Here is a 57,671-nt window from a genome sequence, read left to right as displayed (position 1 = left end):
TAGAAAAACTAACGCTTAGATTTTCGATTTCTATCAATGACATTACGCTTACCAAACTCCATCTTGCTTTAAAGGTCGCGACGCCTCACCCATCGGGAGGATTTCGAAAACGCCGCGACCTTTTGCAGTCTACTTCGTCACATGAGTGTAGAAGTAGGTGATGCGCGCATCCAATGGCGAGAAACCAAGCGCGTTTGGCGAGGTTCCATCACCTTTCACTTCGTTCTTAATCAAGGACGTTGTGATTGGGTGCATTAGAGGAATGATCGACACATTGTTGATCAATTCCATTTCAGCTTTTTCGTACAATTCCAGACGTGTTTCCCAATCTGGGTTGCTATCCGCTTGGGCGACCAACTCATCGTAAGAATCAAGGAAGTGCGAGTGACGTCCGCCATTGTAGAAAATGCCGTAGAAGTTGCTTGGATCAAGATAATCGAACTCGTAAGGCGATAGGAACAAGCTGTTTTTCTTGTTCAGCAAAGCATCCATCCACTCTTGGATACTCATCACTTTAATGTCCATATCGATACCCAAAATCTCTTTGAACTCGGCCTGCAAATATTGCAGCATTGGGGCGGTAATCGCGCCATTATAGCCACCTTGCTTGCGGTACCAAACCTCGATTTTTGGGAAACCTTCTCCATTTGGATATCCAGCTTTGGCCAAATATTCGCGCGCCTTTTCAGGGTCGAAAGTTGCATATTTGGTCAGTTCTTCATTGTAACCAGGGAAGCCCGGGGCCAGCAAAGATTTGGCTGGAATGGCCAAGTTCTTGAGAACCGTTGATGTCATTTCATCGCGGTCAATCGCGTACCAAAGCGCTTTACGCACATCAAGATTATTGAACGGTTCAGCCTCAAGATCAAACGAGAAGTAGGATACTGCAAAGATCGCATTTGTGCGCAGCTGCTCTTTATATTTGGCTTCTGCGAACGGGATTTGACCTGCGTTTAAGTTCGTGAGGTCTGTATCGCCCGCCAAATAAGCGGGGAAACCAACTTCTGGTGCACCAACGGATGGATCAATAATGACTTGGTCGATCATGGCAGGCCATGGACCATTGTAATCGTCACGTTTTGAAAAGACCATTTTGTTGGTGGATTTTTCCCAACTGTCCAGTTTAAACGCGCCCGATGACACAAGTGTATCCACATTGGCGGCATAGTCATCGCCAAATTGGTCCCAGATGTGTTTTGGCACCGGATACCAAAGTGAAACAACACTGGGCAGGTACGGTTTTGCCGTCTCTGTTGTGACCGTCAGTGTATAGGCGTCTGGAGCACCAAGGCCCAATTCAGACACATCCATTGTGCCTTCGGTCACAGCTTTCCAGTTTTTCACGCCGCCAGCAAAATCCCAATACCATGCGAAGTCATACCCAGAAGTTGCCGCTCTTTGCAGAGAAAACAGATAATCTTGCGAGGTCAAAGGTTGTCCATCTGACCAGGTGAGATTGTCACGAAGATTGATGGTCCATGTTAGGCCATCTTCGGACTGAGACCAGCTTTGTGCCGCCAAACCAACAAGATCATATTCCTTGTCAAAAGCGGTGAGTGGCAATTGCAAGAGCTCAGGTTTGCCCGCGCGAGCATAGACTGTTTTCATATAGTCCATGTACGTACCAGACGTTGAATCATGGAAGCCGGTAATGCTGCTCTGCGCAACGGCGGCTCCCGACCCAATCAGCAACCCGGCGGCCAAAACTCCCGCGAGTTTGAATAGGTGTTTCATTTTCATCTCCCTTTTGTCGCGGGCATAGTTTTCTCGTTCCCAGAAATGACATTTTTTCCGGATTGGCCCGCGGTTTGAATGATTGACGCGCTAAATTATTATTGTTCGATCCACGCTCACGCAAAAGGGATCGTTGCTTTAACTATCTGAAACTGATCGAACCTCCTGCTCTACCAAATCCAGAATTTTCGTGATTGCAGCCACCGCGTCGTCGGCAGCGCGCCGGGCAATTGCATCACATAAATTGTCGTGCAGGGGTACGGAGCGGAAACCAAATGCGGGGTCTTCAAACGGTGAATTGGAGACCTTTGACGCGTGAAATGCGTCATCGACATTTCTGATCACTTGGCCGTACATGGTGTTGCCGCTAGCCTCATAAATCACGCCGTGAAACTCATGGTCAGCCTCACGCCAGCGCAGCCCTTCATTGACGAGCCGTTCCATTTTTTTGTAGGCGATCCGCATTTTGTCGATCTGGCCATCTGAAATGTTTTCGGCGGCGCGGCGTACCACTTCTTTTTCCAACGTGCGGCGTACATCAAGAATACGGAGCAAGCCTTCGGCTTCCAACTTCGTTGTTGTCGAACCAAGTCCCTTGGAGGATTTTATTGTCGCTGTTATGTAGGTGCCGGAGCCGCGACGGCGGCGCACAAGTCCCAACCCTTCCCAACGGTTCAACGCTTCGCGAATTGTAGAGCGGCCAACGCCGAGTTGATCTGCCAACAAGGTTTCGGAGGGGAGCGCATCACCGACTTGCAGGTCAGCGCCTTCAATCATATGCACCAAAGCATCTAAAACTTCAGCCGTTCTGCTTTTGCGCTCAATTTTGGGCAACAACTTCGCAGCGGTTTTTGAACTTTCCTGCTTTTTCGATTTTGACGTAACGTCAACCAACGGCTCGCTCCCTGTATTTATATGATGTAATATGTCTGACAACTTTAAGAGTCAATACTGTTTGTGGTAAAATGCCTGCAAGGCGTCAACTTTTCACTAAAAGCCAGGCAACTGAGTGCTGGTTGCGTAGCGCCACGAAAAACTGATTTTGCCCACTTTTGACGTGCAGTTTACCAATAACAGTCCTCACCCATAATCACGGCTCGTCTACGCAAAAAGACCGCGCTCTTTGCCCACCAGGTCCACGAGAAATTTATTCACGGCGGATATCCGTGCTAAATCGCGTTGACTTTCGTGCACAGCAAGCCAGTAAGATCTGGAAATTTTGTGCTCTGGCATGACAGGTACAAGCCCGGTTTCTTTTTTCACCAAATAGTCGTGCAAAATGGCAATGCCAGCGCCGCCTTTAGCCGCTTCCAGTTGTCCAGCAGCGCTTGAAATGGCAACGCTTGACCGCCAGTTTCGCAAAAATTCATGGGTGTAATCAAGCGAAGGCGCATAAATCAGGTCATCTACGAAACCAATTAGCCGATGATTTGAAAGATCCGCGCGCTCGTTTGGTCGACCTGCCCGATCCAAATAGGCAGGCGATGCATAAAGCCCCAAACTATAATCTGTGAGTTTTCGCGTCACCAAGCGCCCTCTATCGGGCCGGCCAACCATAATCGCAATATCTGCCTCGCGCTGCGACAAAGAAAAACTGCGTGGCACAGGTACCAGCTCAATTTTTATGTTCGGATAGATATCGTCAAGTGCGCCCATTCTGGACGCCAGAAAACCCACGCCAAACCCGTCCGGTGCGCCAATGCGCACGGTGCCACTGATTTCCGCATCGCGGTGTGCCATACCATCCAGGCCACCAAGTATCTCACTTTCTGCGCGCTCAAGTGAGACCAACAATTTTTTGCCGGCATCTGTTGGCTCACACCCATTGGTGCGGCGTGTCAACAATTTGCTACCCACCGCTGCTTCCAGCGCGGAAATGCGGCGGCTTAAGGTTGCCTGATTGACCCCTAAATAGCGTGATGCGGCCAAAAACTGGCCGTGCCGACCAACCGCCAAAAACAAACGTGCATCGTCCCAGTTCATATTCTTATCTCATTTTTTGCAATTCAGTTGCTCAATATTGATTGTATAATTTCATTTTTACAAGTCGTAAATTTGTATGAACTTAACAGGAGACACGACACCATGATCCAAATTGGGCATTTCATATCGAACCAAGCGATTGCTGGAACATCGGGCAACGCAAAAGATGTTTTCAACCCATCGACGGGCGAGATCAGCGGACAGGTGGCACTGGCAGGTCGCGGTGAAGTGGATGTTGCGGTGGCTGCCGCCAAAGCCGCTTGGCCGGCTTGGTCAAAGACCCCGGCTCTTCGACGTGCTCGAATATTGGACAGATTTAAATCAATCCTTTGGGAGCGGTTGGACGACTTGGCACGTGCCATTTCAAATGAACATGGCAAGACCTTTGACGACGCGCAAGGCGAAGTGACGCGTGGTTTGGAAGTGGTGGAATTTGCCACCGGTATTCCGCACCTTATCAAGGGCGAGTTCTCAGAAAATGTCGGCACCGGCGTCGATAGCCACATGGTGCGCCAAGCCCTTGGTGTCGTGGTGGGCATCACGCCGTTCAACTTCCCCGCCATGGTGCCTATGTGGATGTTCCCGGTGGCGCTAGCGACAGGCAATACATTTATTCTCAAGCCTAGTGAACGCGATCCGTCTGTCCCAATGCTGATCGCACAATGGCTGAAAGAAGCAGGGCTACCTGATGGTGTGTTTAATGTGGTCAATGGCGACAAGGTGGCGGTTGACGCCCTGCTTGAACACCCAGACGTCAAAGCAATTAGCTTTGTTGGGTCCACGCCGATTGCGCAATACATTCACCAAAAAGGCACTGCCAATGGCAAACGTGTGCAAGCGCTCGGGGGGGCAAAAAACCACATGGTGATTATGCCCGACGCTGACCTTGACATGGCGGCCAACGCGCTAATGGGAGCAGCTTATGGCTCAGCTGGCGAACGCTGTATGGCCATTTCGGTTGCCGTGCCGGTAACCGACGCGGTGGCCGACGCATTGGTGGCAAAACTGATCCCAAAAATTGAAGCGCTTAAAATTGGACCGTCGCTTGAAAGTGGTATGGAAATGGGCCCGCTGGTTACTGGCGAGCACTTAGCAAAGGTCAGCTCATATATCGATAAGGGTGTTGAAGAAGGCGCAAAGCTTGTTGTTGACGGTCGCGGATTCAAAAAGCCACAAGGCCATGAAAACGGCTACTTTATTGGCGGATCATTGTTCGACCATGCGTCACCTGACATGGCCATCTATCGCGACGAAATTTTTGGGCCCGTCCTCACTGTGGTGCGTCGCAATTCCTACCAAGATGCAGTGGACCTGATCCATAGCCACGAATATGCCAACGGGGTATCCATCTATACGCGCGACGGCGATGTTGCCCGTGCCTTCAACCAAGATATCGAAGTGGGTATGGTAGGAGTCAACATACCAATTCCCGTGCCAATGGCGTTCTACAGCTTTGGCGGATGGAAATCCTCGTTGTTTGGTGATCATCATATGCATGGCATGGAAGGCGTGCGGTTTTATACCCGCATGAAAACCACCACCAGCCGTTGGCCAACTGGTCTGCGCGATGACGCTCAATTCTCCATGCCAACCCTAGGTTAAACAATCGGGGCGCGCCGTAACGGGTGCGCCCAATTCCAGTTCTCTTTGCTTTAACGACAGGGGTCGGCTCAATCGCGGATCAATTGTCAGCCGGTTTCAGGACATTAGCCTCCCCCAATTTTAGCGAAACTTTAAGCGGATTTCGGCTAGTATTTTCCACTCGCACCAATTGGACTGGGAAATGAACGCCAAATTTGAAACCGAAAATCGTGGACACACAGATACGCTGGTGCGCAACGTTTGGCTTGGTTGTTTTGCATTTATCGCCGCATTTGCGGCCGCGATTTACCTCACGATGCAGTTTGCTGGCGACGCTGCAAACGACATCAGCGTAACGCGGGAACAACAATTGGTTGCATTTGACGCGCAGCGTGTTGCGGCCAATTCAGTTGCGGCCCAACAACGCCTTGTCAAAACCAATAATCTGTTTGTTGAAACCCTAAAACCGCTAGATCAAGGCCGAAATTTTGACCGCCTGATTTCAAACAAACTCACGCGCGAGGCCTTCACCTTATTCGGCATTCTGGATGACACCGGAAATCTTGTTTATAGCGCCACCCAATTTGGCACCAACGCACAAGATGAAACCCAGGAACTCATAAGCAGCAGTCTGGATTTGGTTCACAATATCTATGTCCAATTCGATCGAATGAAGGAGCCAGCGCAAAATGGCTATGTTGTGCCGTCACATTATCTTTTTGACGATAGTGCGATGACAGCTTTTGGCTTTCGTTATTTGGGCAAAAAACTACACTTAATTGTGGTGCAGGCCGTATTGCCCACGGCAAGCAACATGCGCATAGAGACAGAACGTCCGTTCGTCAGTGTGGCGACTGTGCCCATTCCCAACTTGTATTTTTCCAAAACTGCCGCAAAGATCGGCATGATGAACTTGTTCCCAGCGCGGGTTGAAGAACAACCAGACGGCAAAACATTCGCGTTCTTGCCCAATGGTGAACTGCCAAGTGTGGCATTGTTGGCGTGGGACGCCACGATGCCGAAAACTGAGATTTTGCAAAATGCCTCACCCTATCTTGCTCTACTTGCGTTGGTTGTTTTGACGTCTACCACTCTTGTTGGTTTGAAGTTTGCCAGCGTCTTAAAAGCTTTTGGACTGGTAAATCGCAAAAACCGTTTCATGGCACGTCACTGCGGACTAACCAAGCTCGCAAACCGTTCAAAATTCGACGACTTGTTGGAAACAGCCATAAGGGCGTGCCACGAGCAGCCGGTTACTCTATTCACTATCGATCTTGATAAATTCAAACCTTTGAACGACACATATGGCCACGATGCCGGGGACTTGATTTTGATAAATCTCGCACGACGTTTTGAAGAAACGGTGGGGGAATTTGGCACCGTTGCTCGACTAGGCGGCGATGAATTTGTCATCCTGTTACATAAAAACTTTGGGCGCGAAATGACCCAACAATTGGCGACCGAGCTTATTGATCTGGCTGCATGGCCAATTCAGACGCCTTATGGCGACCTAACTGTGGGTTGCTCAATTGGGGTTGCCAATGCCCCAAAAGATGGCCGGACTGCATCCGATGTCATGCGCCGCGCGGATGAAGCGATGTATCATTCAAAAAGGTTGGGCGGAAGCAGGGTCACGTTCGCCGAGGATCGCATAAAACCAATGGGTGCCGCTGCCGATTTTCAAACCAATGTGGGCTAGCCAGGTTACTGAAAAACATCTCACGAAAAATGTTATGGATCACCTAAAGGGCGCAGCGTAAAGCAGGCCGCCGTCACGCCATTGCGCGTTCAATCCGCGGGACAGGCCAACTGGTGTGTTTTTGCCAATGTTTCTTTCAAAGATCTCGCCATAATTTCCGGTGGCATTAAGCACTGAAACAACCCAGTCTGTTTTTAAACCAAGTTGGGTTCCAAGACTGTCTTGGGTACCGAGCAGCCGCGCTATGTCTGGGCTGGTGGTGTTTTTCGCCAATGTCTGGACATTGTCAGAGGTAATCCCATATTCTTCTGCTGCAATGAGCGCGTTAAGCGTCCAGCGCACCAGATCAGTCCATTGCTCGTCGCCATGTCGCACGGCGGGGCCGAGCGGTTCTTTTGAAATGATCTCGGGCAAAATGGTATGTTCTTCGGGGTTATCAAAACTCGCTCTGGTCGCTGCCAACGCAGATGCATCGGCAGTGTAGACATCGCATTTCCCGCTCAAATAGAGCAGCTCTGCCTCTCGCACTTCTGCAATCTGGATCGGCACAAACTTAATTTTGTTGGCTTGAAAAAAATCGAACAGGTTCAATTCTGTGGTTGTGCTGGTTTGAACGCAAATGCTTGCGCCGTTGAGGTCTTTTGCTGATTCGATACCCACCTTTTTAGCGATCATAAACCCCTGACCGTCATAGTAAGATACGCCAACAAAATTTAACTTCTCTTTGTTGTCACGCGAAAATGTCCAAGTTGTATTTCTCGACAAAACATCGATGACGCCGTTTTGTAGCGCAGGCAGTCTCTCTTTGGCCGTCAAAGGCACAAACTGCACCTTGTCTGGCGAGCCAAAAATGGCGGCGGTCAGGGCACGGCAGAAATCAACATCAAAACCCGACCATTCGCCATTGGGTTGTTGGAATGCAAATCCAACCAGTTCCGTGTTTACCCCGCACAATAATTGTCCGCGGGATTTGACTGTTTCTAATGTGTTTGCGCGTGCAGAAAGTGTCATGGCGACCAATGTCAGTGCCAAAAGGAAAGCCTTCAAAATCATGTTCACATCAAATTCCTAGCCTAGCATTGCCGTCGAAAATCGGCTTTTTTGTACAGCATTGTTTCAACAGATCATAAATTACAGATGTTGAAACATCGTTGCGCTCAACCCTAGTTATCGCAAACGATTTGGCATTAGCTGTCTAATGCCTTGCGTAATTCTTCAACGAACTTGCTGGCTGCAACGGGCAATGTGCGCTTGTGCAATTGTCCAACAAACAAGAATCCTGGGTCAATTTCTCCACTATGCAAAGGGACACGCAACAAACCATCTTCAGCCGATTTCCCGTCAGCATGGGGATAGCTGAAGGCTACGCCCCCACTCCTATAAGCAAGGTTCATCAAGAGCGACGCATCATCAGCTTCAACCGCTGGTGTGCAGTTCAGCCCTTTTTTTACGGCCGCTGCTTCCACGAGTTCGCGAACGCCGCTGCCGCGCGGCGGCAAAAGCGGGTTGTGTTCCAAACAGTCAACCAGCCGTAATATTTTGCGCTTTGCCAACGGATGGTCGGGAGACAGGATACAATGGATATCCTGTTGGATGTGGATCAATGTGTGCATGTCCGCCAGTCGCACAGGCTGAAAAACAATGGCAATGTCAGCATCCAGATTGTGCAATTGGCGCTCCACTTCCGTGCGACGATGCGTGTTGATTGAAAATGTCACACCGGGGAATTGCGCCCTGTAATTTTGAATAAGATCGGGCAACAGGTTCGCACCAACTCCCCTGGTTGTGGCAATACGCACATGCCCAAGCCGCACGCCGGACAAATCTGCGATACGAGATCGCACACGTTCCAGGTCCGCCATTTGCGCACGTATATGTTGGATGAACAATTCGCCCGCACTATTGAGCCGAACGCCCAACGAATGGCGCTCGAAAATTTCGATGCCCAATTCTTCTTCCACCGACAAAATCCGACGATTCAGAGCAGAGGGCGTAATGGCCATCGTTTCAGCAGCGGCACGAATGGAGCCGGCTTTCGCCACGGCGTCGATAAATTTAAGGGCGAGCATGTGTCGCATATGTCACCTCGTTCCAAGTGGTGCGTTTTTTGCAACACTTAGCGTGTTTTTTAGCAGCAGACAACATCACCAGCATTTGGCATCTTCAATTTAGGTCAACTGTACTGACACGAAGTGGTCGCATTCCTTGCGAATTGCAGATCCAGAAAGGACCCAAATTGACATCTGTGAGCGTCATAAAAAGATCCATTATCCCTCAACTCACTGCGACTTTGCTTGTGAGTGCTGCGGCACTTTTAAGCTTTAGCGGCGATGCCTTTGCTGAAATGCTGGACGTTGAAAAAGACGAGCTACGCCTTGGATTTATCAAGCTAACTGACATGGCCCCTTTGGCCATTGCCTATGAAAAGGGGTATTTTGAGGACGAAGGGCTGTACGTAACTCTTGAACCGCAAGCAAATTGGAAAGTGCTGCTGGACCGCACCATAACTGGCGAATTGGATGGCGCACATATGTTGGCGGGTCAGCCTCTCGCCGCAACTATCGGTTACGGTACTAAGGCCCACATTATCACCCCGTTTTCGATGGATTTGAACGGCAATGGCATCACAGTTTCCAATGAAGTTTGGGAAATGATGAAGCCGTATATTGCCTATGACGAGGCAGACAAACCAATTCATCCTATCAGCGCCGCGGCGCTCAAACCTGTAATTGAGCAATTTAAGGCTGACAGTAAAACATTCAATATGGGGATGGTGTTCCCGGTGTCGACCCACAATTATGAATTGCGTTACTGGTTGGCAGCGGGCGGCATCCACCCCGGGTTTTATTCTCCCTCAGACACATCCGGGCAAATTGATGCTGAAGCCTATTTGTCCGTAACGCCTCCGCCGCAAATGCCATCGACTTTGGAAGCGGGCACCATTCACGGTTATAGCGTTGGGGAACCTTGGAACCAAGCCGCCGTGTTCAAAGGCATTGGTGTGCCGGTGATCACTGACTTTGAGATCTGGAAGAACAACCCAGAGAAGGTCTTTGGCCTCACCAAGGAATTTACCGAAAAATATCCAAACACCACATTAGCCCTCACCAAAGCGCTCATTCGCGCCGCGAAATGGCTCGACGAGAACGACAACGCAAACCGAGCAGAGGCTGTGGAAATATTGGCGCGCTCAGAATATGTGGGCGCAGACGAAGAGGTTATTGCCGCGTCAATGACTGGCACATTTGAATATGAAAAAGGCGACAGGCGCGCCGTGCCGGATTTCAATGTGTTTTATCGCTACAACGCAACTTTCCCGTTCTATTCAGATGCCGTTTGGTACCTCACGCAAATGCGGCGCTGGGGCCAAATCGCCGAGCAAAAAGACGATGCTTGGTATCAAGATGTGGCGAAAAGTGTTTACCGCCCAGACATCTATTTGCAAGCGGCAAAAATGCTGATGGACGAAGGCTATGTTAGTGAAGCGGAGGTGCCGTGGAACAGCAACGGCTACAAAGCACCCACCCCAGCATCTGATTTCATCGACGGTATTGCGTTCGATGCAAATAAGCCCAACGCCTATCTCGACAGCTTACAAATCGGCCTAAAGACCGATCAACTTGTCGAACAAGACGATAGGTAGGGCGCGGAGGGCGTTGGCCGGTGGGCGACCCCATTGCCTGTCGGCCAGCGACATTTCCACATAAAATAAGGTTTGACAATCATGGCTGATATTTCCGCATCAACCCAGGGGCATCCAGAACGATCATTCAGGCAAATTGCCCTTGCCTGGATCAACAAAGCAAGCTCTTGGCTTGAAGCGTTTGGATTTGCATGGCTCACGCCGTTCCTAAAAATGGCAGCAGGCGAAAGCCCACGCGAGCAACTGCCTGTTTTGAAACAAGTGCTGTTTGTTCCGCTGTTGGGCATTGTGATGTTCTTATTGGCATGGGCGGCTTTGGCTCCCACAGTTCAAACATCGCTTGGTGCCATTCCAGGTCCTTTGCAGGTCGCTGAGCAAGCACAGAATCTGTGGGCTGACCACATACGCGAACGCGAAAAAGCGGACGCCTTTTATCAGCGCCAAGACGAGCGCAATGCCAAGCTGGTTGCAGACGGCAAGAAGGATAAAGTCAAAACCCGTAACTACACAGGCAAACCGACCTATATCGATCAGATTTTTACATCGCTGATCACTGTGGCGTTGGGCTTTTTCATCGCAACCATCATTGCTGTCCCTTTGGGCATTGCATCGGGACTGTCCAAAACCTTCAACGGCGCGATCAATCCGCTCATTCAGATCTTTAAACCGGTATCGCCGCTTGCATGGTTGCCAATCGTTACGATGATTATATCTGCGACTTACGTGAATCCGGTCGACTGGCTGTCAAAATCCTTGGTGACTTCTGCTGTCACCGTAACCCTTTGCTCACTCTGGCCATCCCTGATTAACACCGCCTTGGGTGTTGCCTCGGTCGATAAGGAGCTGATGAATGTGGGTAAAGTGCTGCAATTGCCAACTTACAAGACCATCACGAAGTTGGTTTTGCCATCATCCTTGCCGTTGATCTTTACAGGCCTACGGCTATCGCTTGGTGTGGGGTGGATGGTGCTGATCGCCGCTGAAATGTTGGCGCAAAACCCTGGCCTTGGTAAATTCGTATGGGACGAGTTTCAAAACGGCTCTTCCCAGTCGCTGGCTAAAATCATGGTGGCGGTGCTGACCATCGGCATTGTTGGCTTCATGCTCGACCGCCTGATGTTTGCGCTCCAACGCGCGTTCACCTTCTCGGCGAACAGGTAAGGGGCGCGCGCATGACGATATTGGAAATCTCACATTTGTCAGTGCATTTCGGCGAAGGGGAGCAATGTCAGGAAGTCCTCACTGACATTGACCTTAAAGTCGAAGAGGGAGAGTTCATCGCCATCGTTGGGTTCTCTGGCACTGGCAAAACCACCCTTATTTCGGCGCTTGCTGGTTTGCAAAAACCCACACAAGGTGGAGTGATTTATCGCGGCAAAGAAATAAACGGTCCGGGACCAGAACGCGGTGTCGTGTTTCAGTCTTATTCCCTGATGCCGTGGCTCACGGTTGAAGGCAATGTCAGCCTTGCGGTTGATCAAGTTTTCAGAAGCAAGCCAAAAGCTGAACGAAAAGAAATTGTAGACCGCTATATCGATATGGTTGGGCTTAGCCATGCAGCTAGTCGCAAACCCGCTGAATTGTCCGGCGGTATGCGGCAACGAGTGGCGGTGGCCCGGGCTTTGGCCATGCAGCCGGAAATATTGCTGCTCGATGAGCCTCTGTCTGCGCTTGACGCCCTGACCCGCGCAAAGCTGCAAGATGAATTTGCCGAGATTTGTGAACGCGAAAAGAAAACCATTATCCTGATCACCAACGACGTGGATGAAGCGATTTTGTTGGCTGACCGCATTATCCCGCTTACACCGGGGCCAAACGCAACGCTCGGTCCGCATTTCAAAGTCGATATTGAACGCCCAAGGGACCGCACGTCGCTGAATAATGATCAGCGTTTCATCAATTTGCGCGCACAAGTGACCGATTATTTGATCGACGCTGGAGCCGCGCAACAAACTGACGAAGACTTGATCACCCTGCCCGACATTTCCCCAATTGCAGTTGGCAAACAGGATAGGTTGCCAAAAGCCTACGCTGAGCTGAGCGCTGCGGGTCGCCAAGAGCGCTATCTCGAATTCTCTGAACTCAAGAAGGTCTACCCGACACCCAAAGGTCCGTTAAAGGTTGTTGATGGGTTCGATATGAAAATCAAAAAGGGGGAGTTCATCACCCTAATTGGACACTCTGGGTGCGGAAAGTCGACTGTATTGTCGATGGCGGCGGGACTTAATGAAATCACCGAAGGCGGGATAATTCTGGATGGACAGCACATTTCGAATGCAGGTCCTGACAAAGCGGTTGTGTTCCAAGCCCCCAACCTTATGCCATGGCTTACAGCTTATGAAAATGTCGAATTGGGTGTTGATAAAGTTTACCCGGATGCCAGCAAAGCTGAACGCCGCGACGTGGTTGAATATTACCTTGCAAAACTTGGCCTTAAAGACAGCATGCACCGTTCCGCAGGCGATTTGTCCAACGGTATGAAGCAACGTGTCGGGATTGCACGCGCCTTCGCCTTGTCGCCAAAATTGCTGCTGTTGGATGAACCATTTGGCATGCTCGACAGCTTAACCCGCTGGGAATTGCAAGACGTTCTGATGGATGTGTGGAAACGCACAAAAGTCACCGCCATTTGCGTGACCCATGATGTGGATGAAGCGATATTGCTCGCTGACCGGGTGGTGATGATGTCGAACGGCCCGAACGCCAAAATCGGCAACATCATGGACGTTGATTTACCACGCCCACGGTCACGCAAAGCGCTTTTGGATCACCCTGATTATTACGCCTATCGCGAAGAGCTGCTCGCGTTTTTGGCGGCCTATGAAGGCGGCGCAGACCCAAGCGACGAACAATTGATTGCGATCAAACAAAAACGCGCCACGCGGATTGCGCGACAGCGCGCAACTTCAGTTGCTGCAGCTGAATAGGAGGCACTTATGACAAAACAAAAATTGGTCATTATCGGCAATGGCATGGCCCCGGGCCGGATGCTGGAGCACCTGTTCGAGCTGGCGCCCGACGCCTATGACGTCACCATTTTCAATGCTGAGCCTCGGGTCAATTACGACCGGATAATGCTCTCGCCGGTTCTTTCCGGCGAAAAGAGCTTTGAAGAGATCATCATCCATGGTGACGGCTGGTACATCAAGCATAACATCATGCTTTATAAAGGTCACAAGGTGATCAATATTGATCGGGAAAGCAAAACCATCACCTCCGATCATGGGGTGATACACCCTTATGACCGGTTGGTGATTGCGACGGGCTCTAACCCGTTTATCATTCCTGTGCCAGGGCATGACTTGGCGGGGGTTTTGTCCTACCGCGATTTAGATGATGTCACCGCGATGATGCTCGCCGCACAAGCCCGCGACAAAGCCGTGGTGATCGGCGGCGGGCTTTTAGGGTTGGAAGCGGCGGCCGGATTGCAAAACCGGGGTATGGACGTCACCGTTGTGCATTTAATGCCCACGCTGATGGAGCGTCAACTCGACCCATCCGCTGGTTATTTGCTACAAAAGGAACTTGAAGGCCGCGGCATCGCCGTTAAAATCGGCGCGAATACAAAGCGAATTTTGGGCGACAAAAAAGTCGAAGGGCTTGAGCTTGAAAATGGTGAGGTGATTGATTGTTCGTTGGTTGTCATGGCTGTGGGCATTCGACCAAATGGCGGCATAGGCACCGCAGCCGGGCTTAACGTCAATCGCGGCATTGTGGTTGATCCTCAAATGCGCACCAGCGACCCCGATATTTTGTCACTGGGTGAATGCGCAGAAATCGACGGTCAAGTCTATGGACTAGTTGCCCCGCTTTATGAAATGGCACGGATCGCGGCGCATACTTTAAGCGGTGATGACAGCCAGAAGTTTCAGCATCAAGATACGGCGACCAAACTCAAAGTGACCGGCATTGACCTGTTCTCGGTTGGAGACTTTGCCGAAGGTGAAGACCGCGACGAGATCGTATTGCGGGATGCAAATGCGGGGATCTACAAACGCATCATCCTGCAAGACAATAGGATCATCGGCACGGTTCTATATGGTGAAACAAGCGACGGGGCGTGGTTCAATGATCTCAAGAAAAAAGGGACCGATGTCTCAGAAATGCGAGACACTTTAATCTTTGGCCAAGCCTATCAAGGTGGGGCCGCAATGGACCCCATGGCGGCCGTTGCAGCGTTGCCCGATGATGCAGAAATCTGCGGCTGCAATGGCATTTGCAAATCTAAAATCGTCGGCACGATAAACGAAAAAGGCCTCACCACTTTGGATGAGGTGCGCGCCCACACAAAAGCGTCTGCATCTTGCGGCACCTGCACCGGGTTGGTCGAGCAATTGATGGCGCTGACATTGGGCGACAGTTTTGATTCAAATGCACAGCAATCCATGTGCAAATGCACTGATTTGGGCCATGGCGATGTACGGCGCTTGATCAAAGCGAAAGAGCTCAAAACCATCCCAGCGGTGATGCAAGAGTTGCAATGGAAGACATCTTGCGGGTGCGCCAAATGTCGACCTGCGCTCAACTATTATTTGGTGTGCGATTGGCCGGACATTTACGCAGACGATTATCAATCCCGCTACATCAACGAGCGGGTACACGCCAACATTCAAAAAGACGGCACCTACTCTGTTGTCCCGCGCATGTGGGGCGGCATGACTTCATCGACCGAGCTACGCGCCATCGCCGATGTTGTTGATAAATTTGATATTCCGGCGGTCAAAGTCACTGGCGGTCAGCGCATTGATATGCTGGGCATCAAAAAGCATGACCTGCCCGCCGTTTGGGCAGATTTGGGCAAGGCCGGGTTTGTGTCCGGTCAGGCCTATGCAAAGGGCCTGCGTACAGTCAAAACCTGCGTTGGTAGCGATTGGTGTCGGTTTGGCACACAAGACAGCACGGGCTTAGGCATAAAACTTGAAAAATTCATGTGGGGGTCTTGGACACCTGCAAAACTAAAACTTGCCGTTTCTGGTTGTCCGCGCAATTGCGCCGAAGCCACTTGTAAGGACATTGGCATCATCTGTGTTGATAGCGGCTATGAAATCCACTTCGCAGGCGCTGCGGGGCTCGACATCAAGGGCACTCAAGTACTTGGCAATGTCACCACAGAAACTCAAGCGTTGGAGCATGTTGTCGCGCTGACGCAGATGTATCGGGAACAGGGTTTCTACCTTGAGCGGATTTATAAATGGGCTGCGCGGATTGGGTTGGATGAAATCCGAAAACAAGTGATGGACGATGAAGAGCGCCGTCAGAACTATTTCGATCGATTTGTGTTCAGCCAAAAGTTTGCGCAGGTGGACCCGTGGTCTGAACGGGTGTCCGGCAAAGACAAACACGAGTTTAATCCACTGGCCACACTAAATCTGGAGGCTGCAGAATGAGCATGGTTTCACTTGCTTTATCTCAAAACTGGGTCGATGTCGGCGCGACCGACGATGTGCCGCAACGGGGTGCACGCTGCGTCAATAAAGGCGATCTCACGGTCGCAATTTTTCGCACCGCAGATGATCAATTTTTTGCACTGGAAGATAAATGTCCACACAAACACGGTCCCTTAAGCCAGGGCATTGTGCATGATGGCTGTGTCACTTGCCCGATGCACAATTGGGTCATTTCATTAAGTTCGGGGCAAGCCCAAGGTGCCGATGAAGGGGAAACCCGTACCTTTACTATTCAGGTGCGCGACGGGCGATTGTTCCTTGATTTGGAGGAGCTACAATAATGGGCGAAATGCCCCCAATTCGCACCACCTGTCCTTATTGTGGGGTTGGTTGCGGTGTGCTCGCCACGCCACAAAGCGACGGCAATGTGGTCATTAAAGGCGATCCGGATCATCCTGCAAATTATGGCCAACTTTGTTCCAAAGGCACGGCTTTGGGCGAGACTTTGAGCCTTGATGGGCGGTTGCTCTACCCGCAGGTTAATGGCGAAAATACAAGCTGGAACACCGCACTCGATCACGTTGCTGATAGGTTCAAAAAAACGATTGAAACCTATGGGCCAGATTCCGTTGGGTTTTACCTGTCCGGACAGATGCTGACCGAAGACTATTACGTCGCGAACAAACTGATGAAGGGCTTCATTGGTTCTGCGAATGTGGATACCAATTCGCGGCTTTGTATGTCCTCTACCGTTGCAGGCCACAAACGCGCCTTTGGCTCAGACACTGTGCCGGGCAATTATGAAGACTTAGAACACGCCGATCTTGTTGTGCTGGTCGGCTCAAATATGGCGTGGTGCCACCCGGTTTTACACCAGCGCATTCTTGCAGCGAAAGCGCAGCGCCCGGGGTTGAACGTTGTGGTGATCGATCCACGTCGCTCCAAAACCGCTGAAATGGCGAACCTACATTTACCGATTAAACCCGATGGCGACGTGGCGCTGTTCAACGGGTTGCTGCAACACATTGTAAAAACTCAAATGGTGAACACTAATTATGTTGGCGATCACACATCAGGGTTCGCAGAAGCCGTGGGGGCCACGCAGATTAGCGAGGCCGAACTCATAAGGCGCACCGGATTGAGCGAAGCGCAAATTCACGAATTTTATTCACTATTTGTCGATACCGAAAAAGTGGTCACTTGTTATAGCCAAGGCGTCAATCAGTCGACAATTGGAACGGATAAAGTCAATGCCATTATCAATTGCCATTTGGCGACCGGTCGCATTGGGCGCAAAGGCATGGGGCCATTTTCGCTAACCGGGCAACCTAACGCCATGGGCGGGCGCGAAGTTGGCGGCTTGGCCAATATGCTTGCGGCCCATATGGACATCGAAAACCAAACTCATCGAGATTTGGTCTCACAGTTCTGGGGTACGTCGAACCTCGCCCCAAAGCCCGGTTTAAAAGCGGTGGAGCTTTTCCGAGCCGTTAAATCGGGCAAAATCCAAGCTTTATGGATCATGGGGACAAACCCGATGGTCTCTATGCCCGAGACAGCGATGGTGGCGGCAGCCCTCACCGCCTGCCCGTTGGTTGTTGTGTCGGACATTATGGCTGAAACTACAACGAGCCAATTCGCGCATGTCAAATTGCCTTCAATTGGCTGGGGGGAAAAAAGTGGCACCGTAACGAACTCTGAACGGCGCATATCGCGGCAACGCGCCTTTTTGCCTGCGCCGGGCATGGCGCGACCCGATTGGTGGCAAATGGCAGAAGTTGGCAAACGGCTTGGCCACGAAAATGCGTTTGGCTTTAGGTGCCCAGCTGAGATTTTTGCAGAACATGCCGCGCTGTCCGGACACCAAAATGACGGAACACGTGACTTTGACATCGGCGCATACGCCAAAATTTCAGCCAAAGACTATGACGCACTAGACCCATTTCAATGGCCACAACCAAAAAACGCACAACCTTGCGCGACACGTTTTTTTGCCAATGGGCGGTTTTTCACACCAGACCATCGCGCGCGCTTTGTACCAACCAAATTGCCCATCAAACAAAGCCGCAAGTCAAAAAGCAAAATGGTCCTAAACACGGGCCGAGTGCGCGACCATTGGCACACCATGACCCGCACCGGCAAGAGCGCCACTTTGTCCGCGCACATCGCCGAACCATATTGTGAGATATCTCGAGCAGATGCACACAATTTGGGCATTGAACCGGCAGACCTAGTGAACCTGAGCGTCAACGATCAGCCCGTTACATTGCGCGCTTTGATCAGCGATAAACTGCGTGAAGGGGAAATATTCTGCCCGATGCATTGGAGCGACAATTATTCCTCTGTTGGGTCGATCAACAAGCTTGTGAAAGCCGATATTGATCCCCATTCGGGCCAACCCGCGTTGAAGACTTCAAAAGTCAAAATTGCACGCGCCGAAATGGCGATCTTTGGTTTCGCCGTGACCCGGCATGAGCCAAAAAACCTAATCGCAGACTATTGGGCGAAGGCGATCACGAAAACCGGCTGGCGGCTGGAGTTTGCCCATTCCAGTCAGCACCAATTGGCCGAACTGGTGCGTGAAATCGCTAAGACCGACATGCACAGCGCCGATGTCGCTTTTCGTGCGCCCCGGTCCGACCAGCAACGCTTTGCTTGGTTTGATGGCGTGCATTTGCGGACCGCGATTTATCTCGCATCTACGTCTGTTGCGGTGTCCCGCAGTTGGGCAGTGGCGCAACTCGACAGCATTTTTGACGAACCGACTTTGCGTTACCGAATGGTGGCAGGACGCCCGAGCAAAGACATGCCCGACCCCGGCCCAATCGTGTGCAGCTGTTTTTCTGTTGGCGCAAATCAGATTTTGGACGCTGTGGCAAACGGATGCCAGTCCGTCAAAGACATTGGTAACACATTAAGCGCGGGCACCAATTGTGGGTCCTGCAAAGCAGAAATAGCTGAGTTGATACATGAACGCTCCCTTCTTGCGGCAGAATAGCCGCCACACAAATAGTAGTCGCAAACAACGCATAGATGCCTTGAGTGTCCTGCCCGTCTTTTTTGATTTGAACGGTAAAAATGTCGTAGTGATTGGCGGCACTGACGCGGCGGCTTGGAAGGCAGAGTTGCTCGGCGCAGCGGGCGCAAATGTATTGGTACATGCCGTATGCTTGACTGCTGACTTTAAGACCCTCATCGCCAGCTCACCGCACTCATTCCAACATCGCCAACAACAGAAATTGGCCACGGACATAGCTGATGCAACTCTTGTGATATGTGATGCACCGACACAAACCGCCGCACAACTAATTCGCAACATCGCAAAGCTTCACGGCGTGCCTGTGAATGTTATTGACCAACCAAAATTCTGTGATTTTCAATTTGGCTCTATCGTTAACCGCTCACCCGCCGTAATTGCCATTTCAACCAACGGGGCCGCACCGATTTTCGGCCAAGCGATCCGGCGTCGGATCGAAATGGTACTACCTGCACAGATCGCACACTGGGCCAATTTGGCTGAAAACATGCGCGATCGGATCAATCAACTGCTGGCACCGGGGCGGGAAAGGCGAACCTTTTGGGAAACATTTGTCGACAAGGCATTTGGTGAAGAGGTCTCGCCCGATTGTGAAACTGCGCTACTGGATGATTGCCGCCAGATCGCAAAAAATCACATTGCGCAAACCAAGATTACGTATATTGGCTATTGCGCCAATGACCCCGAACTGATCACCATCAAGTCCATGCGCGCGTTGCAATCCGCTGACGTAATCATCCACAGCCCAACCACGCCTACGGAAATCTTGGAGCTGGCGCGGCGCGAAGCAAAACGTATCTGTGTTGATAACCCTGCATATTCCGACACGCCCTTAGGTGCACATACAGTCAGATTGATTGAAGGCAATCCTTGTCTTTTTGATCAGACGGAGGTTGGTGCGCCGAACATCACTTCATGTGCGCCAGAAACCGCTTGAATCTGGGCTTTATTCATTAAGCAAAAGGCTGTGGATAGTCCATCCGCCCGCGCTGCTGATTTGTCGATTACACTAAGGCTTTGCCATTGTCCGCTCGGCAATCCGGTACGTGGGTCAAGAATATGTCCAACCGTCCCATCAAGATCAAAGAAAGTGCCTGTGGGAGCCGAAGTGGCGATGGCAGCATTTGTGAGTTCAAGTTTGCGCCCTCCATTTGCCAAGGAAATTGGCCAGGGTGCACCACTGGGTGAAAAGCCAATTGCAGATATTTCGCCCGTATTGACCAGGACGTTATCCACGCCTTCTTGGCGGAGCAAACCAGCCACTTTGTCGGCGATATAGCCTTGTGCGATACCATTGAAAGTGAGGGCCATACCAGGTTTGTTGAACGAAATCATTTCCGGCGAAACTGATAGATTTGACCAACCAATTTTTGCGCGCACCGCATCAATTTCGCTTTGGTTTGGCACGCTACCCGCAGCATATTTTTGCGCGTAGAGCGCCCAAATCGGCTGCACTGTGGGATCAAACGCGCCATCGGTTTCTTGATAGATGCGATCACTAATGTTTAGCAAATCGATCAATTCAACAGCCGGCACTTTCAATTCGCCTTCGCGATTCAAGACGGAGAGCTGGCTATTTGCCTGATAAAGCGAAAACACTTTCTCTAACCGGGCGATTTCCAACAGTGCTTTATCGAGCAACAGTTCAGCATTTGGGTGATCAAGCACAATGTTGGCGTTTGCGCCCAACGCAATGCCACGCCAATTCACAACTGAAGCAGATGCGGCAGAACCAAGCATGGGCAGTGCCGCTGCTCCGGCTAGAATAGAAATAACGCGACGACGAGAAATCATTGATCTGATCCTTCTTGATATTCAACGGGCGCGAGCACAGCTTCTATGGAGATTTCGTTCAAAAGTTGAACCTCACCGCCGCGCACCTTAGCAAATTCATCTGCCTTGTCTTTTGAAGAGAACGGCACCAGTTCAGGCGCACCCATGCCGCCGGTCGCATCTGAGCCAACCACGAAATAGGCTTCGTCCGCTCGGATCCAATTCATTTCGCCGGGCTCTGACCAGCTTTTGGCTTCGCCCATATCGTTGACATACATCACCAAAATTTCGGCTGACTGCTCGGGCGATTTTATGTAGGCCAAACCGTCGCGCACCTGAGAAAACCACAACGGGTTTGGCATGCCATCCAAATACATTTGCGCCTTTGGCCCATCATGTTCCAAAATCACCATCTGGCAATAATATCCAGCCGCTTCCTCGGTCAGTGCGATCGGACTAGGTGTTTGCTGCAAGGCCGCTTCGCTTGAGCAGCCGACAAGAAATAGTGCTGTTGCGAGTACAGAACCGGTTTTGAAAATGATCATGGCTCGACCCTTTTAAAGGCGAGAAGGGCAAACAATAGGGCTGCTACAGGCCAGAGCAAGAGCGAAGTCAATTGGCCGAAAAACCCTGTGACACTGCTCGCAGCACCAAGGCCAGAGGCGAGCATATTGACAGATTGGTCTGGCATATTGAGCAGGCGGAACGCGTCAGCCGGGTTGGCGACCAGCGCATAGGGGAAAATTGTTTTTGAGAAGTCGCCGCCCGCATCCGTTACCAGTGCGCCGAGCAAGCCAAGGTCGTAAAGAACCACAGCGATCAGCCACAGTGCAATGGCAATGCCCGAAGCCGCACCGGTTTGCTTGACGAGTGACGATATGGTGTACCCGAGACCCAAAAACGTTGCGCCAAGTGCCAATGAGGTGAAATAGAGCGACGCCAATGGAGCCCATTCAATCGCGCCTGTACCATGACGCGAAACGATAATCAGTGTGGTCAACGCAAGACCGATGGCGACAGCCACGCCGAGCACCACCATGTGGGCGATAAACTTGCCGAGCAAAATATCAGCACGAGACAATGGATAAGAAAGGCCCAGCGTCAGTGTGCCCCGTTCGGCTTCGCCTGATATGGCGTCAAATGATAACAGCAACCCGATCAATGGCAGCAAATAGACCGACAATGTGGTGATGGACGTAATGGCTATCGTCATCGGCGTAGCACCCAAAACGCCCGTTGGCGCATTGCCTGCAACAGTGAGAACCACGTTGAACATGGCCATCAACAGGATGGCAGTGGCGACCCAAAGGTTACGCCGCGCGATCAGCAGTTCCAGTCGGGCAATAGACAGAATTGAGGTCATGATTGTTTCTCCTCAACTTTGCTGAAATGACGGTAAAGCTCTTCAAGGCTTGCCGGGGTGACGTCCACATCTTTTACGACCGACCCTAACGCTGTGATCGCCGACAAAACGTCGATTTTCTCGGATGGCGTGCACAAAAGCTCGAGCGATTGGCAATTGACCCGCTCGCCACCCAACTGCTCATTGACACCATCAATGGTGTCGTTGGACGCGGTGACTTTGAACTTGATGGGCAAGCTGGCAAGATCACGCAATTTCTGCAAACTGTCATTGGCGACCAATTGACCTTTCGAAAGGATCGCAATCCGGTCGGTACGCAATTCCAATTCGGTCAGCGCATGCGAAGACAACATGACCGCCGCCCCATTATGCGCCAGCTCCTCAACGATATCGTAAAACTCGTGACGGCTCACTGGATCAAGTCCGCTTGTCGGTTCGTCCAAGATCGCCAATTTGGGTTGTCCCAACGCCACTTGCGCCAAGCCGATACGTTGGCGCATGCCTTTTGAATAGGTGCCAATTCTGCGGTCTGCAGCGTGAGCTAATCCAACTCGCTCAAGCAGATCGTCAGCTTCTTTGAGCGACGTGGATTTCAACCTTGCAAAATGATGCAATTGCTCGCGACCTGTTAGCGCGCCGTGGAACGCAACGCTTTCGGGTAAATATCCAGTTTGCTTACGCGCTGCGGCGGAACCTGGGTGGTGACCCAAGACATTAATGGTTCCAGCGGTGATGGGCATCAAGCCCAGCACCATTTTGATGATGGTGGTTTTGCCCGCGCCATTATGGCCCAAAAGCGCCACGCGCTCCCCAGCTTCTACGTTCAGAGAAACATCAGATATTGTTTGAAGGGTGCCATGTCGTTTAACAACATGCTCGATTTTTAGGGCAGGCATTATAGTTCCTCCCATTCTTTAAGTGTTGGCAGCTCGGGCTGCATCAAAGGCGCGCTGTCGACAACGCCACCTGGCAACAGGGCCGGGAATGCGGATTGTGACCAGCGAATGAGTTGCACCGCAGGCGAACCCAACAAAGACTTGGCCGCAGGTTGGGTCCACAAAACATGGTCCATGATATCATTGGGGCGGTAAGCGGCATCGGCGATGCCATTGCCATCCAGATCAAAAGCGGCATGGTCAGACCAATAATTGCCTTTGCCGTCTACACTCCAATCAGCCCATTTTGATCCCACATATTTAACTTGGGTGCGGTTACCCACAAATGCATTTTGCGTAAAGGTGTTGCGCTCGGACCCGGCCGTAAAATGGATGCCAATTTGACATTGGGAGAATAGGTTTTTGCTAAACTCATTTTTGTGGGCGTTATAAATGAACACACATTTTTCGCCGCCTTGCTCAATCCGATTGCCGATCACTTTGCCCTTGTTGGTGTAGTTCATCATGATGCCATGATCGCGGTCACCACGGCTAAGGTTGCCCTCTATCAGAACATTATCTGAATACATGATGGCGTAGCCAAGGTGGTTGCTAAGTGAAATATTGCCGCGCACAATTGAATTGTTTGCGTTCATATAGTGGATGGCAAAGCGTAAATCGCGCATGCGATTACCAGAGAACTCGTTCTTTTTTGACGTGTTGACGAAGATGCCGTCGCGCCCATAGCGAATGTCATTGCCAATGACTTTGCTGCCGGTCGCGTTCCAAACATAAATGCCGTTGCCCCGATCATTCATACGCTGATCAAGGCGGCCTTCTATTTTATTGTTTTGCACAATCGCGTTTTTGGTGCCGTGAATATCGACGCCAACCAGATTGCCGATCAGATTGTTATTTTCGATCAGCGCACGGTCTGCGGTTTGGGCTGTCACAATACCCGCATCACGATTTTCGCCATCCGAACCTGAACCCGTTACGGTGAGGCCGCGCACGGTGACGTCTATCGCGTTCACCACAATGACAGATCCGGTTTCATTGCCCTGAATATGGGCTTGTCCTTGCCCATCCAAAACAACGGAAGCATTAATCTCAATCGGCCCTTGGTAGGTGCCGGGTGCGAGGCGGATGGTGTCACCCGCCTTCGCCGTTTTTAGAGCGATTGCCAGTGCGTCGCCTTGAGGCACAATTTGCCAATCAACTGCCAAAGCGTTGGCGGCACTTGATATGATCAACAAAAAGGCAAGTAGGCGAAGCATTATATGTGGCAATCCCTATTTAGGTTCTACGAACATCCGGCCGCGCATTTCCATGTGCAACGCATGACAGAACCACTGGCAATAGAACCAGTGAACACCAGGACGACCCGCAATGAAGGTGATAGACGCTGTGGCCTGAGGTCCAACTTCCATCGCGACACCGTGGTTCGACAAGGAGAAACCGTGTGTCAAATCATCGATGTCATCAAGGTTAGTCACGTAAACAGTGACCTCGTCGCCCTGTTTTACAGAGAAACTCTCAAGCGAGAACATTGGTGCCTGTGATGTCATGTAGACACGGACTTTATTGCCATCCCGAATGACTTCTTCTGAGCCTTCCTCGAGATCAACACCGTCTGCCGCAGCTTGTGCTTTTGCATCGTCAAACAACGGATCATTGCGATCCCAAACACTGTTTGGGTTCACTTTTGATGCATGAACGATAATCGAATCGTGTGGTTCAGCAAAAGTTGGGCCATCATGCACAACCTTCATTTCATCAGATGAAATGTCGATCAGTTGCTCATTTTCCGGTTTCAAAGGACCAACGTTCAAGAAACGATCTTTTGAGAACTTGTTCATGGAAACAAGCCACTTGCCATCAGCTTCTGAGGTTTCACCCATTGAGGTTGAGTTGTGACCAGGTTGGTATGCAACGTCAACTTTTGAGATGATGGGATCAACATCTTCGCCAGCATAAAGACGGATGGCTTTATCGATGTTCCATTTCACCACTTGGCTGTCCAAGAACAATGTTGTGAACGCATTGCCTTTGCCATCGTAAGCTGTGTGCAATGGACCAAGACCCAATTCAGGCTCTGCAACAATTGCTGAACGTGGATCTGCGTCTTCGTCAAACAAGGCATCAAGCTTTGTCACATCGATTACTGAAACAGTTGGTGACAATTTACCAGCAACACAAACGTGGCGTTTATCAGGGGCTGTGTTGATGCCATGTGGGCTGTTTGGAATTGGGATGTAACGCGTGTACTTCTTGTTTGAGCCCTTGCGACCATCGATGATTGGGATGCCGTTGAGAACTTGCACGTCGCCATTGGCCACGCCTTTTTCAATCTCAGCGAGGTTGAAGACCACAACATGGTCCATCTCGTTTTCTGTCATCTCAGCAAGGTTCATGCCCATTTCTGAGTTGTACGAAGTTGAGAAGGCGTACTTACCTTGGTAATCACAGTCGGTGTTATCAAGGTTGCCCGATACCATCACCTGCCAGCTTACTGTCATCTCGTCGCCATCAATGGCTGAAAAGATGTTGGTGTAAGTTGACACGTCACGCATGGTTGAGCCGTCATTGATCAGCGGCGCTTCGTGCTCAGAGTTGGCAAACACATAGCCTGTGCGCGGGAACTTTTGCGGGCGCAAGCCATGAATGTCGTGCGCGTTCGGGATCTCAATGATTTTATCGCATTTCATTACGTCAAGACGCACACGCGCTACACGGGTGTTGACCTTGTCGTTCATGAACAGGTAGCGACCATCATATGTGCCGTCGGTGAAAGACATATGTGGGTGGTGAAGGTCACCATTATCATATGTTTTCATGCCGCTGTCAGCGAGGAACTGTTTTGTTTCCTCGGTCAAACCTTCGGTCAAGATTTTCAAAGACTCGTTGGTTTGGCCCCAACCCGTCGCAGAACAACGGTTGAACACTGGCACACGCATGAGTTCGCGCATGGATGGCACACCCAAAACCCGCAACTCGCCGGCTTGGCCTGAAGACCAGAAGCCGTAATATTCGTCGAGTTCACCTGGAGCGAGCGCGCCACTACTCTCGGATGCCGCAGCTGGTGTTGCCATTAGGGCAGCGCCGCCTGTTGCAGCCAATGACCCGGCAAGAAACGCGCCAGCGCCAGTTCCTGAAAGAAGTTCCCGGCGGGAAATTCCATCGGTTTTTACTTCATTGTCAGACATATTAGCTCTCCTTTGTTGCTAATGTCGCATGTTAAAATTTTGGGTTCAGCAAGGCTTCCATCGCAGCTTTTGATGCCGCGTCACTTGCTGAGCGCCGCTCCCGGCCTTTTCTTTTCTTGATGCAGACGGGGCATTTCTGGTCGTCCTGATAGAGCACTTGGCAATGCAAACAGGACAGACATTCGTTTGGATTGATTTGGCCGTTCGGATGAATCGCTTGAACGAAACATTCGTTGGCACACGTTTGGCAGGGGTTCCCGCATTCTTTGTAGCGGTTAAGCCAATCAAACATGCGTATCCGGCCCGGGATTGCGAGCGCTGCGCCAAGCGGGCAAAGGTAACGGCAATAGAACCGTTCGATGAACAGGCCAGCGCCCAAAATCACTGTGGCGAACACAACGAACGGCCAAGCACGATCAAATTTCAAGATAATCGCGGTTTTGAAGGGTTCAATTTCCGCATATTGCTCGGCCATCGGAATGGACACCAAAGACAAGCCGAACAATCCAAGGAAGATCATGTATTTTAGCGGCCATAGGCGTTCGTGCAGTCCCCATGGCAACTCCCATTGCGGCACTTTGAAGAAGCGCGCAATTTGGTTGGAAATTTCTTGAAGCGCGCCGAACGGGCAAAGCCACCCACAAAATGCGCCGCGGCCCCAGAACAAAAGCGCGGTGGCGACAGAGAACCACAAGATGAACACCAGCGGGTCAAGCAAGAACGCGTCCCAGCTAAAGCCACTTTGTAAGGAAGCCCCAAGCGCCATCAGATTAACAATGGAAAGTTGGGCATTTTGGCTCCAACCAAGAAACACCAACGTCACAACCAAGAAGCTCATGCGGAACCAGTAGAAAAAGCGTGCATTGCGGGTGAATTGTTTTTGGAAAAAGAATGTGGCTGTCAGAACGGCGAGCATGACGCCCAGCACACCAATTTCAAACTGCTTGTCGTTCCAAATACGTTTCCACAATGCAGCGCGGGCGGCTTGATCATCGTTGGCATCGACGGCAATGGCAACCGGTGCGACATCTGGCAGTGGTGCAAGATATCGCTCGGGCAGCTTATAACCCAGATCGAAGGTCAAGAATGTTTTTTCGACCGGCCCAACTTGGCGGTGTGACAGCAATTGCAGACGCCAAGGTTTTGCTGGATCAAACTCGGAATCGGCTGGAATTTTGAACAAGTCCAACTCCGTAAAACTTGGTGCATCTTCGGCCGCGATCTGGCCGAGCCGGCGTTGGTCTTTATCGTGAAAACGGACCGAAATATCACCCTGGATCAGCTGGATGCGATCAAAAATACCACCGCGCACATAGCCTGAACCCTTGTATGAATAAAGACCACGGCCGGCGATGAGGATGGCGTTTTCACCCTCTTTGAGCCAGCTTTTAAGGTTTGTATATTCAGCTTCACCCAAAAGGCTCAGCCCGATGCTTGGCGCTGAAACCAAGGCGGTGTGCATATCGATATAGGTGGTTTCAGGTTCTTTATCGATCGGCCGTTTGATGGCACGCGGGTCGCCAGTTGCATCAAATTCCTCGTTGATCTGCCCAACATCTAACGTCAGACGACGAATGGAGCCATCGCCAGACATGGTTTGCCAATCGCTGATCATACCCTCGTCCGGGCTAAGCTCGCGTTTGATAGTCTTGTCGGCGTTGACTAGACCACCCAATCCAAGCGCACGCGCCACTTTGATCGCAGAACGAACCACGGAATCATCAATAATCATAACGGTTACCGTGGCACCAGAAATGATTTCCAAGTCGTGTGCAGATCCACCCATCGCGGCTTCAGCAACGATATCCAACCCCCGGTAGCTCGCGGTCAGTTTTTTGACTTTGCTTTCTGGAATACCGATCAGAACAATTGGCTCGGAGTGCTTGACCAACTCGGCACCCAGCAGCTTTCCGTCCAAACCGATAGCCACCATCACATGGATGGGCTTGCCTGAATAACCAGTGGTGCCGACAAAGTCTGATGTGATGAACACATAACCCAAAAGGTCATCGCCATTGAAAATCGGAGCGACGGGCACATCTGCTTGAATATCGCCATACCGGGTTGCCTGCGCTGCAAAAATTTGTGCTTCAACTTTGGGCAAAAACTGTTCAAGGAATGGGCGCGTTGCTTGTGCGTTGGCAGGTGTTGCAATCAGCACCAAGAGCGCAAGCATTACCAAACCGGACAACGCGATCCGAATTTGTCCCATGAGCTTGCCCCCAAGCAAAATAAGGGGGCGCATAGCGGATGCGCTCAGAAAATTTATATTGCCACTAATGTCGTGATGCGCAGACATATCTAGGACCGTTTTGTTGTTACGGTGACTGGATACGCTTTGAGCGAACACTGAACTTTGTCCTAGATCAAATTCAAATGCGTTCAACTATAATTTTGTTTAATAGATCAAATTCCAATTGCTCTGGTGTTGCAACATGGGATATATTTATGATCAACTAAATTGCGCTGCATCAAATTGCCGCCTTGCGATCTAAGTTATATGATTGCACACTATTGGTTCCAAATAACAAAGAGAGTTATCTCATGAAACTTGTACACCTAGTGCTATCCGGAGCTCTGGCTTTATCAGCTATGGGCTCTGTCGCTGCTGCACAGGACTTTGATCCGGCCGTCGAAATCGAAACAGCGATTGCTGCAGGCGATCTCGTTGCTGGTGAAAAAATCTTTAAAAAATGCAGTGGTTGCCACAAAGTTGGTGAAAAGGCCAAAAATTCTGTTGGCCCTCAGCTTAACGAATTTTTCGGCCAAGAAATCGGCGAAAGTGAAGGCTATAAATATTCTAAGGGACTGCTGGCTAAAAAGGCAGAAGGTCAGATTTGGGATATCGAAGCACTCGATGCGTTCTTGACAAAGCCCAAAGACTTTATTGCAAAAACCAAAATGACTTTTGCAGGTCTTAAGAAAGAAGATGACCGTGCCAACGTCATCGCCTATCTTGCAAGCATTCAAGACACTGAATAGTTATTTCGCCAATCAATCATTGGCAGATAAAGGGACGCCTTATTGGCGTCCTTTTTTTGTTCACGCCCCAGACATGGGCAACTTGCCCCGCATTGGGGCATGTCACTCATCTTCATTCGACCTTCGTTGCATATGCGCGCATATATTTACGCCATTTGGAGTACCCGCTGTTGACGACAGCTGGTGAGCGCGCCAAAACAGTTTTTAAAAAAACAAAATGCTTCACGCTGGGGACAAGGGTTATGAAGATTGAAGAGCTTGGTGCTCCGGGCTACGAACGTGTGGTCTTGGCGAGCGACAACGCCACAGGATTGCGATCCATCATCGCCATTCACAGCACAAAATTGGGACCAGCGGCGGGCGGTTGTCGCATGTTCAACTATGACAGCATAGACGCCGCAAAGATCGACGTGCTGCGGTTGGCCAAAGGTATGACGTATAAAAACGCAGCCGCAAGTCTTCCGCTTGGAGGTGGCAAGTCGGTCATTATCGCTGATCCACACACCGATAAAACACCAGAACTGATGCAGTCTTTCGGTAAATTCGTCAATCTGTTGGCTGGCACATATTACACGGCTGAAGATGTGGGCATTTCGGTTGAAGACATAGCAGAGGCGGCAAAATTCACCACTTACGCAGCTGGCTTGTCAAATGGGCCGTTCGCCAGTGGCGATCCTTCTCCGGTCACCGCACACGGGGTATTTTTGTGTATGCAGATTGCCGCCAAATATGGTTTGGGGTCGAGCGATCTAAAAGGCAAAACAGTTGCTGTACAGGGGCTTGGCCATGTGGGTATGCATTTGTGCCAGCACTTACATGATGCAGGCGCAACTATTATTGCCACAGACATCAATTCAGCCGCAATTGAGGAAGCCAAATCACGGTTTGGCACGACCATTGTTGAGCCAGATGCGATCTACTCAGTACAGGCCGATATTTTTGCGCCTTGTGCGATGGGGGCTAGCATTTCGTCCACGTCCATCGCTCAACTGAACGCAAAGGTTGTTGCTGGCGCTGCCAACAATCAGTTGGCGGATGAGAATTGCGGGCAACTGCTTGCAGATAAGGGCATTCTTTATGCCCCTGATTATGTGGTTAATGGTGGCGGCATCATCAATGTTGCAGCCGAAATTTTGAAGATTTCAGACCAGGCATGGGTCAATCAAAAAGTTGAGCGGTTGGCAGACACCACCGATCAAATTTTGGGCAAAGCTGCGCGCAATGGCACATTACCGCACATGGTTGCTGACCAGTTTGTCGATGAGATTTTGGCGCGGGCCTAAACCTTGCACCAATGAACAGAAAAGAGGCCGGCAAGCCGACCCCTTCACTGCATGGATATGCGGTAGACCTACTTTTTAGCGAGCAAGTCGCGAATTTCACCAAGCAACACTTCTTCGTTGGAAGCAACTGGTGGCGCTTTGGGCGCAGCTTCCTCTTTTTTCTTCATCGAATTGATGCCTTTGACCACTAAGAATATAGCGAATGCAACAATCAAGAACTTCACAATTGCGTTGATGAACAGGCCGATGTTCAACGTTACTGCACCCGCCTCTTGTGCAGCGGCCAGCGTGGCGTAAGAGCCTGCGGCGTCGTCTTTTAGAACAAGGAACATGTTTGAAAAATCGACGCCACCAATCAGCAAACCAATGACGGGCATAAACACGTCGTCAACAAGTGATCCAACGATCGCGCCAAATGCTGCGCCAATGATCACGCCGACAGCCAAGTCGATCATGTTGCCTTTCATGGCAAACGCTTTAAACTCTTTAAGCATATTGTTCTTTAAACCCTTTTTTTGCCCTATCGTTGAGGGTCAACGCCTGGTTGGCGTACCTCAGCCAAAACCATAACAAAATATTAATTCAAATCAATTGCGTAAACTCTTTGAACAATTTGTTCAAATTTTTAAAACAATAGACTTTATCTCAGAATTAGGGCGTTTCATTTTCGCCCCGTTGGGGTAAAAGAATCGCACCAAATATTTCAACGCGTTAAAGGTGACCCCATGACCATCCGGCAGCATATCGGCGACCTACCAAATTTGGACAATTATGGCCGACAAGTGGCAATTGATACCGAAACAATGGGTCTGAACCCGTTGCGTGATCGCTTGTGCGTGGTTCAACTGTCGCCTGGGGATGGCACAGCCGACGTGGTGAAAATTGAATTGGGACAGACCGAAGCGCCAAACCTGCAAAAATTGCTGGCCGACACGGAACGTACCAAACTTTTTCATTTCGCCCGCTTTGATGTCGCCGCGCTCTATCATGCATTTGGCACTATGACGACACCGTCATATTGCACCAAAATTGCTTCAAAGCTGGTGCGCACCTATACGGACAGGCATGGCCTCAAGGACCTTTCACGCGAATTGCTGGGGGTTGATATGTCCAAGCAGCAACAAAGTTCGGATTGGGGTGCGGAAAAATTGACCAAGGCGCAGCTCGATTATGCGGCAAGCGACGTTTTATATTTGCACGATTTACGCCGCCATTTGGACCGGATGTTAAAACGTGAGGGGCGCATGGAAATGGCGCAAGCCTGTTTTGACTTTTTACCGACCCGTGTGCAGCTTGATTTGGCAGGTTGGCCGGAAACAGATATCTTCGCCCATAGTTAAAACCCAATTGGCGGTCGTGATGGGTGACATAGCAGCAACATTCTCGCAACGCGATATTGATCGATCATTCCGGCAAATCGGACGGCGTCGGGTGCTTGTTTGGGTCCTGCGTTTTATTGTGCCAACAACGGGTGTGGTGCTGTTTGCATATTTGGTATTACCGATCATTTTGGGGGCGTTGTTTCCCGCCGCGCAGTTTGACGCCATTCGAATTTCTAATGATCGTTTGATTATTGATGCGCCGCGCGCAAAAGGAACATTGAGCGACGGTGGCCGTTATCGGATGTCCGCCCACAGCGCTGAAACAGGCTTGGCTGACCAAGATATTGTCGACTTGGTTGATATGGTGGGTGACCTGTTCTTTTTTGATGGCACAACTGCCAAGGTGACATCTGATGATGGGCAATATAGTTTTTTGGATGAAACACTTAAATTATTCACGCGCATCGACATTGTTTCAAGCAATGGCGACAAAGGTACCATCGGGAATGGCGTTGTTTATCTTGCGGAACAACGTTTCACTGGAAAAGATGGGATCAAATTTGAATTTATTGACGGCTCAACACTTGATGCTGCCACAATGAAATATAACTCTCCGCTTGGAAAATGGGAATTTACTGATTTTACGCTGGTTCTTTCGCCGGCCGCTGTTGAAAAGGCTGACCAACAATGAGTGCAAAGGTTTTGATTGGTTTTGTCAGTGCTTGCATATTGTCGCTCGCTGTTTTTGCGGGTGCGGCGACGGGACAATCAAATGAGCAAGTCAACATTACTGGCGATCTATTTGAAATTGATCAACAAGCTCAAACCGCTACCTTTACGGGCAACGTACATGCCATACAGGAAACATTTCAGCTTTGGGCCCCAATTGTCGTTGCTTATTATGGCGATGGCGGTCCGTCTGACCTAACAAAAATCACCGCTGACGGGCGTGTTCGGGTTGAATTTGGCAACCAGAATGCCATTTCAGATCGGGGCCATTATGACCCCAAAACACGGCTATTCACCATGATCGGCAATGTATCTGCGACCCAAAAGGGCAGCGCCGACGTGGTCAACAGTTCTGAAATGGTGATTGATCTAAATGACAATACCACGCGATTTGTAGGGTCTGAAACGGACGGTGGCCGCGTCACGGCTATATTTGGATCTGGAAACTAATATGGCGAGCGAAATCGACCCTACCGGCTGGCTGGTTGCGCATTCCTTGGCCAAATCATATGGCAAAAAAGTGGTCATTCGCGATGTGTCCATTGCGGTAAACCGAGGGGAAGCGGTTGGGTTGTTGGGGCCAAATGGTGCGGGTAAAACTACTGTCTTTTCGATGATCATGGGCATTGTTGCGCCCGACCAGGGCGAAATATTGTTGCATGGCCGCTCGATTACTGGTCTGCCGTTGTTCCAGCGCGGCCGGTTGGGGATGGGTTATTTACCTCAAGAACCCTCAATTTTTCGCGGCATGGATGTAAAAGACAATATTCTGTCTATTCTTGAAGGCCACGTAAAATCGCGAAAAAGCCGCCACGCGCGGTTGGATCAATTGCTTGAAGAATTCTCGATCACCCATATCCGTGATGTAGATGCACTCGCACTTTCAGGCGGTGAACGACGACGGGTGGAAATTGCCCGCGCTCTGGCCGCCGACCCCGCCTTTATGTTGCTTGATGAACCTTTTGCGGGGGTTGATCCGATTGCGGTTGGTGAAATCCAAGGGTTGGTGAAACAACTCACAGACAAAGGCATTGGTGTTTTGATCACCGACCACAATGTGCGCGAAACGCTTGGGCTGGTGGATCGGGCTTACATTATTCATGGTGGTCAAGTGATGGTGCAAGGTCGTCCTGACGACATTTCCAACGACCCTGAGGCGCGGCGCGTCTATTTGGGCGAGAATTTCAGCCTTTAAAAGCCCTACTCCCCTCAGATATTCACAAATTTGCAAGAATGTTGCCACATTAATTGGCATGAAACTTGTATATGCGATGCAAATCGTGGCATTTTCAACGGGCTAACGAATTTTTCAACTTACGGAGCACAACTTTTATGGCGCTGGGTCCACGCCTTGAACTAAGACAAGCACAAACGCTTAAATTGACGCCGCAATTGATGCAGTCAATTAAGCTTTTGCAATTGTCACATCAAGAGTTGAGCACTTTTGTTGAAAGTCAGTTACTACATAACCCCCTATTAGAGCGCAGCGATCCGAACGCTGAAACCGACGGCGATGCAAATCCCTCTGAAACCGACAATATTGTCGTGTCCGACACAGCGCGCGATATAGACAGCCATGCCGACCAAATGGAAAGCGCCACATCTTTAGCCGGCGAAATGGACACCGATGCGTCAAATTTGTTCCCCGAACAGGTGGGGCAAGATTCTGTTTCGCAATCGACAACAAGTTGGCAAGAAAGCCGCGGCCAGAGCATCGGCCCCGAAAAAGCTGATATTGATCAATATATTTCTTCACAAAAATCCCTCGGCGACCATCTGATCGAGCAAGTGCAAATGATTTTGCGGCATCCCGGCGATTTCCTTATCGCCAGCGCAATCATTGAAAATCTCAACGAAGCTGGATATCTCGATAAAGACCTTCATCAGATCGCTGAACAATTGGGCACCGAACTGGGCCATGTCGAAGCTGTGCTTGAAGCCATTCAAGGCTGCGATCCGATCGGCATATTTGCGCGCACGGTGCCTGAATGTCTTGCCATCCAACTGCGTGACAAGAATCGCTTGGACCCGATGATGCAAGCGCTGTTGGATAATATTGAACTGGTCGCAGAACATAAATTCAAAGAATTGATGGCGCTGATTAGTTGCGACCAAGACGATCTCCGGGATATGCTGGGCGAAATCAAACGCTTAAACCCGCGTCCGGGGGCTTCGTTTGAAGGCACAGCCATACAACCCGTCGTGCCCGACGTTTACATTCGCGTGGCTAATGGCGGCGGCTGGCAAATCGAACTGAATAGTGACGTGCTGCCAAATGTACTGATCAATCGCACCTACTATGCTGAAGTTTCAGCAAAAGCCAAAAAGGGCGAAGAAAAAACCTATTTGCAAGACTGCATGCAAACCGCCAATTGGCTGACCAAAAGTCTCGATCAACGGGCGCAAACCATTCTCAAAGTCACGAGCGAAATTGCTAGGTTGCAAGATGGGTTTTTGTTGCATGGCGTCACGCACCTCAAACCCATGACGCTCAAAATGGTCGCTGAAGCGGTGGATATGCACGAAAGCACCATTAGCCGGGTTACCGCCAATAAATATGTCTCTACGACGCGAGGACTATTTGAATTGCGCTACTTCTTTACCAGCGCCATTTCAAGTTCAACCAGTGGCGATGACGACCACTCAGCGGCGGCAGTGCGGCATGAAATCAAGTTGTTGATCGATGCTGAGGATCCTAAAAAGATTCTATCTGACGACAAGCTTGCGGTTATTTTGAATGAGAAGCACCAAATGGGCATCGCGCGGCGAACGGTTGCCAAATATCGCGAGGCGATGGGCATCCCCTCGTCTGTGCTACGACGTCGGCAAAAGCGCGAGATGATGAGCTAGTTGGCGCAAGGTTTCGTCCGAGTTAGAAAATAGACCAATCTAACTCGCGAATGACCTGCTCAAGCATTTGGGTGCCAATCAATGAGTTGCCGTTTTTGTTAAGCCCAGGTGACCACACCGCGATGGAGGCAACATTGGGCACCACGGCCAAAATCATGCCGCTCACGCCACTTTTCGCTGGCACACCAACACGATAAGCAAAATCCCCCGAACCGTCATAATGTCCGCATGTAATCATGATCGCTGCGATGCGCTTTGCGCGTCGGTGGGAAACAATTCTTGCCTCCCCAGCTCCAATCGCCCCACCGAAAGCCAAAAACCGCCCGGCACGCGAAAGCTGCACGCATGACATAGACAAAGCGCACTGGTGAAAATAAACACCCAAAGTGTGATCAACTTGATTATTAAAGTTTCCGTAAGACGCCAGATAATGGGCCAGCGCGCGGTTGCGGTGTCCGGTTTCTGTTTCCGATTGGGCAACAGCTTTATCTATATGGATCGTTTCATCATCCGCCAATGCACGCACAAAACTCAATATTTCAGCCAACGCCTCTTTGGGCTGATAGTTTGACAGAATTGAATCCGTGACCACAAGCGCGCCAGCATTTACAAATGGATTGCGGGGGATGCCGTTTTCATGTTCCAGCTGCAAAATGGAATCAAATGCCGAACCCGATGGTTCACGCCCAACGCGATTCCACAATCTATCCCCAACAGTGCCCAAGGCCAACGCTAGCGTGAACACCTTTGACACTGACTGAATGGTGCTTTGTTCGTCGCAATCGCCGGCGCTGATGGTCGCGCCATTTGCAAGCGTGATGGCAATCCCAGCTTTTTGTGGGTCAACCTTTGCCAGTTCGGGAATATAGGACGCCACATTGCCGCGTTCTTGGAGCTCGGCCGCGCGTTCAATCGTTCTTGCTGCCGCTAGCTCAATTTTATAACGATCAATTTCCACAATCAGAACCTTAGGGTCACAACTCACTAAATCACCAAGGTGAAACTCAAGCAACTTTTACGTATATTGAAAACCCGTCATTAGTTGAACGCAACGACAACAGACAAAACCTTGCGTGCTGGGCTAATGTCAATAATCTGGTTCACGGCCAAAAGCTAAAAGCCAAGACTTCCCAACAATCAGATTTTTCAGGTTATTAAAGGCAAGTGACCCAGATCAACGACCAAAATTTGAGAATTTCGCATAGAATTAACTGCGCCGCGAAAAGCGGGGTGATTCATGAGTGCATAGCTAGATATGGTAGCGGTTTTTTTAAGGAAGTGGAAGGGTTTTAGGCAAGATAATCGCAGAATTGAGCGATTGCTTTATCGCCATTTCCGGCGCTACACTTTCACTTGTGAGGACAATTGTTCTCGGCTTTTCAGCCCTTCAATAATTTTAACGAAATGGGGTACAAAATGAACTTACGTGTTTCAGGCAAGAACATGGATGTCGGTGATGCATTGCGCACAAAGGCATTGGACCATCTGGAATCTGCGGTCACCAAATATTTTGACGGTGGATATGATGGACATCTCACATTGGAACATGAGGGCAAACGCTTTAGTGCAGACTGCCTCGTTCATTTGGACACAGGCATCGTCTTACAAGCCAGCGCCATCGCCGGTGATGCAATTTCTGCATTCGAAACAGCCGCGGGGCACATTGAAAAACGGCTTCGCCGCTACAAACGCAAGTTGAAAAATCATCGCCGTGTTGCAGGTAGCTCGCCAACCGCCCAATCATATATTTTGGCATCGCCAGAATTAGAAGAAGAAGTTGAGGAAGACTTCTCACCAGCAGTCATTGCAGAATCAACTTCTGACCTGCATTCGATGAGCGTGGGCGAAGCGGTAATGGAACTTGACCTGTCGCAGCAAGATGTTCTTGTTTTCCGCCATGCTGGACATGGACGCGTTAATGTGGTTTATCGCCGGGCTGACGGAAACATTGGCTGGGTTGACCCAGCCCAACAAGACGCTTAAAACGCGCCACTCCGGTTGATCACTTAAGAGAGATTTTGAATGGAACTCGCTGACATCCTTACGAAGGAAGCCATTGTGCCTTGTGCCAAGGCCACATGTAAGCGGCAATTGTTGCAACTTGCAGCAGACAAAGCAGCTGAACTTGTTGGTGGCGATGCCCATGAGATTTTCAAAACATTGACCGAACGCGAACAATTAGGCACAACGGGGCTTGGCGATGGTATTGCCATCCCCCACGGTAAAATTGAAGGCCTAAAAGGGGTTACGTGCGTCTTTATCCGGCTCGATCACCCAATTGATTTTGAAGCTGTTGACGAGAAGCCGGTTGATCTGGCTTTTGTATTGCTGGCCCCTAAAGGCGCTGGTGCTGACCATCTCAAAGCTCTGTCCCGCATTGCCCGCCTTGTGCGCTCCAACAATGTGGCCAAACAAGCCCGCACTATTCGTGATGCAGACGAGCTTTACGACCTATTGACCAGTGCCAAAGGGCAGTCGAACGCGGCCTAGTTCACACATCAGAATTTGACACATTGTTAACGTTGGCGCACCTTCAAGGTCTTATTATTGAGATTGGGAGGGCGATATGTTTCGGTTTCTTATTGGTGCGCTACTTTTTACACCAACCATGGCGAGCGCAATGGAATTCACCTTTTCATGGGGTGAGACACCCGCCTGCAATACGGGTTGGCCGGACACCATTGGCAGCCCACAATTTGATGTTAGCGACGTGCCTGAGGGCACAATTAAACTCAATTTCAGCGTACAAGATTTGGACGCGCCCGGATTTAGCCATGGCGGCGGTACCATCAGTTATGACGGAGAAAGCGCGATTGGCGCTGGGGCATTCATGTATAAAGGTCCTTGCCCACCGAACGGGAAACATGAATATCAGTGGACCATGACCGCACTTGATTTTTACGGTGCTAAACTTGAGCAGGCAACAGCCACGCTCAATTTCCCTGAATAGCCGGTTGATCGCATTTGCGGCTAGTGCCGCACGGTCATATTGTGTCCGGTTTCGTCAAGCCATTGATGAATGGCCGCGCTGTCATCGGTGATAAGAACTGGTGTGCCATCCGCTGCAAACAAAGCCTCGAACTCGGCCTGTTCGGGGGCGTCCTTGGCTTCTGGGAACATCGTTTTGAGTTGTTTGCCGGTGAGGTGACGGCGATAAACGATTTTGTTTTCGCCCAACGCCAAGAAATCTTCTTTGCTCAGTGGGGCTGGATGTGTGTGGTGGGCCATTTTGTTACTCCTTGTGCGCACAATCTTGTCGCGTTTGCTCATCCAAGAGTTCTTCGTCCTAAAAAAGCACGGCGAACACTTTGGTGCAGTGCCTAATTGGCTGACTTGATTTTGATCCGTTTGGTCACTTTTTCGATATTGGGCCGCCGGATCATGACATTGAGCAAACCATCGCGCAGGTCTGCGCCCTCAACCAACATGGCTTCGGCCAGCAAAAAGCTGCGTTGGAATTGCCGTGCAGCAATGCCGCGATGCAAAAACTCGCGCGCTGGATCATCGGCCTGTCGCCCGCGGATTAATAGCTGATTGTCTTCAAGCGTGATTTCCAACTCGTCTTCGGCAAAACCTGCAACAGCGATTGATATCTGAAAAGTTTCAGATCCATCTTCTGCCGCGACGCGTTCAATATTGTAAGGTGGATAACCGTCCGCTGCCTTTGCCAACCGGTCAAGGCGCTGTTCAAACTCGTCAAAGCCGAGCAAAAATGGTGAGGAGAAGAATGACATACGTGACATAGCGTTTTTCGTAAGAGCGATTGCAACCTGCCAAACGCTCAACCGTCCTTTTTTAAAGCAACTTTTGTGGCCCGCGATGCGGCACCGTATTATCGATATGGTTCGGCTTGTGTCAAAGTTCAAGTCAAAAGCCAAAAACACTCATTATCTCGATATTGCCGCAAATTTGTTTCCCCCCTAGTTTGGGGCGTAATCAATCAAGGATCGCCAATGTTTATTTCCGTTGTCATGCCCGCATATAAAGCAGAGCACACCATCGCGCACAGTGTACAAAGCGCACTGGATCAGGTGCACAATAATTTCGAGCTGGTGATTTCGATTGATGATCAGGTTGACTATCCTAAATTGTTAGCCGACAGCGGTATTAATGATCCACGATTGGTTTTTACCGATACAGGCGCAGTGGGTACCGGATCGTCTAACGCGCGTAATGTTGGGCTCAACAAGGCTACGGGCCGCTACATCGCTGTACTTGACGCCGACGATCAATTTGCGCCAACCAAGCTTGGGCGCGTGGCAACGGCTCTTGAACAATATCCATTGGTGACCACGGGGCTTGATGTAATGGATGATGTTGGTCAGCACTTGCGCTATGTGGGCTGCGGGGGCAATAATCGGCTCTTAGCGGCAGCGGATTACAAGTTTACCAATATATCGATGGACAGTATGGTGGCGCATGATCGAGAACGCGTTCCCGTTCAATATGACATTGATCTGCCCTGCCTCGTAGATCTTGGGTTGATGCTGGATGCCTTTTGCTATGTGGAGGGTAGTTTTCACCTCGCTCAACCCCTGCACCGATATTACAAACAGCGGCAATCGATCAGCATTGGGCCTGAAGCTAGCCAAAGATATGTGCGAATCAAAAGGCTGCTTTTGGAGCGCCTGCAATCCAGTCATTATCCGCTTTTTGGTGGGGAAACCGCGATACAGGGACTAATATCCTTCCTTGAACACTCATTGGCCGCAGAAAAATTGTTCGACGCGCAATGCCAGATGAATCCATCGCTAATATTCGAAGACCACCTCGAATCAAGGCTGAAAGTTTTACTGGGCGATCAAGATTCGGCGCAATATTGATAATATGTGAGTCTTGTCAGACAATTACATCAAAATTATTTTGATTTGTGGTTGCACCAATCACCAAAAGAAGCTTTGTTACGTCTGCTTGCGGCGTCCGAGTGCCGCAAATGATAATTGGAGGGAAACATTATCATGAAGAAATTAGGAAGGCTGTTGGCAGCAACGGCTCTCATGAGTGCAGCGGTTATGGGCTCAGCCTACGCCAAAACACTTGTTTATTGTTCTGAAGGTTCACCAGAAGGTTTTGACGTTGCACCATATACATCTGGTACAACGTTTGATGCCTCATCTAAGCCACTTTACAACCGTTTGGTTGAATTCAAGCGCGGCACATCTCAGGTAATTCCTGGTTTGGCTGAAAGCTGGGAAGTGTCTGAAGATGGTTTGGAATATACATTCAACCTTCGTAAAGGCGTAAAGTTCCACACAACAAGTTACTTTACACCATCACGTGATTTCAATGCCGACGACGTGTTGTTCTCATTTGATCGTCAGCGCAATGCTGACCACGCATGGTACGAATATGTACCAGGCATCTCTTGGGAATATTTCAACGGCATGTCCATGCCAGACCTGATCAGCGATATCGTTAAAGTTGACGATTACACTGTGAAGTTTGTGCTGACACGCCCTGAAGCACCAATGGTTGCTAACCTTGCAATGGACTTTGCTTCAATCGTATCTGCAGAATATGCAGACCAATTGACAGCATCTGGCACACAAGAAATGCTCAACCAAGAGCCAATTGGCACAGGTCCATTTAGCTTTGTTGCTTACCAAAAAGATGCTGTGATCCGTTATGCGGCACACGGCGATTATTGGGGTGGCAAGCAGCCAATCGATGATTTGGTGTTCGCAATTACAACTGACGCTGCTGTGCGCGGCCAAAAGTTGAAAGCGGGCGAATGTGACGTTGCTCCATATCCTAACCCAGCTGATATTGAAAACCTCAAAGCTGATTCAAACTTGGTTATGTTGGAACAACAAGGCTTGAACGTTGGCTACCTTGCATACAACACGCAAGTTGCTCCGTTTGATAATGCTAAAGTGCGTAAAGCGCTAAACATGGCAATCAACAAACAAGCGATTCTTGACGCTGTATTCCAAGGCGCTGGTTCTGCTGCGAAAAACCCAATTCCACCAACCATGTGGTCTTACAACGATGCGATCGTTGACGATGCATACGATCCAGCTGCTTCAAAAGCGATGCTTGAAGCTGAAGGCGTAACTGGTCTTGAAATGGAAGTTTGGGCAATGCCTGTTCAACGTCCATACAACCCAAATGCCCGTCGTATGGCTGAATTGATCCAGGCTGACTTTGCTGAAGTTGGCGTTGACGTGACAATCGTTTCTTACGAGTGGGGTGAGTACCTTGCACGTTCGAAAGAGTTGGATCGTAAAGGTGCAGTTCTTCTTGGTTGGACCGGGGACAATGGTGATCCTGACAACTTCCTAGCGGTTCTTTTGGGCTGTGATGGTGTTGGTGGTTCAAACCGTGCTCAGTGGTGTAATGAAGAATTTGATGCTTTGACACTTAAAGCAAAAATTGTTTCAGACGCCGCAGAACGCACCAAGCTTTATGAAGAAGCACAGGTTGTGTTCAAGCGTGAAGCACCTTGGGCAACTATTGCGCACTCAACTGTGTTCATGCCAATGTCTACAAAAGTCAAAGGCTATGTAATGGACCCATTGGGCGGTCATTGGTTTGACGGTGTTGATCTGGACCAGTAGGTCTTGGATCGAACTTAAGGGGACTGAAGCAGGCGCTGTATTTTGCAGCGCCTGTTTTCTTAGAAAAAAAGAATGTTCAAATTCATCATCAATAGACTGGCACTCATTGTGCCCACATTTTTCGGCATCACGATCGTAGCTTTTGGCTTCGTGCGTGTTTTGCCCGGCGATCCCATCCTAGCGCTCGCGGGAGAGCGCGGGGTAAAGCCAGAGCGCTATCAAGAGCTCTTGGTCCAGTTTGGTTTTGATAAACCAATTTGGGAACAGTATTTCACCTATCTCGTTAACCTGTTTCAAGGCGATTTTGGTACATCAATTTCCACCAAGCGCCCAGTCCTGGACGAGTTTTTGACCCTTTTTCCCGCGACCATGGAACTCGCACTTTGTGCCATCATTTTCGCGATTCTGCTGGGCATTCCAGCTGGCATTATCTCAGCGGTCAAACGCGGGTCTTGGTTTGATCAACTGGCCATGGGCACAGCGCTTGCCGGTTATTCCATGCCGATTTTTTGGTGGGGGCTTTTGCTCATCATCTTCTTTTCGGGCACATTGGGATGGACGCCAGTATCGGGACGTATCTCGCTGATCTATTTTTTCCCGCAAGTCACGGGCTTCATGTTGATCGACAGTATCTTGTCGGGTCAGCAGGGCGCGTTTAAATCCGCGTTCATGCATTTGATCTTGCCAACCATTGTGTTGGGGACAATCCCGCTCGCAGTGATCGCGCGGCAAACCCGTTCGGCCATGCTGGAAGTTTTGGGTGAAGATTATGTACGCACCGCACGCGCTAAGGGGCTTGGCCAAGTGCAGGTGATCGGCGTGCATGCTTTGCGCAATGCGCTCATTCCGGTGATCACCACGATTGGGTTGCAGGTGGGTGTTTTGCTTGCCGGGGCGATTTTAACGGAAACCATTTTCTCGTGGCCGGGTATCGGCAAGTGGATGGTGGACAGTATCTTTAGACGGGACTACCCGTCTGTGCAGGGTGGCTTAGTGCTGATTGCATTGATCGTGATGGTGGTGAACCTGACCGTTGATGTGCTTTATGGCTTTATCAACCCGCGCATCAGGCATCAGTGAGGATATTCAGATGACTGATACACAAACAACAAAAGTTGACCAGTCTGTGGTCAAAGCAGAAGCGCGCAATGCGCAGCTGCAAATGCTGCAAGAATTCTGGCACTATTTTAGCGCCAACAAAGGGGCCGTAATTGGCCTCGTCATTGTCGGCATCATGATTTTCGTTGCCGCGTTCGCGCCTTGGATTGCCCCGCACGATGCGGGTCAGCAATATCGCGATGCGTTTTTGATGCCCCCTGTTTGGGAAACCGGTGGCAGTTGGAAATTCATTCTTGGCACTGACGCTGTTGGGCGGGACATGTTGTCGCGCCTCATCCATGGGTCGCGCTTCTCGCTATTTATCGGCGTGATCGTTGTGTCGATCTCTTTGACTGGCGGCATTATCATTGGCCTTGTGGCGGGGTATTTCCGCGGCTGGGTTGATGGCATTATTATGCGGGTAATGGACATCATTCTCGCCTTCCCATCTTTGCTAATGGCGTTGGTGCTGGTGGCGGTGTTGGGCCCAGGTTTGGTGAACGCCATGATTGCGATTGCGATCGTGTTGCAGCCACACTTTGCGCGGCTTACACGCGCCGCGGTGATGAGCGAAGCCAGCCGCGAATATGTAACCTCAGCGCAAGTAGCAGGTGCTGGGCATATGCGGTTAATGTTCAAGACCATATTACCGAACTGTTTGGCACCGCTGATCGTTCAAGCAACATTGTCGTTCTCAACCGCGATTTTGGACGCAGCAGCCCTCGGGTTCTTGGGCATGGGCGCACAGCCCCCAACCCCTGAATGGGGCACAATGCTTGCTGAAGCACGAGAATTTGTGTTGCGGGCATGGTGGGTCGTGACCTTCCCAGGGATTGCCATTCTTGTCACCGTTTTGGCCATCAATTTGGTGGGCGATGGTTTGCGTGATGCGCTTGATCCCAAATTGAAGCGGAGTTAGGGCCATGAACGTATTGGAAATCCTAAACCTCACCGTGACTTTTGATACAGCAGCCGGTCCGTTTAAGGCGGTTGACGGTGTCAATTTCATTGTCAATCAGAACGACATTCTCGCCATCGTTGGCGAAAGTGGGTCAGGCAAATCGGTGGCCATGCTTGCGGTTATGGGCCTATTGCCCAACACCGCAACCATCACCGCTGACAAGATGACGTTTGAAGGCAAAGACATTCAAGACCTTGGTGAGCGCGAGCGGCGTCAAATTATTGGCAAAGACATTTCGATGATCTTCCAAGAGCCGATCGCCAGCCTTAATCCGTGTTTCACCGTTGGTTTCCAAATTGATGAAATGTTGAGGGCACACACTTCGCTAAATGGCCGCGCACGCCAAGCCCGCGCAATTGAGCTGTTTGAATTGGTGGGCATTCCCGACCCAGAAAAGCGCTTACGCAGCTTTCCCCACCAATTGTCCGGTGGCCAATGCCAACGGGTAATGATTGCGATGGCGATTTCGTGTAACCCAAAACTGTTGATCGCGGACGAGCCAACAACAGCACTTGATGTGACCATTCAAAAGCAAATTCTTGATTTGCTGTTGGATATTCAACGTCAAAACAATATGGCTTTGATCATGATCACCCACGATATGGGTGTGGTGGCTGAAACCGCGCAACGGGTTGTGGTGCAATATCAGGGCCGCCAGATGGAAGAAGCTGGGGTTCTTGAATTGTTTGAAAACCCGCAAAGCCTGTACACCAAGGCATTGCTTTCTGCCCTGCCTGAACGTGCGGAGGGGGATCGCTTGCCAACTGTCTCGGACTTTTCTGATAGCTTCGACGCTGAGGGAGCGACATCATGAGCAACGTCATTTTGAAGGCGAGCAACATTTATCGCGACTATGTCACCAAAGGCAGCATGTTCAAAAAAACTGATGTGGTGCAAGCGCTTAAGGGTATCAGCTTTGACGTGATTGAAGGTGAAACACTTGCGGTCGTGGGGGAAAGCGGCTGTGGCAAATCCACGCTTGCGCGCATCCTCACGCTCATTGATGCCCAAACGGCTGGCGAGCTTGAGATCGAAGGCACCGACATCAATATCAATGTGCAAAAACCAACATCTGAGATGCGCCAACGGGTGCAGATTGTCTTCCAAAACCCCTATGGCTCGCTCAATCCACGGCAAAAGGTCGGTGAAATTTTGGAAGAACCATTGGTGATTAACACCAACATGCGATCTGACGAACGCCGCAAATTGGCAATGGAAATGCTGGCAAAAGTGGGGCTGGAGCCGGTACATTACGGGCGCTATCCGCACATGTTTTCTGGCGGGCAGCGACAGCGGATCGCCATCGCACGCGCGTTGATATTACGGCCCAAAATCCTTGTTTTGGATGAGCCGGTGTCTGCTTTGGACCTTTCGGTACAAGCGCAAATATTGAACTTGCTTGCCGACTTGCAGGACGAATTCAACCTCTCCTACATCTTCATCTCGCACGATTTATCGGTGGTCAAATATATCGCTGACCGGGTGATGGTGATGTATTTTGGTGAGATTGTTGAGCAAAATACGCGGGAAGAAATTTTCACTAACCCGCAACATGACTACACCAAAACTTTGCTGGCCGCGACGCCTCGGGCAACGGTTGAATCGATCAAAAAACGTTTGGGTGTTGCCTGACCTTTAGGTCGATTTAGAGTTTGAAGAAGGCGGGGCTTGGCTCCGCCTTTTTTCACCCCGCCGTTGGTCGCTGCGCTCGTATTCGTTTTGCGCTCTCGCCGCTCGGGCTGGCCCGGCACCCCCGGCTCATCCCATTTGCCGCCGTTGGTCGCTTTGCTCGTATTCGTTTTGCGCTCTCGCCGCTCGGCTGGCCCGGCACCCCCGCCTCATCCCATTTGCCGCCGTTGGTCGCTTTGCTCCCGACCCCGGCACCCCCGCCAATTGGTGCCAAACACCTGCACTTCATTCTTTCGTCATGCCAGTGCTGCTTAAGGTTCAGCAATTCATTGGCATCCCCGGACTTGATCCGGGGTCACGTTACCGTCCAATTGCGACCTGTTTCGCCGGACCCAACCCGAGTTAACGGTGGTGATTGGTCCGTGACTTCTGCGCCACCTTCTTCCCTCATCCTGAGCTTGTCGAAGGACTATGAATTCCGCTCCCGTGGTTCGACGGGCTCACCATGAGGGCTTTTCTAGCGCCCTTCGGCCTCATCTACTTTCATCATTCCCGCGTAGAAGGAGCGACGACGACCTATATGGCATTTACTGCGCATAAGCCTTTACTCGCGGTGGCATTTCCCTCCCCCTTGTGGGGAGGGATTAAGGGTGGGGGGATACCGGCACTAACTCACACTCACCCGCAATTGATTTTGCGCGATTGCTCACAAATGCTATCTAACGGTGCAAGAGACAGGTAGGCCACATTGCTAGATAAATCAAAACCGATTTTCGGGGCGCAGTATGCGCAATTGCCGGAACGATTTTACGGCGCGCAATCCGCAATCCCGGTTGCTGATCCCAAGTGGATTGCGTTCAATCCCGAACTAGCCAAGCAATTACAGCTCAACGTTCCAGAATTGGCTGGTGAAGCGGGTCTTGCTATATTCGCGGGCAATCAGACCGCGTCGGGCACAATGCCACTGGCTATGGCTTATTCCGGACACCAATTTGGTCACTGGAACCCACAATTAGGCGATGGCCGCGCGCTCCTGTTAGGCGATGCTTTGGACAAAAGCGGTCAATATTTTGATGTGCAACTCAAAGGCTCTGGCCCCACGCAATATTCGCGAAACGGCGATGGCCGCACCGCGCTTGGGCCTGTCTTGCGCGAGTATGTGATTTCTGAGGCCATGTACGCGATGGGTATCCCCACAACGCGCGCTTTGGCTGCCGTTGCTACAGGCGAGAAAGTGCGGCGTGAAACAGCGCTGCCCGGCGCGATTATCACTCGGGTTGCAAAAAGCTTTGTTCGCGTGGGTACATTCCAATATTTCGTGGCCCATGACGACAAAGAAGGCCTAAAAACGCTCGCTGATTTCTCGATCTCGCGGCACGAGCCAGACTTAAAAGAAGTTGAGCACCCCTATATTGAATTGCTGAAGCGGATCGTAATGCGACAAGCCAAGTTGATCGCCCATTGGCAGCTGGTTGGCTTTATCCATGGGGTCATGAACACGGATAATGTGTCGATTGCTGGTGAAACCATCGATTATGGCCCTTGTGCTTTTATGGATGAGTATGACCCGGCGACGGTGTTTAGTTCGATTGATAGTTTTGGACGCTATGCCTATCAAAACCAACCCCGCATTGGCCAATGGAACTTAAGCGTATTGGCCCAATCCATGTTGCCAATTTTGCATGAGGATGAAGACCAAGCCTTGGCGCTCGCACAAGACGCTGTCAATGGTTTTTCTAGCCAATTTGACGATGCATTTCGCAGTGGTCTGCTGAAAAAAATTGGTATCACTGAAGAGCAAGAGGGCGATTATCAATTGGCGATTGAGTTGCTGGATACAATGAAGACAGCTCGTGCTGATTTTACCAACACATTCCGTGCGCTGTCCAATATGTCACTTCCCTCGCCAGACATTGATGCGGCGCAATTGCCATTGACCGAATGGATCAACAACTGGATACGTCACACAGACAGCGGTAAACGGATTGATCAGCAAGTAATGCGGTCAGTGAACCCAGCCTTCATCCCCCGTAATCACCGGGTAGAGGCGATGATCCAAGCGGCAATCGAAGGCGATTTCACATTGTTCGAAGAATTGATGCAGGTTTTGGCGACACCTTTTGAAGATAAGCCCGTGCACCACGCTTATACCTTGCCGCCTGAACCTGATGAGCGCGTACACCAAACCTTTTGCGGGACTTAGTTACGCGCCGCCATCGCGAATTACATTCGCCCAAGTTTGATCCCGGCTCGGGGGCCGGGAATGCCGTAATGGTTTACGTCGCCACCTAATTTTTGGCTTCCCCGGACTTGATCCGGGGTCTCACTTTTCATACCGCCGTTGGTCGCTTCGCTCCCGACCCCGGCACCCCCGTGCATTTTACACGCCGCTGTTGGTCGCTTCGCTCCCGACCCCGGCACCCCCGTGCATTTTACACGCCGCCGTTGGTCGCTTCGCTCCCGACCCCGGCACCCCCGCCAATTTGTGCCAAACACCTGCACTTTTTTCCTTCGTCATGCTCGGACTTGCCCCGGCAAAACAGGAAGAAAAAAAGGGCGACCCGAAGGCCGCCCTTAAGTGGGAGGAAGTGCTGTTAGCGCGTGACGATCTCTGGTCCCATTAGCGCGTAAGGTAATGTTGTTGAAAGTGCAGGCCAGTAAGTAACGATTATCAGGAACACCATCAACACGGCCACGAACGGCATTGCCGCTTTGACCACTTGCATCAAACTCATGCCCGTTATCCCGGAGGTCACGAACAGATTGAGCCCAATGGGCGGGGTGATCATCCCGATTTCCATGTTCACCACCATAATGATGCCCAGATGAATCGGGTCAATTCCCAATTCAATCGCGATTGGAAACACCACTGGAGCCACGATAAGCAGCAACCCGGATGGTTCCATGAATTGACCACCGATCAACAACAAAATATTGACCGCAATCAAGAACGTGAACCAGTTAAAGCCAGCGCCAAGCATGAGCTCGGTGATCGCCTGGGGAATACGTTCAGTGGTCAGCACGTGGGCGAACAGCAACGCGTTGACGATGATAAACATCAACATCAAAGTTGTTTTGGCCGCATCCACCAGCACTTTTCGCGTGTCGTTGTGGAACATGGCGGTTGGAAATTTACCAAAGATGAGGCCAAGGTTACTGCCCCAGATCGGTAGGCCGGCAACCAGATGGCTCGGCACACGGGCAAGGCTGCCCTGCGGATCACGCCAGATGGTGTAGGCAATCATTGCTGCAACACCTGCACTTAAGCCCGTCCAAAACCGGACTGTAAAGCTAACCGCTTCGCTGTCCCCAAAGGCAAAGAATGACAGCGTCATCCAAAGCCCGAACAACGAGATGCCATAAACGGTGGCGGAGAAGCCAATGCGGGTTTTGGTTGGTGCATTTTCAGGCACCCAAGGTATATTTTTGAGTGGCCCCATATCGCGATAAACAAAGATGGCGATAAAAAACGCATAGACAGCTGCGACTGCGGCCGCTTCTGTTGGGGTAAATACCCCGCCATAAATACCACCAATGATGATGACAATAAGGAACAGACCCCAACCCGCTTGTTTGCCACCTTGCAATATTTCGCCCCAGCCACGCCAAGGTTCAGCTGGGAGTTTTTTGATACGTGCGACAACGTAAATCGCCAACATCAACATGGCCCCAGCCACAAGTCCGGGAATCACGCCCGCTAAGAACATTCGACCAACCGACACGTCCGTTGCCGCCGCATAAACCACCATCACGATGGATGGCGGGATCAGGATGCCGAGCGTACCCGCATTGGCGATAATGCCTGCGGCGAATTCTTTTGAATAACCAACTTGCATCATACCAGCGATAGCAATTGTGCCGATGGCAACAACGGTTGCTGGCGAAGAACCGGATAAAGCGGCGAACATCATACAAGCCAAGACCGACGCCATGGCCAGACCGCCACGGAAGTGACCAACCGCTGCGATAGCGAAGCGGATAATGCGTTTTGCGACGCCCCCAGTTGACATGAAGGATGCTGCCAAAATGAAAAACGGGATCGCCAACAACGTATAGTGCTGGGCCGAGTTGAACAATTGCAGCGCAACCGAAGACATAGAATCCGTCGACAGGAACGCGATGACAATGATGGAGGATAGGCCAAGTGATACCGCCACTGGCACCCCGAGGAACAACAGCCCGATAACGAGCACAAATAGGATTGTCGCAGCCATTATTCGCCCTCCCCTTTCAAGACATCTTTGTTTTCAGCCACCAAATCTTCAGCTTCATGACCCGCGATAATCAGTTCGCGTTCACCCTTGATAATTTGGATCACGGCCTGCAAAGAGCGGAAGGCCAAAAGCCCCAAACCCACCGGCAAAATCAAATAGGCCATCCAGCGCTTCACGCGCTCTTCAAGCCCGAACGGTTCTGAGATCCAAGTGGGATATTTAAGGTCTTCAAGTCCCAGCTGCAGCTGATACATTTTGGACCAATAAAACACCGCACCACCTTTTGACGTGACGCCGAAGATTTTCATCCAATCGACCGAGATTAGCATCACCGCATAGAGCAGGGTCGCAACTGCGCCAAAAATCGCTGCGTAACGTAATCCCTTTGCGGGCAACATGCGGATGAATGCATCAACCCCCAGATGCGAGCCCATTTTCACCCCGTAAGACATGCCAAACAGGATGAGCCATGCAAAGATGATCCGCGTGAGCTCTAGCGCACCGCCAAAGCTGGTGTTGAAGCCATAACGCATGACCACTTGCACAAATGAAATGATGGTGATGAGCGCCAGGAGCGTTGCAAGAATGTTTTCTTCTAGTCGCGTTACCGCACTTTCCCAACGCCGTTCAGCTAAAAATAGCGCAAGAATGAGCAGTCCGGTGCCCGCATATAGCCAGGTCGCAGCCATTTTCTCCCCCAATATAAAAGAATTGTCGATGCTTCATACTGGGCATCGTGCCAGACTTAGAGGCAGAGCGCGAACTTCGCGCTCTGCAGTTGTGTATAACTTAGCTGCGCTTACATGCCCGCAGCGACAGCGGCGTCAATCACATCTTGGCCAATATCGTCAGCAAATTGAGCCCAAACTGGCTTCATGGTGTCAACCCAGACTTGACGTTGCTCTGGTGTTAACTCACGCACAATACCACCTGCAGCCACGATGTTTTCGCGTGCTTGTTCGTTCAAAGCTGTTGCTTTGGCGTTTGCGGCCACAACTTCTTCGTTGAAGATGGTCAGGAACTGTTCACGTACCGCTGGATCAAGCCCATCAAGCCATTCGGTTGATGTGATCGCAAGATATGTCAACAATTGGTGGTTGGTCACGGTTACACCATCTTGTACTTCAAAGAATTTCTTTGAATAGATGTTTGACCAGGTGTTTTCTTGCCCGTCCACAACGCCTGTTTGCAATGCGCCATAAACTTCAGCGAAAGCCAATTTCTGAGCAGAGCCGCCCATGGCTTCGATCATGGCAACAGCCACGTCTGATGTTTGAACGCGGAATTTCAAGCCCGCTGCGTCAGATGGTGAAATCAAAGGTTTCTTGGCTGAGAAGTGCTTGAGACCATTATAGATGTAACCAAGGCCGACATAGCCTTTGTCGTTAATGGCATTCAGCAAATCTTTGCCCACTGGACCTTGTGTGAATTTGTTCACCGCATCCATGTCTGAGAACAAGAATGGCAAATCAAACACGCCATATTTTTTAGTGAAGCTCTCAAATTTTGACAATGAAGGCGCTGCAATTTGAACGTCGCCCAACAGCAATGCTTCCATCACTTTGTTGTCGTCAAACAATGTTGAGTTGGCAAACACTTCCATACAGGCTGTGCCGTTCATCTCTTCATTGATGCGCTTGGCAATCGCTGCTGCTGCTTCGCCTTTTGGATGACCAGTTTCTGCTGTTACGTGGCTAAACTTAATAACGATTTCGCCACTGTCGCATTCGCCCGCCATCGCTGGTGTCGCCATGAGAGCTGCTGTTAGCGTCGCGCCAACGAGTAGTTTTTTGAACATTTGGTTCCTCCCCAAAGGATGTTTGAGATCAGGTGACAAGAACGTCACCCCTCATACCTACAAGAGCAATCGTCGTGCCAAGTTTAACGCTCAAACAAAATCGTTATATTTCAAATAGTTAGATTTGCTTTCGGTTCAGGCAGAATGTGATGCGTGTTGAATTCGACACATCAAAATCGGTTACATGTGTCGAATTCAACACACAAATACGGACTCACGGGTTTGGGGCCATAATGCCATATTTCTTCATTTTTTCGTAAAGCGCCTTGCGCGAAATACCAAATGCCTCGTAGGTCGATTTGAGCGAACCATCATGCTTGGCGATCTCATTTTCAATCAGCGCCTTTTCATAGGACGCCATTTTTTCAGGCAGCGAGCGATCTGACTGATCGACAGCGACACCATTTGAGTTGAGCAAACCAAGCCCCATCCCCAGAATGAAACGGTCCGCTGAATTGCGCAATTCGCGCACATTGCCCGGCCAATCATAGGCATGCAGTTGCGCCACGATTTGCGGTGTGACCTCGGGGATTTCTTTGCGGAATCGCGCCCGGGCCTGACGGGCCAACCGATAGAATAGCATCAATATGTCATCGCCTCGTTCGCGCAAAGGCGGCAAATCTATTGAAGCAACATTCAGCCGAAAATACAGATCCTGGCGAAATTCACCATTGATGCTTGCCTGTGCCAAATCTACTTTGCTGGCCCCCACAATTCGAATGTCGAGCGGAATGGTTTTGTTGGACCCCAACCGCTCCAGCGACCTTGTTTCCACCACCCGCAACAATTTAACCTGCACGTCGAGCGGCATAGATTCAATTTCGTCAAGAAACAACGTGCCGCCATTGGCAAATTCGATCTTGCCGATGCGCTTTTGGGTCGCTCCGGTAAAAGCGCCAACCTCGTGACCAAACAATTCGCTTTCAATGATTTCTCTTGGCAATGCCCCACAATTGACAGCGACAAACGGCTTCGTTTTGCGCGCACTATGGTCGTGCAGCGCCCGCGCGACCACGTCTTTTCCCGCTCCGGTTTCGCCGTTGATCATGATATCGATATCAGCATCGGCCAACATGGTGACTTGTGACCGCACCCGCACCATTTGCGTCGATTTACCGATCAGCGTTTCGTCGAGCAAACCATCGGCATCAATTTCTTCGCGCAAGATGCGGTTTTCCATCACCAACCGACGTTTTTCGATGGCCCGAGAAACAACAGCGGAGAGTTGGTTGGGCGGAAATGGTTTTTCGATGAAATCATAAGCCCCGCTGCGCATGGCACTGACGGCCACTGAGACATCGCCATGGCCGGTGATGAAGATCACCGGGATCGCTGGGTCAATATCCATAACCCGTTTCAAGAATTCTTGCCCTGTCATGCCCGGCATGCGCACGTCGGAAATGATCGCGCCGTGAAACTGAAAGGAAACCAAGGGCATAGCAGAGGCGGCGCTAGGGAATGCTTTGACGTCCATGCCGTCAATCTCCAGCGCCTGCACCAGCGCATGGCGCAGATCATTGTCGTCATCAATCAAAAGCACTTTTGGGTCGGACAACATCACTTAACTCATTTCCTTTTTGCCATGTTGCAGTTTCACATAGAAAGCGGCACCACCAAGTTTGCTCGCCCCCAGTTCAATCTCGCCACCAAAATCGTGCACAATATTGTAGGCAATGGAAAGCCCAAGTCCGAGCCCTTCCCCCACGTCTTTTTGGGTAACGAACGGGTCAAATATCGTTTCACGATCCTTTTCGCTGATCCCGGAACCAGAATCTTCAACGGCAAATACCACATTGTCCGCATCATCGCTCACCGTAAGTTTGACTTGTCGATCTTTACTGTGCGCCGCTGCATCAATGGCATTGCTCAACAGATTGACCAATACTTGTGAAAGCCGAAGACTGCCGCCGCGAACAGTAAGATTCTGGTCGACATAACCGACATGAACATTAACCTTTTTGCCCCGGGCGTGCGGGTCGATCAGGGTTATCGATTCTTTGATAAGCGATGCAACCAAGACATCACGCTGACTTGTACCCGGCTTGCGCGCAAAGGATTTTAGCGTCTTGGATAATTTCGCCATACGATCCGTCATCGACGATATACGGATCAAATTGTCTCGCGCCGCGTCTTCTTTGTCTTGATCCAAAAAGGTGCGCGCATTGTCCGCATAGGCGCGGATCGCGGCGATTGGTTGATTATATTCATGCGATAACGCCGCCGACATTTGACCAATAGATGCCAATTTGGCCGATTGCATCAATTCCGTTTGCGCTTGGCGCAACGCCGCTTCGGCAGCGATCCGCTCATCATATTCTTTACGCAATTCCTTTGTGCGCACCCGCACCCGCTGCTCCAATTCACGCGCCGTGGCCTGTTCGGCTTCCAGCCGCATTACGGCCAAATGCCGACGTTGCAGCAATACAAAAAACATACCGCCGACAATGATGGCGGAAAGCATGATGATCAGAATCATTTGTTCTTTGGCGACGGTGACGGGCCAGTAATCCTCCAGCACATTGAGATGCCAATCCAACAGCGGCAAATACTCGCCACGGGCCAAATATTTAGTTTCACTGGCACCGGCTCCAATCGACACCAGCTGCGGAATAGACTGATATGATTGCAAAATTTCAGCGGGCAAGCCTTCGGCCAATTGGTTGGCCACAATTTTTTGCCCAATCTGGTTGGTCACAAAAATCGGCTCACTCAATAAACCCCAAGCGTCGCCCAATTGCTGTAAATCCACATAGACCACAACGATACCGATGATTTTGCCATTCCAGCTGACGCCATTTGAAAACCCGTAGGCACTAGCGCCGGTGCTTGTGAGCAATGTTGCTCGACCAAGTCGACCCTGACCGCCAGCGCGGATAAGGTTTTCATCGATAATCCGGGGCGCAAAACCCTCATTGTTGGATTGGGCCAACACCGATCCATCAGGGCGAGCAAATTGCACATTCGCAGCGCCGGACAGCCCCGCATATTGAACCACCAGACGATTTGCAATTGTTTGCGCTGACCTTTTATCAAGCGTTTGGAACACATCGGCCACGCTTGGTTGGCGCGCCACCACGCCCGTGAGCAGGCGAAATTTGTCAAAAATGCCTGTGATGGTTTCCTTTTGAAGCGCCAACACTTCGTCAATTTCGGCATTGAGCCGCTGGCGCTCGCGGTCCTGTGTCCAGGGTACGCCAAAATAGAGAATGACCAGCGTCCCCACGCTCACGACCAAAACAAGCGTCAAAATCTGCAGGCGGAAATTTTTCAAAATCGGTTCAACTACGCTCATGTGGCGACTATCTTATGCGCACCAAGGTGAAGTCAATCACGCAAATGATACCTGGGGGGGCATTCCTTTGCTCCCGCGCCGTAAACTTGTCGAGGTTGGTGAGCCGCGCAAATTTATCATGGTCACACGGAACGCTGCCGGCACACGCAAGAAAAAGCAAGAGACTGAGGACACTGATGAAAACGACCAAAAGATGATGAAATTGAGATTTTGCAGTACCTGTTCACTAGGGTCTGAACTCAATTGATCCCGGCTCAAGGCCGGGAATGCCCCATGGGGATAAATCGACATTTCCTTTCGGTTGCTGCCGGGCAATCGGGGCAGTGTGATTTTAAACATAGGACGCAAAGGTTTTCCTTCGCCAATATGCGCCTCGTACACCGACCGATTTACATCAACTCGACAGCAATCGCTGGGTGAGCCAAACAGCTATTCTGCTTAACTGGCTTTTGCAGTCAGCACTTTGCGCGGATCAAAATGTGCGATCACGGAAACGCCAATTTTGGTTCGGCAATAATAGTAAAGCAGCGCTGAGCGAACAATCTGGGACAAGGCGGTACCAATGGCGGCGCCAACAATGCCAAAAACCGGCACCAATGTAACCGAAATGGCGATGTTCATAACTAAGGCGTATCCAGCGATCATCACGTTGAGACGTTCACGACCAACAACGATCAACAGATTTGAGGCTTGACCCACAATTGACTTTCCGACCAACCCGATACCAATCACCAACATGATGACTTGGCCGGACACAAATTCTTCCCCAAACAAGGAGAGCAGAAACGGACCGGCTGCAAGGGTGACCAAGACCGCTGGAATGGTGAGCCAAAAGGTCCACGTGGAGGCCATGTGGACACGGTTTTGCAATTCTGTGTTGTCGCCTTCAGCGTTGGCCAACGAGAACTCACGGGCAAACACCACCATAAACGCGTAATGGATAAACCCGGCGATGGCCATGCAGCGCAAGGCGGCAAAATATACAGAGACACTTTCGGACGGCATCATAAAACCCAAAATCACAATGTCGGACCAGTAGAGCAACTCCTCCACCCCGGTGACAACAACCAATGGCACAGCGGCGTAAATCCAATATCGCCGCAACCGTTTGCGGTGGCTCTGGCTTGTGGCGGGCTTGATGCGTTTGACGTGAATTTTGATATAGACGGCCTGCAAGCAGATGAGGAAAAGCGTGACGCCAATTGTGACCGCGAGCGCCAACTCAGCCGTCAGGGGAATATTATAAAGGCTAATCACAAAAAGCGTGGCCATGACAATGACGGGGCGCAAGATAAACCCGGGGACAACAGCCATGCGGTACCAACCTAGCCCCCGCGACACCCCTTCAATGTAGAGTTCAAGCGCCAAAATCGGCAACCCGACAGCCAAAACGATGGCGGAACCCATCATATTGTCGGCCAAAAGATTACCAAAGAAATAGAGCGCCGCGCCACACAAAGCGGCGGTTGAAATGGACGTTATCAGGATGAACTTCAGCCCATTACTCATGAAACCATAAACAAAGTCAGCGCGCGCACGGGTTGCATATTTGGGTAAAAACCGCACAGCACTTTCTGAAAAACCCATAACTGATGTGTGGGTTAAGATGACCTGCCACGTCCAAAAGGTGACAAATATGCCGTAATTTTCGATCCCTAGGCTCTTGGCCAAATAGATCTGAAAAATATAGGCAAGCCCTGCGGCAAAGACCCGCGTCAAGAGTGTGGACATGGCTTGAATGACGGCTTGCAACTGCCCAATACGTGCAAATAGGGCTTCCAGTTTTTGACGATAGTGAGCGATCAAATTCACGACGCCTTATTGTTGCTTTGCCCGCGCAAGGAGCGCGCCAATTTCAATATGTTAAAGCGCCAATCACTAGGCAGTTTATTAAAGATCGTTTTGACAAATGGGCGCAAGTGTAATTGCCAAAGCACGCCGATAAAGTAGCCCCGCATGGAACGCGGGAAAACACGGGTTTGCAGTGCCATTTGATTGTTCGACCAGGCGTCTTTGTAGCCTGCCGGTTCTGCCAATAAATCATATTTGTCAGCGCCGTTCTCAATCGCCCATTTCAGGGCTTCTTCAATTTGGATTTTGCCAACCGAATGTTCGCGCATATCCCAATCAAAGGCACCGATATATGAATAATAGTGACCGCGTTGCAAGAAACCGATTTCGACCGCAACCGGATGCTCGTCCAACATCAGCGCCCCGGCGACCGCGCCGGATTTGGAATTTGTATCGCCACAAAGTGCGCCAATGCAGTCGCTCAATCCAGCGATTGTCAGCTTCGCGTCGTTGCGTCCGGTTCTGACGAGCCAATCCCGTTTCATCTGCAAAGCCTTTGCCACCAGGTCAGCGAATTGTGGCGCATCGGCAAAAAATGTTTGATAGGAAAGGTCGCCCATGCGCGCCAATTTATTCTTACGCTTGTTGCGATTGCGGCGCGTGGATTTTGAGATACTGGCTTGGTATTGGGCAAAATCTTCGAATTGGCTGAGGTCAAAGATTGAGGCTATTTCGTCGACAGGTGCAAGCGTGCCTTTGTTATCTAGCGCCAGATGCAGGGCACTTTGTGCGGGGATCTTTGGCAAACTGACAAGATCAACTTCCACGTTGGCTAGCGCATAATCGACGAATTGGCTTAGGGTTTGCTGGTCGACTAGCATGGG

Annotated in this window: 50 protein-coding genes (1 of these 50 running past the window's edge); 26 read left to right on the top strand and 24 right to left on the bottom strand. The window is 50.6% G+C overall.

Annotated features, from left to right (window positions below):
- From ACJAZW_RS04310 to ACJAZW_RS04295, 4 genes are all read right to left on the bottom strand, one after another.
- Window positions 1–43 carry the 5' portion of an ABC transporter ATP-binding protein gene (locus tag ACJAZW_RS04310; protein ID WP_415155640.1) on the bottom strand. It extends 923 nt beyond the left edge of the window, so 43 of the gene's 966 nt are visible here — the first part of the coding sequence; its start codon is at window positions 41–43; its stop codon lies off the left edge, out of view.
- Window positions 44–129: 86 nt separating this feature from the next.
- A complete protein-coding gene (locus ACJAZW_RS04305) occupies window positions 130–1,734 on the bottom strand; it encodes a peptide ABC transporter substrate-binding protein (RefSeq protein WP_415155639.1) in 1,605 nt (534 codons plus the stop codon).
- 138 nt (window positions 1,735–1,872) lie between these two features.
- The gene (locus ACJAZW_RS04300; protein WP_415155638.1) at window positions 1,873–2,628 is read right to left on the bottom strand and encodes a FadR/GntR family transcriptional regulator; all 756 of its coding nucleotides are present in this window, start codon (window positions 2,626–2,628) and stop codon (window positions 1,873–1,875) included.
- 207 nt (window positions 2,629–2,835) lie between these two features.
- Window positions 2,836–3,717 (bottom strand): LysR family transcriptional regulator, encoded by an 882-nt coding sequence (locus ACJAZW_RS04295; protein ID WP_415155637.1) that lies wholly within the window; start codon window positions 3,715–3,717, stop codon window positions 2,836–2,838.
- Between the two features lie 102 nt (window positions 3,718–3,819).
- Here ACJAZW_RS04295 and ACJAZW_RS04290 point away from each other — a divergent pair, with 102 nt between their 5' ends.
- Together ACJAZW_RS04290 and ACJAZW_RS04285 are read left to right on the top strand one after the other, a co-directional pair.
- Window positions 3,820–5,319: a CoA-acylating methylmalonate-semialdehyde dehydrogenase gene (locus ACJAZW_RS04290; RefSeq protein WP_415155636.1), complete on the top strand. Its 1,500-nt coding sequence runs from the start codon at window positions 3,820–3,822 to the stop codon at window positions 5,317–5,319.
- 181 nt (window positions 5,320–5,500) lie between these two features.
- A complete protein-coding gene (locus ACJAZW_RS04285) occupies window positions 5,501–6,997 on the top strand; it encodes a diguanylate cyclase domain-containing protein (protein WP_415155635.1) in 1,497 nt (498 codons plus the stop codon).
- A gap of 39 nt (window positions 6,998–7,036) precedes the next feature.
- Here the strand turns inward: ACJAZW_RS04285 and ACJAZW_RS04280 are convergent, their stop codons facing one another.
- A complete protein-coding gene (locus ACJAZW_RS04280) occupies window positions 7,037–8,050 on the bottom strand; it encodes an amino acid ABC transporter substrate-binding protein (RefSeq protein ID WP_415155652.1) in 1,014 nt (337 codons plus the stop codon).
- 134 nt (window positions 8,051–8,184) lie between these two features.
- Window positions 8,185–9,075: a LysR family transcriptional regulator gene (locus ACJAZW_RS04275; RefSeq protein ID WP_415155634.1), complete on the bottom strand. Its 891-nt coding sequence runs from the start codon at window positions 9,073–9,075 to the stop codon at window positions 8,185–8,187.
- Between the two features lie 167 nt (window positions 9,076–9,242).
- Between ACJAZW_RS04275 and ACJAZW_RS04270 the strand changes: the two genes are divergently transcribed.
- The 7 genes from ACJAZW_RS04270 (at window position 9,243) to ACJAZW_RS04240 (ending at window position 20,001) form a co-directional block, all read left to right on the top strand.
- Window positions 9,243–10,640, top strand: coding sequence for a CmpA/NrtA family ABC transporter substrate-binding protein (locus tag ACJAZW_RS04270; RefSeq protein ID WP_415155651.1), 1,398 nt, complete (start codon window positions 9,243–9,245; stop codon window positions 10,638–10,640).
- Between the two features lie 81 nt (window positions 10,641–10,721).
- A complete protein-coding gene (locus tag ACJAZW_RS04265; RefSeq protein ID WP_415155633.1) occupies window positions 10,722–11,801 on the top strand; it encodes an ABC transporter permease in 1,080 nt (359 codons plus the stop codon).
- A gap of 11 nt (window positions 11,802–11,812) precedes the next feature.
- A complete protein-coding gene (locus ACJAZW_RS04260; protein WP_415155632.1) occupies window positions 11,813–13,567 on the top strand; it encodes an ABC transporter ATP-binding protein in 1,755 nt (584 codons plus the stop codon).
- A 9-nt stretch (window positions 13,568–13,576) separates the two neighbouring features.
- Window positions 13,577–16,027, top strand: a complete 2,451-nt coding sequence (gene nirB, locus ACJAZW_RS04255) for a nitrite reductase large subunit NirB (protein ID WP_415155631.1) — start codon at window positions 13,577–13,579, stop codon at window positions 16,025–16,027.
- A complete protein-coding gene (gene nirD / locus ACJAZW_RS04250; RefSeq protein ID WP_415155630.1) occupies window positions 16,024–16,368 on the top strand; it encodes a nitrite reductase small subunit NirD in 345 nt (114 codons plus the stop codon). The genes nirB and nirD overlap by 4 nt, the downstream gene beginning before the upstream one ends.
- Entirely contained in the window at window positions 16,368–19,025 is a 2,658-nt protein-coding gene (locus ACJAZW_RS04245) for a molybdopterin-dependent oxidoreductase (RefSeq protein ID WP_415155629.1), read from the top strand. The genes nirD and ACJAZW_RS04245 overlap by 1 nt, the downstream gene beginning before the upstream one ends.
- 40 nt (window positions 19,026–19,065) lie before the next feature.
- The gene (locus tag ACJAZW_RS04240; protein WP_415155628.1) at window positions 19,066–20,001 is read left to right on the top strand and encodes an NAD(P)-dependent oxidoreductase; all 936 of its coding nucleotides are present in this window, start codon (window positions 19,066–19,068) and stop codon (window positions 19,999–20,001) included.
- Here the strand turns inward: ACJAZW_RS04240 and ACJAZW_RS04235 are convergent.
- Genes ACJAZW_RS04235 through ACJAZW_RS04205 form a run of 7 tightly spaced genes read right to left on the bottom strand, consistent with a single transcriptional unit; the run spans window position 19,947 to window position 28,493 of the window.
- Window positions 19,947–20,858, bottom strand: a complete 912-nt coding sequence (locus tag ACJAZW_RS04235; RefSeq protein WP_415155627.1) for an FAD:protein FMN transferase — start codon at window positions 20,856–20,858, stop codon at window positions 19,947–19,949. The two genes, ACJAZW_RS04240 and ACJAZW_RS04235, sit on opposite strands and share 55 nt — an antisense overlap.
- Window positions 20,855–21,382, bottom strand: coding sequence for a nitrous oxide reductase accessory protein NosL (locus ACJAZW_RS04230; protein WP_415155626.1), 528 nt, complete (start codon window positions 21,380–21,382; stop codon window positions 20,855–20,857). Before ACJAZW_RS04230 ends, ACJAZW_RS04235 begins: the two co-directional genes overlap by 4 nt.
- Window positions 21,379–22,200 (bottom strand): ABC transporter permease, encoded by an 822-nt coding sequence (locus ACJAZW_RS04225; RefSeq protein WP_415155625.1) that lies wholly within the window; start codon window positions 22,198–22,200, stop codon window positions 21,379–21,381. The genes ACJAZW_RS04230 and ACJAZW_RS04225 overlap by 4 nt, the downstream gene beginning before the upstream one ends.
- Entirely contained in the window at window positions 22,197–23,096 is a 900-nt protein-coding gene (locus tag ACJAZW_RS04220) for an ABC transporter ATP-binding protein (protein WP_415155624.1), read from the bottom strand. The genes ACJAZW_RS04225 and ACJAZW_RS04220 overlap by 4 nt, the downstream gene beginning before the upstream one ends.
- Window positions 23,096–24,352: a nitrous oxide reductase family maturation protein NosD gene (locus ACJAZW_RS04215; RefSeq protein WP_415155623.1), complete on the bottom strand. Its 1,257-nt coding sequence runs from the start codon at window positions 24,350–24,352 to the stop codon at window positions 23,096–23,098. Before ACJAZW_RS04215 ends, ACJAZW_RS04220 begins: the two co-directional genes overlap by 1 nt.
- Before the next feature lie 15 nt (window positions 24,353–24,367).
- A complete protein-coding gene (gene nosZ, locus ACJAZW_RS04210; RefSeq protein ID WP_415155622.1) occupies window positions 24,368–26,281 on the bottom strand; it encodes a TAT-dependent nitrous-oxide reductase in 1,914 nt (637 codons plus the stop codon).
- A 31-nt stretch (window positions 26,282–26,312) separates the two neighbouring features.
- Window positions 26,313–28,493 carry a 4Fe-4S binding protein gene (locus tag ACJAZW_RS04205; RefSeq protein ID WP_415155621.1) on the bottom strand — a complete coding sequence of 727 codons (2,181 nt, stop codon included), beginning with the start codon at window positions 28,491–28,493 and terminating at the stop codon, window positions 26,313–26,315.
- Window positions 28,494–28,825: 332 nt separating this feature from the next.
- Between ACJAZW_RS04205 and ACJAZW_RS04200 the strand changes: the two genes are divergently transcribed.
- Window positions 28,826–29,263: a c-type cytochrome gene (locus ACJAZW_RS04200; RefSeq protein ID WP_415155620.1), complete on the top strand. Its 438-nt coding sequence runs from the start codon at window positions 28,826–28,828 to the stop codon at window positions 29,261–29,263.
- Between the two features lie 242 nt (window positions 29,264–29,505).
- A complete protein-coding gene (locus ACJAZW_RS04195) occupies window positions 29,506–30,546 on the top strand; it encodes a Leu/Phe/Val dehydrogenase (RefSeq protein ID WP_415155619.1) in 1,041 nt (346 codons plus the stop codon).
- A gap of 68 nt (window positions 30,547–30,614) precedes the next feature.
- Here the strand turns inward: ACJAZW_RS04195 and mscL are convergent, their stop codons facing one another.
- A complete protein-coding gene (mscL, locus tag ACJAZW_RS04190) occupies window positions 30,615–31,040 on the bottom strand; it encodes a large conductance mechanosensitive channel protein MscL (RefSeq protein ID WP_415155618.1) in 426 nt (141 codons plus the stop codon).
- Between the two features lie 231 nt (window positions 31,041–31,271).
- On the opposite strand from mscL, the gene ACJAZW_RS04185 reads away from it, so the two are divergent.
- The 5 genes from ACJAZW_RS04185 to rpoN all read left to right on the top strand — a co-directional run bounded on the left by ACJAZW_RS04185 (window position 31,272) and on the right by rpoN (window position 35,447).
- Entirely contained in the window at window positions 31,272–31,886 is a 615-nt protein-coding gene (locus ACJAZW_RS04185; RefSeq protein ID WP_415155617.1) for a ribonuclease D, read from the top strand.
- Between the two features lie 19 nt (window positions 31,887–31,905).
- Entirely contained in the window at window positions 31,906–32,559 is a 654-nt protein-coding gene (locus ACJAZW_RS04180) for a hypothetical protein (RefSeq protein WP_415155616.1), read from the top strand.
- Window positions 32,556–33,047, top strand: coding sequence for an LptA/OstA family protein (locus ACJAZW_RS04175; protein WP_415155615.1), 492 nt, complete (start codon window positions 32,556–32,558; stop codon window positions 33,045–33,047). The genes ACJAZW_RS04180 and ACJAZW_RS04175 overlap by 4 nt, the downstream gene beginning before the upstream one ends.
- Complete coding sequence (gene lptB / locus ACJAZW_RS04170; protein ID WP_415155650.1) at window positions 33,031–33,792, top strand: LPS export ABC transporter ATP-binding protein; 762 nt, start codon at window positions 33,031–33,033, stop codon at window positions 33,790–33,792. Before ACJAZW_RS04175 ends, lptB begins: the two co-directional genes overlap by 17 nt.
- Window positions 33,793–33,929: 137 nt before the next feature.
- The gene (rpoN, locus tag ACJAZW_RS04165; protein ID WP_415155614.1) at window positions 33,930–35,447 is read left to right on the top strand and encodes an RNA polymerase factor sigma-54; all 1,518 of its coding nucleotides are present in this window, start codon (window positions 33,930–33,932) and stop codon (window positions 35,445–35,447) included.
- A 22-nt stretch (window positions 35,448–35,469) separates the two neighbouring features.
- Here the strand turns inward: rpoN and ACJAZW_RS04160 are convergent, their stop codons facing one another.
- The gene (locus tag ACJAZW_RS04160) at window positions 35,470–36,384 is read right to left on the bottom strand and encodes a glutaminase (protein WP_415155649.1); all 915 of its coding nucleotides are present in this window, start codon (window positions 36,382–36,384) and stop codon (window positions 35,470–35,472) included.
- A 479-nt stretch (window positions 36,385–36,863) separates the two neighbouring features.
- Here ACJAZW_RS04160 and hpf point away from each other — a divergent pair, with 479 nt between their 5' ends.
- From hpf to ACJAZW_RS04145, 3 genes are all read left to right on the top strand, one after another.
- Window positions 36,864–37,430 carry a ribosome hibernation-promoting factor, HPF/YfiA family gene (gene hpf / locus ACJAZW_RS04155; protein WP_415155613.1) on the top strand — a complete coding sequence of 189 codons (567 nt, stop codon included), beginning with the start codon at window positions 36,864–36,866 and terminating at the stop codon, window positions 37,428–37,430.
- A 39-nt stretch (window positions 37,431–37,469) separates the two neighbouring features.
- Window positions 37,470–37,937 (top strand): PTS IIA-like nitrogen regulatory protein PtsN, encoded by a 468-nt coding sequence (ptsN, locus tag ACJAZW_RS04150; protein WP_415155612.1) that lies wholly within the window; start codon window positions 37,470–37,472, stop codon window positions 37,935–37,937.
- Window positions 37,938–38,013: 76 nt separating this feature from the next.
- A complete protein-coding gene (locus tag ACJAZW_RS04145; protein WP_415155611.1) occupies window positions 38,014–38,397 on the top strand; it encodes a YbhB/YbcL family Raf kinase inhibitor-like protein in 384 nt (127 codons plus the stop codon).
- 20 nt (window positions 38,398–38,417) lie between these two features.
- Here ACJAZW_RS04145 and ACJAZW_RS04140 read toward each other — a convergent pair whose 3' ends face one another.
- The gene (locus tag ACJAZW_RS04140) at window positions 38,418–38,675 is read right to left on the bottom strand and encodes a DUF1150 family protein (RefSeq protein WP_415155610.1); all 258 of its coding nucleotides are present in this window, start codon (window positions 38,673–38,675) and stop codon (window positions 38,418–38,420) included.
- A 92-nt stretch (window positions 38,676–38,767) separates the two neighbouring features.
- Entirely contained in the window at window positions 38,768–39,190 is a 423-nt protein-coding gene (locus tag ACJAZW_RS04135; protein ID WP_415155609.1) for an Hsp20 family protein, read from the bottom strand.
- A 210-nt stretch (window positions 39,191–39,400) separates the two neighbouring features.
- Here ACJAZW_RS04135 and ACJAZW_RS04130 point away from each other — a divergent pair, with 210 nt between their 5' ends.
- The 7 genes from ACJAZW_RS04130 (at window position 39,401) to ACJAZW_RS04100 (ending at window position 47,895) form a co-directional block, all read left to right on the top strand.
- Window positions 39,401–40,270, top strand: a complete 870-nt coding sequence (locus ACJAZW_RS04130) for a glycosyltransferase family 2 protein (protein ID WP_415155608.1) — start codon at window positions 39,401–39,403, stop codon at window positions 40,268–40,270.
- Window positions 40,271–40,405: 135 nt separating this feature from the next.
- Entirely contained in the window at window positions 40,406–42,004 is a 1,599-nt protein-coding gene (locus tag ACJAZW_RS04125; protein WP_415155607.1) for an ABC transporter substrate-binding protein, read from the top strand.
- Between the two features lie 72 nt (window positions 42,005–42,076).
- Window positions 42,077–43,084 carry an ABC transporter permease subunit gene (locus tag ACJAZW_RS04120; protein ID WP_415155606.1) on the top strand — a complete coding sequence of 336 codons (1,008 nt, stop codon included), beginning with the start codon at window positions 42,077–42,079 and terminating at the stop codon, window positions 43,082–43,084.
- 82 nt (window positions 43,085–43,166) lie between these two features.
- A complete protein-coding gene (locus ACJAZW_RS04115) occupies window positions 43,167–44,021 on the top strand; it encodes an ABC transporter permease subunit (RefSeq protein ID WP_415155648.1) in 855 nt (284 codons plus the stop codon).
- 4 nt (window positions 44,022–44,025) lie between these two features.
- Entirely contained in the window at window positions 44,026–44,877 is an 852-nt protein-coding gene (locus ACJAZW_RS04110) for an ABC transporter ATP-binding protein (RefSeq protein ID WP_415155605.1), read from the top strand.
- A complete protein-coding gene (locus ACJAZW_RS04105; RefSeq protein WP_415155604.1) occupies window positions 44,874–45,695 on the top strand; it encodes a dipeptide ABC transporter ATP-binding protein in 822 nt (273 codons plus the stop codon). Before ACJAZW_RS04110 ends, ACJAZW_RS04105 begins: the two co-directional genes overlap by 4 nt.
- 745 nt (window positions 45,696–46,440) lie before the next feature.
- Complete coding sequence (locus ACJAZW_RS04100; protein WP_415155603.1) at window positions 46,441–47,895, top strand: protein adenylyltransferase SelO; 1,455 nt, start codon at window positions 46,441–46,443, stop codon at window positions 47,893–47,895.
- Window positions 47,896–48,286: 391 nt separating this feature from the next.
- Here the strand turns inward: ACJAZW_RS04100 and ACJAZW_RS04095 are convergent, their stop codons facing one another.
- From ACJAZW_RS04095 to ACJAZW_RS04065, 7 genes are all read right to left on the bottom strand, one after another.
- Window positions 48,287–49,906: a TRAP transporter large permease gene (locus ACJAZW_RS04095; protein ID WP_415155602.1), complete on the bottom strand. Its 1,620-nt coding sequence runs from the start codon at window positions 49,904–49,906 to the stop codon at window positions 48,287–48,289.
- Window positions 49,906–50,595: a TRAP transporter small permease gene (locus ACJAZW_RS04090; protein WP_415155601.1), complete on the bottom strand. Its 690-nt coding sequence runs from the start codon at window positions 50,593–50,595 to the stop codon at window positions 49,906–49,908. The genes ACJAZW_RS04095 and ACJAZW_RS04090 overlap by 1 nt, the downstream gene beginning before the upstream one ends.
- Before the next feature lie 110 nt (window positions 50,596–50,705).
- Window positions 50,706–51,704 (bottom strand): DctP family TRAP transporter solute-binding subunit, encoded by a 999-nt coding sequence (locus ACJAZW_RS04085; protein ID WP_415155600.1) that lies wholly within the window; start codon window positions 51,702–51,704, stop codon window positions 50,706–50,708.
- A 214-nt stretch (window positions 51,705–51,918) separates the two neighbouring features.
- On the bottom strand, window positions 51,919–53,262 hold the full coding sequence (locus ACJAZW_RS04080; protein WP_415155599.1) for a sigma-54-dependent transcriptional regulator: 1,344 nt from the start codon (window positions 53,260–53,262) through the stop codon (window positions 51,919–51,921).
- A gap of 3 nt (window positions 53,263–53,265) precedes the next feature.
- Window positions 53,266–54,996, bottom strand: coding sequence for an ATP-binding protein (locus tag ACJAZW_RS04075; RefSeq protein WP_415155598.1), 1,731 nt, complete (start codon window positions 54,994–54,996; stop codon window positions 53,266–53,268).
- Between the two features lie 438 nt (window positions 54,997–55,434).
- Window positions 55,435–56,802 (bottom strand): polysaccharide biosynthesis C-terminal domain-containing protein, encoded by a 1,368-nt coding sequence (locus ACJAZW_RS04070; RefSeq protein ID WP_415155597.1) that lies wholly within the window; start codon window positions 56,800–56,802, stop codon window positions 55,435–55,437.
- A gap of 2 nt (window positions 56,803–56,804) precedes the next feature.
- On the bottom strand, window positions 56,805–57,671 hold an 867-nt coding region (locus ACJAZW_RS04065), incomplete at its 5' end, for a GNAT family N-acetyltransferase (RefSeq protein WP_415155596.1).

Origin of the sequence: Maritalea sp. (assembly GCF_047634455.1) — a bacterium.
Classification (GTDB): domain Bacteria; phylum Pseudomonadota; class Alphaproteobacteria; order Rhizobiales; family Devosiaceae; genus Maritalea.
The sequence above is the reverse complement of the archived record's forward strand: the minus strand, read 5'-3'. Positions and strand labels throughout refer to the sequence as shown.

Bases quoted from the DNA above. Each gene is read 5' to 3' on its own strand.
- ACJAZW_RS04180 (WP_415155616.1), top strand. From the start codon at position 31,906: ATGGGTGACATAGCAGCAACATTCTCGCAACGCGATATTGATCGATCA.
- ACJAZW_RS04120 (WP_415155606.1), top strand. From the start codon at position 42,077: ATGTTCAAATTCATCATCAATAGACTGGCACTCATTGTGCCCACATTT.
- ACJAZW_RS04295 (WP_415155637.1), bottom strand. From the start codon at position 3,717: ATGAACTGGGACGATGCACGTTTGTTTTTGGCGGTTGGTCGGCACGGC.
- ACJAZW_RS04245 (WP_415155629.1), top strand. From the start codon at position 16,368: ATGGGCGAAATGCCCCCAATTCGCACCACCTGTCCTTATTGTGGGGTT.
- ACJAZW_RS04230 (WP_415155626.1), bottom strand. From the start codon at position 21,382: ATGATCATTTTCAAAACCGGTTCTGTACTCGCAACAGCACTATTTCTT.
- ACJAZW_RS04200 (WP_415155620.1), top strand. From the start codon at position 28,826: ATGAAACTTGTACACCTAGTGCTATCCGGAGCTCTGGCTTTATCAGCT.
- ACJAZW_RS04125 (WP_415155607.1), top strand. From the start codon at position 40,406: ATGAAGAAATTAGGAAGGCTGTTGGCAGCAACGGCTCTCATGAGTGCA.
- hpf (WP_415155613.1), top strand. From the start codon at position 36,864: ATGAACTTACGTGTTTCAGGCAAGAACATGGATGTCGGTGATGCATTG.
- ACJAZW_RS04265 (WP_415155633.1), top strand. From the start codon at position 10,722: ATGGCTGATATTTCCGCATCAACCCAGGGGCATCCAGAACGATCATTC.
- nirD (WP_415155630.1), top strand. From the start codon at position 16,024: ATGAGCATGGTTTCACTTGCTTTATCTCAAAACTGGGTCGATGTCGGC.
- ACJAZW_RS04135 (WP_415155609.1), bottom strand. From the start codon at position 39,190: ATGTCACGTATGTCATTCTTCTCCTCACCATTTTTGCTCGGCTTTGAC.
- ACJAZW_RS04075 (WP_415155598.1), bottom strand. From the start codon at position 54,996: ATGAGCGTAGTTGAACCGATTTTGAAAAATTTCCGCCTGCAGATTTTG.
- ACJAZW_RS04095 (WP_415155602.1), bottom strand. From the start codon at position 49,906: ATGGCTGCGACAATCCTATTTGTGCTCGTTATCGGGCTGTTGTTCCTC.
- ACJAZW_RS04235 (WP_415155627.1), bottom strand. From the start codon at position 20,858: ATGATTTCTCGTCGTCGCGTTATTTCTATTCTAGCCGGAGCAGCGGCA.
- ACJAZW_RS04225 (WP_415155625.1), bottom strand. From the start codon at position 22,200: ATGACCTCAATTCTGTCTATTGCCCGACTGGAACTGCTGATCGCGCGG.
- ACJAZW_RS04140 (WP_415155610.1), bottom strand. From the start codon at position 38,675: ATGGCCCACCACACACATCCAGCCCCACTGAGCAAAGAAGATTTCTTG.
- ACJAZW_RS04195 (WP_415155619.1), top strand. From the start codon at position 29,506: ATGAAGATTGAAGAGCTTGGTGCTCCGGGCTACGAACGTGTGGTCTTG.
- nosZ (WP_415155622.1), bottom strand. From the start codon at position 26,281: ATGTCTGACAATGAAGTAAAAACCGATGGAATTTCCCGCCGGGAACTT.
- ACJAZW_RS04285 (WP_415155635.1), top strand. From the start codon at position 5,501: ATGAACGCCAAATTTGAAACCGAAAATCGTGGACACACAGATACGCTG.
- ACJAZW_RS04115 (WP_415155648.1), top strand. From the start codon at position 43,167: ATGCTGCAAGAATTCTGGCACTATTTTAGCGCCAACAAAGGGGCCGTA.
- ACJAZW_RS04220 (WP_415155624.1), bottom strand. From the start codon at position 23,096: ATGCCTGCCCTAAAAATCGAGCATGTTGTTAAACGACATGGCACCCTT.
- ACJAZW_RS04305 (WP_415155639.1), bottom strand. From the start codon at position 1,734: ATGAAACACCTATTCAAACTCGCGGGAGTTTTGGCCGCCGGGTTGCTG.
- ptsN (WP_415155612.1), top strand. From the start codon at position 37,470: ATGGAACTCGCTGACATCCTTACGAAGGAAGCCATTGTGCCTTGTGCC.
- ACJAZW_RS04110 (WP_415155605.1), top strand. From the start codon at position 44,026: ATGAACGTATTGGAAATCCTAAACCTCACCGTGACTTTTGATACAGCA.
- ACJAZW_RS04175 (WP_415155615.1), top strand. From the start codon at position 32,556: ATGAGTGCAAAGGTTTTGATTGGTTTTGTCAGTGCTTGCATATTGTCG.
- mscL (WP_415155618.1), bottom strand. From the start codon at position 31,040: ATGCTTAAAGAGTTTAAAGCGTTTGCCATGAAAGGCAACATGATCGAC.
- ACJAZW_RS04105 (WP_415155604.1), top strand. From the start codon at position 44,874: ATGAGCAACGTCATTTTGAAGGCGAGCAACATTTATCGCGACTATGTC.
- ACJAZW_RS04080 (WP_415155599.1), bottom strand. From the start codon at position 53,262: ATGTTGTCCGACCCAAAAGTGCTTTTGATTGATGACGACAATGATCTG.
- ACJAZW_RS04205 (WP_415155621.1), bottom strand. From the start codon at position 28,493: ATGGGACAAATTCGGATCGCGTTGTCCGGTTTGGTAATGCTTGCGCTC.
- ACJAZW_RS04090 (WP_415155601.1), bottom strand. From the start codon at position 50,595: ATGGCTGCGACCTGGCTATATGCGGGCACCGGACTGCTCATTCTTGCG.
- ACJAZW_RS04145 (WP_415155611.1), top strand. From the start codon at position 38,014: ATGTTTCGGTTTCTTATTGGTGCGCTACTTTTTACACCAACCATGGCG.
- ACJAZW_RS04290 (WP_415155636.1), top strand. From the start codon at position 3,820: ATGATCCAAATTGGGCATTTCATATCGAACCAAGCGATTGCTGGAACA.
- ACJAZW_RS04260 (WP_415155632.1), top strand. From the start codon at position 11,813: ATGACGATATTGGAAATCTCACATTTGTCAGTGCATTTCGGCGAAGGG.
- ACJAZW_RS04280 (WP_415155652.1), bottom strand. From the start codon at position 8,050: ATGATTTTGAAGGCTTTCCTTTTGGCACTGACATTGGTCGCCATGACA.
- nirB (WP_415155631.1), top strand. From the start codon at position 13,577: ATGACAAAACAAAAATTGGTCATTATCGGCAATGGCATGGCCCCGGGC.
- ACJAZW_RS04275 (WP_415155634.1), bottom strand. From the start codon at position 9,075: ATGCGACACATGCTCGCCCTTAAATTTATCGACGCCGTGGCGAAAGCC.
- ACJAZW_RS04130 (WP_415155608.1), top strand. From the start codon at position 39,401: ATGTTTATTTCCGTTGTCATGCCCGCATATAAAGCAGAGCACACCATC.
- ACJAZW_RS04085 (WP_415155600.1), bottom strand. From the start codon at position 51,704: ATGTTCAAAAAACTACTCGTTGGCGCGACGCTAACAGCAGCTCTCATG.
- ACJAZW_RS04185 (WP_415155617.1), top strand. From the start codon at position 31,272: ATGACCATCCGGCAGCATATCGGCGACCTACCAAATTTGGACAATTAT.
- ACJAZW_RS04215 (WP_415155623.1), bottom strand. From the start codon at position 24,352: ATGCTTCGCCTACTTGCCTTTTTGTTGATCATATCAAGTGCCGCCAAC.
- rpoN (WP_415155614.1), top strand. From the start codon at position 33,930: ATGGCGCTGGGTCCACGCCTTGAACTAAGACAAGCACAAACGCTTAAA.